The organism is Bradyrhizobium manausense, assembly GCF_018131105.1.
In the GTDB taxonomy this organism is placed as follows: Bacteria; Pseudomonadota; Alphaproteobacteria; order Rhizobiales; family Xanthobacteraceae; genus Bradyrhizobium; species Bradyrhizobium manausense_B.
Genome location: NZ_JAFCJI010000001.1, coordinates 3,429,843 through 3,485,796 on the forward strand (window position 1 = coordinate 3,429,843; position 55,954 = coordinate 3,485,796).

The 55,954-nt window shown below is 64.2% G+C and carries 56 protein-coding genes (2 of these 56 only partly in view); 30 read left to right on the forward strand and 26 right to left on the reverse strand.

The genetic code is table 11. From position 1 onward, the window contains the following. Both JQ631_RS16400 and JQ631_RS16405 read left to right on the forward strand, forming a co-directional pair. Positions 1–559, forward strand: the 3' portion of a protein-coding gene (locus JQ631_RS16400; protein ID WP_212327637.1) for a transglutaminase-like cysteine peptidase. It extends 173 nt beyond the left edge of the window; only the last 559 of its 732 coding nucleotides appear in the window; the start codon falls outside the window, past its left edge; it ends in the stop codon at positions 557–559. Between the two features lie 81 nt (positions 560–640). Continuing rightward, on the forward strand, positions 641–1,756 hold the full coding sequence (locus JQ631_RS16405) for a lysozyme inhibitor LprI family protein (RefSeq protein WP_212327639.1): 1,116 nt from the start codon (positions 641–643) through the stop codon (positions 1,754–1,756). A 52-nt stretch (positions 1,757–1,808) separates the two neighbouring features. Here the strand turns inward: JQ631_RS16405 and JQ631_RS16410 are convergent, their stop codons facing one another. The 6 genes from JQ631_RS16410 to JQ631_RS16435 form a co-directional block, all read right to left on the reverse strand. Beyond that, positions 1,809–3,008 carry an ABC transporter substrate-binding protein gene (locus JQ631_RS16410; RefSeq protein ID WP_212327640.1) on the reverse strand — a complete coding sequence of 400 codons (1,200 nt, stop codon included), beginning with the start codon at positions 3,006–3,008 and terminating at the stop codon, positions 1,809–1,811. A 128-nt stretch (positions 3,009–3,136) separates the two neighbouring features. Beyond that, positions 3,137–4,975, reverse strand: a complete 1,839-nt coding sequence (locus JQ631_RS16415) for an AMP-dependent synthetase/ligase (RefSeq protein ID WP_212327641.1) — start codon at positions 4,973–4,975, stop codon at positions 3,137–3,139. A 56-nt stretch (positions 4,976–5,031) separates the two neighbouring features. Beyond that, positions 5,032–5,820 carry an ABC transporter ATP-binding protein gene (locus tag JQ631_RS16420; protein WP_212327642.1) on the reverse strand — a complete coding sequence of 263 codons (789 nt, stop codon included), beginning with the start codon at positions 5,818–5,820 and terminating at the stop codon, positions 5,032–5,034. A gap of 3 nt (positions 5,821–5,823) precedes the next feature. After that, positions 5,824–6,582 carry an ABC transporter ATP-binding protein gene (locus JQ631_RS16425; protein WP_212327643.1) on the reverse strand — a complete coding sequence of 253 codons (759 nt, stop codon included), beginning with the start codon at positions 6,580–6,582 and terminating at the stop codon, positions 5,824–5,826. Further along, positions 6,579–7,730, reverse strand: coding sequence for a branched-chain amino acid ABC transporter permease (locus JQ631_RS16430; protein ID WP_212327644.1), 1,152 nt, complete (start codon positions 7,728–7,730; stop codon positions 6,579–6,581). The genes JQ631_RS16425 and JQ631_RS16430 overlap by 4 nt, the downstream gene beginning before the upstream one ends. Positions 7,731–7,734: 4 nt before the next feature. Next, positions 7,735–8,610 (reverse strand): branched-chain amino acid ABC transporter permease, encoded by an 876-nt coding sequence (locus tag JQ631_RS16435; RefSeq protein ID WP_212327645.1) that lies wholly within the window; start codon positions 8,608–8,610, stop codon positions 7,735–7,737. Between the two features lie 274 nt (positions 8,611–8,884). Here JQ631_RS16435 and JQ631_RS16440 point away from each other — a divergent pair, with 274 nt between their 5' ends. The 5 genes from JQ631_RS16440 to JQ631_RS16460 all read left to right on the forward strand — a co-directional run bounded on the left by JQ631_RS16440 (position 8,885) and on the right by JQ631_RS16460 (position 13,812). Further along, positions 8,885–9,634: an ABC transporter ATP-binding protein gene (locus tag JQ631_RS16440; RefSeq protein ID WP_212328623.1), complete on the forward strand. Its 750-nt coding sequence runs from the start codon at positions 8,885–8,887 to the stop codon at positions 9,632–9,634. Continuing rightward, positions 9,631–11,157, forward strand: a complete 1,527-nt coding sequence (locus tag JQ631_RS16445) for a permease (protein WP_212327646.1) — start codon at positions 9,631–9,633, stop codon at positions 11,155–11,157. Before JQ631_RS16440 ends, JQ631_RS16445 begins: the two co-directional genes overlap by 4 nt. Before the next feature lie 91 nt (positions 11,158–11,248). Then, positions 11,249–12,064 carry an MBL fold metallo-hydrolase gene (locus tag JQ631_RS16450; protein ID WP_212327648.1) on the forward strand — a complete coding sequence of 272 codons (816 nt, stop codon included), beginning with the start codon at positions 11,249–11,251 and terminating at the stop codon, positions 12,062–12,064. Positions 12,065–12,127: 63 nt separating this feature from the next. Next, positions 12,128–12,649 (forward strand): hypothetical protein, encoded by a 522-nt coding sequence (locus JQ631_RS16455; protein WP_212327650.1) that lies wholly within the window; start codon positions 12,128–12,130, stop codon positions 12,647–12,649. A 110-nt stretch (positions 12,650–12,759) separates the two neighbouring features. Next, positions 12,760–13,812: an amidohydrolase family protein gene (locus JQ631_RS16460; RefSeq protein WP_212327652.1), complete on the forward strand. Its 1,053-nt coding sequence runs from the start codon at positions 12,760–12,762 to the stop codon at positions 13,810–13,812. A 129-nt stretch (positions 13,813–13,941) separates the two neighbouring features. Here JQ631_RS16460 and JQ631_RS16465 read toward each other — a convergent pair whose 3' ends face one another. Continuing rightward, positions 13,942–14,397, reverse strand: a complete 456-nt coding sequence (locus JQ631_RS16465) for a cupin domain-containing protein (protein WP_212327654.1) — start codon at positions 14,395–14,397, stop codon at positions 13,942–13,944. A gap of 236 nt (positions 14,398–14,633) precedes the next feature. On the opposite strand from JQ631_RS16465, the gene JQ631_RS16470 reads away from it, so the two are divergent. Further along, positions 14,634–15,188, forward strand: coding sequence for a hypothetical protein (locus JQ631_RS16470; RefSeq protein WP_212327656.1), 555 nt, complete (start codon positions 14,634–14,636; stop codon positions 15,186–15,188). Between the two features lie 10 nt (positions 15,189–15,198). Here JQ631_RS16470 and JQ631_RS16475 read toward each other — a convergent pair whose 3' ends face one another. Together JQ631_RS16475 and pcaB are read right to left on the reverse strand one after the other, a co-directional pair. Further along, a complete protein-coding gene (locus JQ631_RS16475) occupies positions 15,199–16,455 on the reverse strand; it encodes an aminopeptidase (protein ID WP_212327657.1) in 1,257 nt (418 codons plus the stop codon). A gap of 113 nt (positions 16,456–16,568) precedes the next feature. Beyond that, positions 16,569–17,930, reverse strand: coding sequence for a 3-carboxy-cis,cis-muconate cycloisomerase (gene pcaB / locus JQ631_RS16480; RefSeq protein ID WP_212327659.1), 1,362 nt, complete (start codon positions 17,928–17,930; stop codon positions 16,569–16,571). Positions 17,931–18,250: 320 nt separating this feature from the next. Between pcaB and JQ631_RS16485 the strand changes: the two genes are divergently transcribed. Both JQ631_RS16485 and JQ631_RS16490 read left to right on the forward strand, forming a co-directional pair. Continuing rightward, entirely contained in the window at positions 18,251–18,658 is a 408-nt protein-coding gene (locus JQ631_RS16485) for a BA14K family protein (protein WP_212327661.1), read from the forward strand. Positions 18,659–18,878: 220 nt separating this feature from the next. Next, a complete protein-coding gene (locus JQ631_RS16490; protein ID WP_212327663.1) occupies positions 18,879–20,438 on the forward strand; it encodes a winged helix-turn-helix domain-containing protein in 1,560 nt (519 codons plus the stop codon). A gap of 56 nt (positions 20,439–20,494) precedes the next feature. Here JQ631_RS16490 and JQ631_RS16495 read toward each other — a convergent pair whose 3' ends face one another. Together JQ631_RS16495 and mddA are read right to left on the reverse strand one after the other, a co-directional pair. Further along, positions 20,495–20,917 carry a GFA family protein gene (locus JQ631_RS16495; protein ID WP_212327665.1) on the reverse strand — a complete coding sequence of 141 codons (423 nt, stop codon included), beginning with the start codon at positions 20,915–20,917 and terminating at the stop codon, positions 20,495–20,497. A gap of 114 nt (positions 20,918–21,031) precedes the next feature. Further along, positions 21,032–21,820, reverse strand: a complete 789-nt coding sequence (gene mddA, locus JQ631_RS16500; protein WP_212327666.1) for a methanethiol S-methyltransferase — start codon at positions 21,818–21,820, stop codon at positions 21,032–21,034. Between the two features lie 133 nt (positions 21,821–21,953). Here mddA and JQ631_RS16505 point away from each other — a divergent pair, with 133 nt between their 5' ends. After that, entirely contained in the window at positions 21,954–23,504 is a 1,551-nt protein-coding gene (locus tag JQ631_RS16505) for a winged helix-turn-helix domain-containing tetratricopeptide repeat protein (RefSeq protein WP_212327667.1), read from the forward strand. 6 nt (positions 23,505–23,510) lie between these two features. Here the strand turns inward: JQ631_RS16505 and JQ631_RS16510 are convergent, their stop codons facing one another. Both JQ631_RS16510 and JQ631_RS16515 read right to left on the reverse strand, forming a co-directional pair. Then, the gene (locus JQ631_RS16510) at positions 23,511–24,350 is read right to left on the reverse strand and encodes an alpha/beta fold hydrolase (RefSeq protein ID WP_212327668.1); all 840 of its coding nucleotides are present in this window, start codon (positions 24,348–24,350) and stop codon (positions 23,511–23,513) included. A 279-nt stretch (positions 24,351–24,629) separates the two neighbouring features. After that, the gene (locus tag JQ631_RS16515; protein ID WP_212327669.1) at positions 24,630–24,791 is read right to left on the reverse strand and encodes a hypothetical protein; all 162 of its coding nucleotides are present in this window, start codon (positions 24,789–24,791) and stop codon (positions 24,630–24,632) included. Between JQ631_RS16515 and JQ631_RS16520 the strand changes: the two genes are divergently transcribed. The 4 genes from JQ631_RS16520 (at position 24,790) to JQ631_RS16535 (ending at position 26,787) form a co-directional block, all read left to right on the forward strand. Continuing rightward, the gene (locus JQ631_RS16520) at positions 24,790–24,954 is read left to right on the forward strand and encodes a hypothetical protein (protein WP_212327670.1); all 165 of its coding nucleotides are present in this window, start codon (positions 24,790–24,792) and stop codon (positions 24,952–24,954) included. The genes JQ631_RS16515 and JQ631_RS16520 overlap by 2 nt on opposite strands. Beyond that, positions 24,951–25,160, forward strand: coding sequence for a hypothetical protein (locus tag JQ631_RS16525; protein ID WP_212327671.1), 210 nt, complete (start codon positions 24,951–24,953; stop codon positions 25,158–25,160). Before JQ631_RS16520 ends, JQ631_RS16525 begins: the two co-directional genes overlap by 4 nt. A gap of 104 nt (positions 25,161–25,264) precedes the next feature. Beyond that, entirely contained in the window at positions 25,265–26,200 is a 936-nt protein-coding gene (locus tag JQ631_RS16530; protein ID WP_212327673.1) for an AEC family transporter, read from the forward strand. A gap of 80 nt (positions 26,201–26,280) precedes the next feature. Continuing rightward, entirely contained in the window at positions 26,281–26,787 is a 507-nt protein-coding gene (locus JQ631_RS16535; RefSeq protein WP_212327675.1) for a PaaI family thioesterase, read from the forward strand. A 24-nt stretch (positions 26,788–26,811) separates the two neighbouring features. Here the strand turns inward: JQ631_RS16535 and JQ631_RS16540 are convergent, their stop codons facing one another. Next, entirely contained in the window at positions 26,812–27,099 is a 288-nt protein-coding gene (locus JQ631_RS16540; RefSeq protein WP_212327677.1) for a hypothetical protein, read from the reverse strand. A gap of 201 nt (positions 27,100–27,300) precedes the next feature. Here JQ631_RS16540 and JQ631_RS16545 point away from each other — a divergent pair, with 201 nt between their 5' ends. The 6 genes from JQ631_RS16545 (at position 27,301) to JQ631_RS16570 (ending at position 37,172) form a co-directional block, all read left to right on the forward strand. Beyond that, the gene (locus JQ631_RS16545) at positions 27,301–27,621 is read left to right on the forward strand and encodes a hypothetical protein (RefSeq protein ID WP_212327679.1); all 321 of its coding nucleotides are present in this window, start codon (positions 27,301–27,303) and stop codon (positions 27,619–27,621) included. Between the two features lie 223 nt (positions 27,622–27,844). Then, entirely contained in the window at positions 27,845–28,564 is a 720-nt protein-coding gene (locus JQ631_RS16550) for an outer membrane protein (RefSeq protein ID WP_212327681.1), read from the forward strand. Between the two features lie 158 nt (positions 28,565–28,722). Then, positions 28,723–30,864 (forward strand): methyl-accepting chemotaxis protein, encoded by a 2,142-nt coding sequence (locus tag JQ631_RS16555; protein ID WP_212327683.1) that lies wholly within the window; start codon positions 28,723–28,725, stop codon positions 30,862–30,864. A 121-nt stretch (positions 30,865–30,985) separates the two neighbouring features. After that, entirely contained in the window at positions 30,986–32,047 is a 1,062-nt protein-coding gene (locus JQ631_RS16560; protein WP_212327685.1) for an MBL fold metallo-hydrolase, read from the forward strand. Positions 32,048–32,261: 214 nt separating this feature from the next. Further along, positions 32,262–33,491: a 5-aminolevulinate synthase gene (gene hemA, locus JQ631_RS16565; protein WP_212327687.1), complete on the forward strand. Its 1,230-nt coding sequence runs from the start codon at positions 32,262–32,264 to the stop codon at positions 33,489–33,491. A gap of 171 nt (positions 33,492–33,662) precedes the next feature. Next, on the forward strand, positions 33,663–37,172 hold the full coding sequence (locus tag JQ631_RS16570) for a PAS domain-containing hybrid sensor histidine kinase/response regulator (RefSeq protein ID WP_212327689.1): 3,510 nt from the start codon (positions 33,663–33,665) through the stop codon (positions 37,170–37,172). A gap of 11 nt (positions 37,173–37,183) precedes the next feature. Here the strand turns inward: JQ631_RS16570 and JQ631_RS16575 are convergent, their stop codons facing one another. The 4 genes from JQ631_RS16575 to JQ631_RS16590 form a co-directional block, all read right to left on the reverse strand. Then, positions 37,184–38,008, reverse strand: coding sequence for an SDR family NAD(P)-dependent oxidoreductase (locus JQ631_RS16575; RefSeq protein WP_212328624.1), 825 nt, complete (start codon positions 38,006–38,008; stop codon positions 37,184–37,186). 17 nt (positions 38,009–38,025) lie between these two features. Continuing rightward, a complete protein-coding gene (locus tag JQ631_RS16580; RefSeq protein WP_212327691.1) occupies positions 38,026–38,580 on the reverse strand; it encodes a cytochrome P460 family protein in 555 nt (184 codons plus the stop codon). 74 nt (positions 38,581–38,654) lie between these two features. Beyond that, on the reverse strand, positions 38,655–39,686 hold the full coding sequence (locus JQ631_RS16585) for an alpha/beta fold hydrolase (RefSeq protein ID WP_212327693.1): 1,032 nt from the start codon (positions 39,684–39,686) through the stop codon (positions 38,655–38,657). A gap of 34 nt (positions 39,687–39,720) precedes the next feature. Further along, positions 39,721–40,140 (reverse strand): organic hydroperoxide resistance protein, encoded by a 420-nt coding sequence (locus JQ631_RS16590; protein WP_212327694.1) that lies wholly within the window; start codon positions 40,138–40,140, stop codon positions 39,721–39,723. Positions 40,141–40,336: 196 nt separating this feature from the next. On the opposite strand from JQ631_RS16590, the gene JQ631_RS16595 reads away from it, so the two are divergent. Continuing rightward, positions 40,337–43,177, forward strand: coding sequence for an ATP-binding protein (locus tag JQ631_RS16595; protein ID WP_212327695.1), 2,841 nt, complete (start codon positions 40,337–40,339; stop codon positions 43,175–43,177). A gap of 5 nt (positions 43,178–43,182) precedes the next feature. On the opposite strand, the gene JQ631_RS16600 is transcribed toward JQ631_RS16595, so the two are convergent. Continuing rightward, complete coding sequence (locus JQ631_RS16600) at positions 43,183–43,854, reverse strand: response regulator (protein ID WP_212327696.1); 672 nt, start codon at positions 43,852–43,854, stop codon at positions 43,183–43,185. Between the two features lie 289 nt (positions 43,855–44,143). On the opposite strand from JQ631_RS16600, the gene JQ631_RS16605 reads away from it, so the two are divergent. Then, on the forward strand, positions 44,144–45,829 hold the full coding sequence (locus JQ631_RS16605; RefSeq protein ID WP_212327697.1) for an MFS transporter: 1,686 nt from the start codon (positions 44,144–44,146) through the stop codon (positions 45,827–45,829). A 72-nt stretch (positions 45,830–45,901) separates the two neighbouring features. Here the strand turns inward: JQ631_RS16605 and JQ631_RS16610 are convergent, their stop codons facing one another. Next, positions 45,902–46,375 carry a secondary thiamine-phosphate synthase enzyme YjbQ gene (locus JQ631_RS16610; RefSeq protein ID WP_212327698.1) on the reverse strand — a complete coding sequence of 158 codons (474 nt, stop codon included), beginning with the start codon at positions 46,373–46,375 and terminating at the stop codon, positions 45,902–45,904. 44 nt (positions 46,376–46,419) lie between these two features. Then, positions 46,420–46,950, reverse strand: coding sequence for a hypothetical protein (locus JQ631_RS16615; RefSeq protein WP_212327699.1), 531 nt, complete (start codon positions 46,948–46,950; stop codon positions 46,420–46,422). Between the two features lie 40 nt (positions 46,951–46,990). On the opposite strand from JQ631_RS16615, the gene JQ631_RS16620 reads away from it, so the two are divergent. The 6 genes from JQ631_RS16620 (at position 46,991) to JQ631_RS16645 (ending at position 49,971) form a co-directional block, all read left to right on the forward strand. Next, on the forward strand, positions 46,991–47,179 hold the full coding sequence (locus tag JQ631_RS16620; RefSeq protein ID WP_212327700.1) for a hypothetical protein: 189 nt from the start codon (positions 46,991–46,993) through the stop codon (positions 47,177–47,179). Positions 47,180–47,334: 155 nt separating this feature from the next. Continuing rightward, the gene (locus tag JQ631_RS16625; protein WP_212327701.1) at positions 47,335–47,709 is read left to right on the forward strand and encodes an AtpZ/AtpI family protein; all 375 of its coding nucleotides are present in this window, start codon (positions 47,335–47,337) and stop codon (positions 47,707–47,709) included. Positions 47,710–47,821: 112 nt separating this feature from the next. Next, positions 47,822–48,571 carry a F0F1 ATP synthase subunit A gene (locus tag JQ631_RS16630; RefSeq protein ID WP_212327702.1) on the forward strand — a complete coding sequence of 250 codons (750 nt, stop codon included), beginning with the start codon at positions 47,822–47,824 and terminating at the stop codon, positions 48,569–48,571. Between the two features lie 53 nt (positions 48,572–48,624). Continuing rightward, positions 48,625–48,852 (forward strand): F0F1 ATP synthase subunit C, encoded by a 228-nt coding sequence (locus JQ631_RS16635; protein ID WP_212327703.1) that lies wholly within the window; start codon positions 48,625–48,627, stop codon positions 48,850–48,852. Between the two features lie 61 nt (positions 48,853–48,913). Further along, a complete protein-coding gene (locus JQ631_RS16640) occupies positions 48,914–49,480 on the forward strand; it encodes a F0F1 ATP synthase subunit B (protein WP_212327704.1) in 567 nt (188 codons plus the stop codon). Between the two features lie 5 nt (positions 49,481–49,485). Then, positions 49,486–49,971 (forward strand): F0F1 ATP synthase subunit B family protein, encoded by a 486-nt coding sequence (locus JQ631_RS16645; RefSeq protein ID WP_212327705.1) that lies wholly within the window; start codon positions 49,486–49,488, stop codon positions 49,969–49,971. Positions 49,972–50,151: 180 nt separating this feature from the next. On the opposite strand, the gene JQ631_RS16650 is transcribed toward JQ631_RS16645, so the two are convergent. The 5 genes from JQ631_RS16650 to JQ631_RS16670 all read right to left on the reverse strand — a co-directional run bounded on the left by JQ631_RS16650 (position 50,152) and on the right by JQ631_RS16670 (position 55,432). Continuing rightward, positions 50,152–50,799 (reverse strand): hypothetical protein, encoded by a 648-nt coding sequence (locus JQ631_RS16650; RefSeq protein WP_212327706.1) that lies wholly within the window; start codon positions 50,797–50,799, stop codon positions 50,152–50,154. A 130-nt stretch (positions 50,800–50,929) separates the two neighbouring features. Beyond that, complete coding sequence (locus JQ631_RS16655; protein ID WP_018316343.1) at positions 50,930–51,517, reverse strand: GNAT family N-acetyltransferase; 588 nt, start codon at positions 51,515–51,517, stop codon at positions 50,930–50,932. Between the two features lie 36 nt (positions 51,518–51,553). Next, on the reverse strand, positions 51,554–52,843 hold the full coding sequence (locus JQ631_RS16660; protein ID WP_212327707.1) for a M16 family metallopeptidase: 1,290 nt from the start codon (positions 52,841–52,843) through the stop codon (positions 51,554–51,556). After that, a complete protein-coding gene (gene thrC / locus JQ631_RS16665) occupies positions 52,840–54,258 on the reverse strand; it encodes a threonine synthase (protein WP_212327709.1) in 1,419 nt (472 codons plus the stop codon). The genes JQ631_RS16660 and thrC overlap by 4 nt, the downstream gene beginning before the upstream one ends. Before the next feature lie 529 nt (positions 54,259–54,787). Then, entirely contained in the window at positions 54,788–55,432 is a 645-nt protein-coding gene (locus JQ631_RS16670) for a response regulator transcription factor (protein ID WP_212327712.1), read from the reverse strand. A gap of 87 nt (positions 55,433–55,519) precedes the next feature. On the opposite strand from JQ631_RS16670, the gene JQ631_RS16675 reads away from it, so the two are divergent. Then, on the forward strand, positions 55,520–55,954 hold the 5' end (the start) of the coding sequence (locus JQ631_RS16675) for a histidine kinase (protein WP_212327714.1). 906 nt of this gene lie beyond the right edge of the window; only the first 435 of its 1,341 coding nucleotides appear in the window; it begins with the start codon at positions 55,520–55,522; the stop codon falls past the right edge of the window.

Sequence of the window (55,954 nt, forward strand, 5' to 3'; positions counted from 1 at the left end):
CGGTGGCCTGCGACAGAAATGGTTCGCGCTGAAGGATCAGCTCGACGACGACATGGTGCAGCTCGCGCTGTGCGACGGCGATCGCGACCATTGCGCCTCGCCCGCGGCACTGAAGCTGCTCGCCATCGTCGACCAGGCCCGCACCCGAGACGGTCGCGCGCGGCTCGGCGAGACCAACCGTGCCGTCAACCTCGCCATCCGAGCCGCCGATGACGGCGCCGACGACGTCTGGAGCTCGCCGCTCGCGACTTTCGCGCGCGGCGCCGGCGACTGTGAAGACTATGCCATCGCCAAGCTCGCCGCGCTGCGGCTTGCCGGTGTCCCCGCGGAAGACCTCCGCATCGTCGTGGTGCGCGATGTCAGGGTCGGCGAAGATCATGCGGTCGTCGCGGCCAGGCTCGACGGCCACTGGCTGATGCTGGACAACCGCCGCATGGCGATGGTCGAGGACGACAACGCCCGCACCTACCAGCCGCTGTTCGTGCTCTACCAGGCGGCCGTGCTGAAATATGTCGCCGAGCCCGTGCAATTCTCGATGGCCATCCCCGAGGCGCATTGATCCCGGCGCAACTCCACAAACCCGTTTCGCCGCGCGATCCGGGACGCTAGCATGGCCACGGCAATGCTGGGGACATCTGGAATGCGGTCGATCGTGGTGACTGTGCTTGCGCTGCTGGCATTACCGGCGGCCCCAGGCTTCGCGCAATCCGCTCCCTCCATCGCCGACAGGCTGCCGCTGTTCGCCAGAAACAACTGCCAGCTGATCCGCGATCCCGGCAATCAATTGTTCTGCGGCGATGCCGAGCTTGCCGCCGCCGCCGAGAAGCTCTCCACGGCCATCGAGGCGCGGCTCGCCCGCCTGCCCGATCGCCTGCCCGCGATCGAGGAGAACGCGATCTGGAATCGCCAGCGCAATCTCGGCTGCGGCATCGTCGGCCAGACCGCGATCCGGGCTGAGGATTTCGATCGGGTGAAAGCCTGCCTGCTCAAGGTGACCGAGGATCGCGCCACGATCGTGCGCGACCCCGATTTCGACTGTCTCGCGGCGAATACGGCGGCCGGCGCGCTGATCTGCGCGGACCCGTCGCTGGCGCTGACCGAGACCGAGCTGAACAGCCAGGTGCTTGGCCTGATCGGCAAGCTGGACCCGACCGCGGCGCGCTTTGCTTTCGCCGAATACGGCCGCTGGACGCGCGAGCGCGATCGCAAGTGCAATCTGGTCGGCAAGGAGAACGTGCCGCCCAGCGAGCTCGGCTCGGCGGAAGATTGTCTCGCCGATTACCTGACGCGCGAGGCCGGCGAGATCGCGGCCGCCAAAGGCGATCCCAAGAAGGTGTTCGGCCGGCAGGTCGCAGCCAGGGAGCCCGACACCGACGCGGTCGATTTCTGCGCCGCGCGAATTCACGCCGCCAATTCGTGCGGCAATTTCCTCCGCATCAATCGCGTCTACGCACTCGACAGCCAGGTGACGGACCAGCAGGCGCAAGTCACCGGCGAGATCGAGATGGTGGTGCTGGCACCGTTCACCTCCTGCAGCAAGGTCGCCTCGACCTGCACCGGCACCTGCTGGGACGCCGGCACCGGCCGCCCGCAGCCAGCCGCTTCCAACAAGGAGCGCTCCGGCGCAGCCTTCAACGTCACGCGCCGGCTCAGGATCCAGCGCACGTTCGCGTTCGTCAAAGGCGCCGACGGCTGGCGCTGCCGCGAGGACGAGCTGGCCCCGGTGATTTCGGGGACGGCGAGCGGCGGATCGTAGACTGCCTCCTCCTCTGCCTCTCCCCGCTCTTCGCGGGGAGAGGCAGGAAGCATCAGAACATCAGATTGTCCTTCACCAGGACCCAGCGGCCGCCTTTCACCTGCTGCACCTGGGTGATGGTGTTGGCGAGGTGGTCGGTCTTGGAGAATTTGGTCGGCGGCGAGTTGAAGATGTCGAGGAACTTGTCACCCGATTCGAGGGAATCCATCATCTTCTGCCCGGTCAGATCCTTGCCGGCCTTGTTGGCGTAGAACGCAAACGTCATCACCGCGTTGTAGCCGATGATGGCCTGCGTGTTGGCGTCGGTGTTGAACATCTTCTTGTAGTTGATCAGCCAGTCGTGGACCTTGCCCTTGGCGGTGTCCTCATAGGGAATCTCGAAGCCCGACGCCGCGTACAGGCCCTCGACCGCGTCCTTGCCGAGCGTCGGCACCTCCAGCACGTTGGTGGGCGTCGCGCCGAGGAAGGTGACGTCCCAGCCGAGCTTCTTCGCCTCGCTCATCGCGCCGATGGTCTCGCGGATCACGGTGCCGAGCACGACGAGGTCGCAGCCATCGGACTTCATCTTGGCGACCTGCGCGCTGAAATCGGAAGCGCCGCGCTTGTAGCTGGTGATCGAGGCCGGCTGCAGCTTCATCGCCGTCAATTGCTGATTGAAGCCGTCGAGCACGTTCTTTCCGTACTCGTCATCCTGATGCATGATGCAGGGCTTCTTGAAATTCTTCCACTCCATCATGTATTTCAGCGCGGCCCGCGTGCTCTCGACGTAGGGCAGCAGATTGTTGAACTTCAGCCGCTCCTGCGGCTTGGCCGGATCGAACTTGAAGGTGAACTCCGCTGCCGTCAGCGGAAACAGCTGGAGCACGCCGGCATCGAACAGGATATCCTGTGCGGCCAGCACGGTCGGCGAGCCCATCGGGCCGATCATCGCGAAAATCTTGTCGCGCTCGACCATTTTCTGCGAGGCCAGCACGGCCTTCTTCGGATCGTAGCCGTTGTCCTCAAGGACCATCTTGATCTTGCGGCCCTGGATGCCACCCGCCGCGTTGATCTCCTCGACCGCCATCTTCATGCCGTTGGAGACCGGCACGCCCCAGACCTTGATCGGGCCGGACAGATCCTGATGGGTGCCGATGACGATCTCGTTGGCCGAGATGCCTTCATTGGTGACCTTGGTTTGCGCTAGGGACGGCTGACAGGTGAGCGCCATCGCACCCACAGCAAGGCCGAACGCTTTCAACGATCTCGACATTGACGTCTCCTCTCCTTGGGGCCCGTATGGACGCGAAGGGCGGGGCCATCACTCCTTCGCTGATTCTCTCTTGCGCATGCCCCTCGTCGGAAAACCGGTTCCCACTTTCCCGGGGGCATGCGCGCGCGCTACGCCACCGCGCGCTCGCGATACATCGCGTCGATCTCGGCGGCATAGCGCTTGTTCACGAAATTGCGCTTCAGCTTCATCGTCGGCGTCAGTTCCTCGTCCTCCGGGGTGAGCTGACGTTCGATCAGGTAGAATTTCTTGATGGTCTCGACGCGGGCGAAGTTGGCGTTGACGCCTTCGATCTCGCGCCAGATCAGTTGCTGGATTTCGCCGGCCCGGCACAGGCTGGCGTAGTTGGTGAAGGGGATATCGTTGTCCTGGGCGAATTTCTCGACGTTCTCCTGGTCGATCATCACGAGGCAGGTCAGGTACGGCCGCTTGTCGCCGATCACGACGGCGTCCGAGATATAGGGCGAGAATTTGAGCTGGTTCTCGATCTCCGACGGCGTGATGTTCTTGCCGCCTGATGTGATGATGATGTCCTTCATCCGGTCGGTGATACGGACGAACCCCTCGTTGTCGATGGTGCCGACGTCGCCCGTGCGCAACCAGCCGCGATGGTCGATGGTCTCCGCCGTCTTCTCCGGCTGGTTCAGATAGCCCATGAACAGGAAGTCGCCCTTGATCAGGATCTCGCCGTCGGGCGACAGCGCGACCTCGCCCCACGGCACGGCCGTGCCGACCGAACCGAGCTTGATGCGCGCGCCCGGCATCATGGTCGCAACGCCGCAATTCTCGGTCTGGCCGTAGACCTCGTGGATGTCGATGCCGAGCGCGAGATACCACCGGATCAGATCAGGGGCGATCGGTGCCGCGCCGGTGAAGGCGATGCGGCAACGGTCGAGCCCGATCATGCGGCGGATATTGCGGAAGGCGAATTGATGAGCGACGCGATTGGCAATGCGCAAACCGAGCGGCGGCACGTTGCCTTCGATCCGGCAATCGACCATCCGATAGCCGATCGCGATGGCGCGGCGATAGACCCATTGCTGGAGCGGCGTCGCGTCCTTCAGCGCGATGGTAATGGCGGAATAGAACTTTTCCCAGATCCGCGGCACCGCGAGGAAAACGGTCGGCTGCACCTCGCGCAGATTGTCCGGCACGGTCTCCGGGCTTTCGGCAAAGTTCATCACCGAGCCGAGCGCGACCGAGATGTAATAGCCGCCGACGCGCTCGGCGACGTGGCAAAGCGGCAGGAAGATCAGCCGGTCCTCATCCTCGCGCGCCGGGATGAAGTCGTTGGCGTGTCGCATTTGATGCGTGACGCTGCGGTTGGCGTGCATTGCGCCCTTCGGCGGGCCCGTCGTGCCTGACGTGTAGACCAGCACAGCGAGATCGTCGGCATTGCGGCTGTCGATCATCTCTTGCCAAAGCGCCTCACGGCCGACCATGTGATTGCGGCCGAGCGCGCGAAACTCGTCAAGCGACATCACCATGTCGTCGGAGAAGCCGCTGAGCCCTTCCATGTCGAACACGACGATCCGTTGCAGGCTGGGGCAGCGGGCGCGGCAGGCCAGGATCTTGTCGAGTTGCTCCTCGTCCTCCGCGAAGATCACCCGCGTCGTGGAATCGTTGATGAGATATTCGACCTGGGTCGATGCGTCGGTCGGATAGATGCCCGAAGAGACGCCTCCGGCGCACAGGATACCCATGTCGGCATAGATCCACTCGGGCACGGCGTTGGCGATGATGGAGGCGACGTCACCGGGCCTGAAGCCAACGGCGCGAAGGCCGTAGGCGATTTCCCTGGAGGTCTGCAGCCATTCCCGCCAACTCGTCGGCTGCCAGATGCCGAACTTCTTCTCGCGGATTGCAGGCCTTTCGCCGCGCACCTCTGCCGCGCGCAAAAAGCTCTTTGCGATCGTATCAGCGACCGTCAGCACCGCCGGTCGGGCCATGCGCGTCTCCTCCTTGTCGCTCAGTTCGTCATCGCCAGCTCATCATCGCCAAGTCTTCACCGCCACGTCTTCTTCTTTTTCCAACGCCGCTCGCCTCGCGCGCCGGCTTCCTTGGCGCCAAGGTAGAATTCCTGGATATCCTGGGAATGCATCAAGCGGTCGCAGCTGTCGTTCATCACGACGCGGCCGATCTCCAGCACATACCCATAATGCGCGGTCTCCAGCGCCACCCGCGCATTCTGCTCGACCAGCAGGATCGACATCCCCTGCTCCTCGTTGACGCGGCGGATGATCGTAAAAATCTCCTTCACCAGGATCGGCGACAGGCCGAGCGACGGCTCGTCGAGCAGCAACAGCGTCGGCCTGTTCATCAGCGCGCGCCCGATCGCGAGCATCTGCTGCTCGCCGCCGGAGAGCTGGCCGGCCGGCTGGTTGATGCGCTCCTTCAGTCGCGGGAAGTAGCCATAGACCCGCTCCATATCTTCCGCCACGCCATCACGATCGCTGCGCGGAAAGGCCCCCATCATCAGGTTCTCGCGCACCGAGAGGAACGGGAACACCTCGCGCCCCTCGGGCACATGGCTGAGGCCAAGGCGCACGATGCGATCGGCCTCCATGCGCTGGATCGGCTTGCCCATGAACTCGATCGAGCCTTTTTGCGGATCGAGAATGCCCGAGATGGTCTTGAGCACTGTGGTCTTGCCGGCGCCATTGGCCCCCAGCAGCGTGACGATGCGGCCGCGGGGCACCTCCAGCGAAATGCCGCGGATCGCCATGATCGGCCCGTAATAGCTCTCGATGTTGGAGAGTTTCAGGATGATATCGGGCGCCACGGTCGCATCCATGCGTCAGGCTCCCAGATACGCGGCGACGACGTCGGGGTGCTGCTGGACTTCAGCAGGCGATCCCGTCGCCAGCACCCGGCCGTAGTTCAGCGCGATGACGCGATCGGAAACGCGGTTGACCAGCGACATGTCGTGCTCGACCATCAGCACGGTGACGCCGAGCTCGCTCTTCATGTCGCGGATCCAGAACGACATGTCGTCGGTCTCCTCGACGTTCAGCCCCGAGGACGGCTCGTCGAGCAGGATCAGCTTCGGCTCCGAGCACAGCGCACGCGCGAGCTCGATCACCTTGCGCACGCCGTAAGGCAGGCCCGAGATCAGCTTGTCGCGGTAAGCCTCGAGATCGAGGAACTCGATCACCTGCTCGACCCTTCGGCGGTGCACCTTCTCATTGGCACGCACGCTCGGCAGGAACAGCAATTCCTGCCAGAGCTGCGTGGTGGAATGCCGGTGGCGGCCGACCAGGAGGTTTGACAGCACGGTCGCATTCTCGAACAGCTCGATGTTCTGGAAGGTGCGGGCGATGCCGAGCTTTGCGATATCGTAAGGCGGCTCTTCCGTGATGTCCTGGTCCTCGAAGAAGATGCGCCCCGAGGTCGGCCGGTAGATCCGCGAGATCAGATTGAAGATCGAGCTCTTGCCGGCGCCGTTCGGACCGATGATCGAGAGGATCTCGCCCTTCTCGACCGCGAACGACACCGCATCGACGGCCTTCAGGCCCCCGAAATGCAGCGAAAGGTTCTCGGCGCGAAAATAGCTCATCGGTTCCGCTCCGACTTCACGTAGATCTTCTGTCGCTTGAAGGTCGAGCGTTTGTAGAGCGGGAACAGCTGGAAGAAGAGCTTTATTTTCAGCCAGCGGCCGTAGATGCCGAGCGGCTCGAACAGCACGAACAGCATGATGATGATGCCGTAGATCGCGCCCTTGAGCCCGTTCAGCGAGGCAAAGGCCGCGACCTTGGACTGGATGTTGCCCGCAGTCGCCGAGCCCGCCCCGAACGTCGCGGCGATGCCGGCGATGATTCCGGGCATGTCGTCCTTGAGGTAGGTCAGGAACGGATCGATCATCACGATGAAGATCGCGCCCAGCACCGCCCCATGCAGGCTGAAGGTGCCGCCGATCAGGATCACGATGATGAACTCGATCGAGAGCTGGAGCGTGAACATCTCCGGCGAGATGAAGGAGAGCTTGTGCGCGAACAGGACGCCGGCAAAGCCTGTTATCGCTGCCGAGATCGCAAACGACTTCACCTTGTAGAGCGCGACATTGACGCCCATGCTGCGCGCCGCCGTCTCGCTGTCCCGGATCGCGACGAAGGCGCGGCCCGTCGGCGAACGCAGCAGGTTGAGCGTGCCGACGATGGTCAGCACCAGCACCGCAAGGCAGAGGAAATAGAAGGTCGGACTGTCGCGCGAGACCGTCACGCCGAGCAGCGACAGCGCCTTGACCCGCATGCCTTCATTGCCGTTGGTGACGCTTTCCCAGCGCGCCAGAATTTCCTCGACGATGAAGGCGAAGGAGATCGTGGCGATGACGAGATAGATGCCCTGGAGGCGCAGCGCGGGAAAGCCGACCAGCGCCCCGACGCAGCCGGTCAGGATGCCGGCGGTGAGGAAATAGACGGGAAAGGGTACGTTGTATTTCTGCAAGTACGCCGCCGTATAGGCGCCGATCGCGAGGAACGCGGCGTGTCCCAGCGAGGCCTGCCCGGTAAAACCCGTCAAGATCAGCAGCGCCACGCCGACGGTGGCATAGATGCAGACGAAGACCAGCTGGCTCATCAGATAGCTGGAGAGCACGTAAGGCGCGATCAGCAGCACCGCGAGCAGAAGACCGTAGGAGACGACGTAGCCCGAATGCGGGAACAGCCTGATGTCGTCCTCATAGTCGGTCTTGAACAGGAAGCGCATGCGTTCAGACCTTCTTGCGGGCGTGAAGGCCGAACAGGCCTTCGGGCTTCAGCAACAGCACGGCGAGCAGCACGATGTAGGGCGCGACGTCCTTCCAGCCTTCGGGCAGATAGAACCCCGCCATGCTCTCGATCACGCCGATCAGGACGCCGCCAACGACCGCGCCCGGGATCGAGCCGAAGCCGCCGAGCACGGCGGCCGGAAACGCCTTGAGACCGAGCACGAGGCCGACATTGGAATGAATGAAGGTGATCGGCGCCAGCAGCACGCCGGCGCAGGTCGCGACCGCCGCGCTGATCGCCCAGACGATCGACACCACGCGCTTGACCGGGATGCCCATGTAGTAGGCCGCCAGCATGTTCTCGGAGCTGGCGCGCATCGCGGTTCCGAGCGTGGTCTTGTTGAAGAACAGCCAGAGCAATGTGCAGAGGATGACGGTTGCCGCGATCACCGACAACTTGTCGTGGGCGAGGACCAGCGAGCCGATGCGCAGCACGCCCTGGCTGAACGGCGTCTCGATCTTGAAATCGTCGGTGCCCCAGATCATGCCGGCGACCGAGCGCAGGAAATAGCCGAGCCCGATGGTGGCCATGATGATGGAGAATTGCGGATAGCCGAGGATCGGCCGAACCACGATCCGCTCCGCCAGCATGCCGAACAGCGCCATCGCAGCCACCGCACCGGCAAAGCCGACCCAGTAGTTCAGGCCCATCATGCCGATGAAGGTGAAGGCGAAAAAGCCGCCCAGCATCATCAGATCGCCCTGGGCGAAGTTGACGACCTCGGTGGCCTTGTAGACGAGCACGAAGCCGAGCGCGATCAGGCCGTAGACACAGCCGAGCGCAACACCGCTGACCAGCTGCTGAACGAAATCCAGCATCGCCGCGTCCTCCCGATGCAACCAGCGGTTCTTGACGACCGCATTGCCGCATCCTTGTGTCCAGCCGCTACGCAGTCGTTTCGCCGCGTGAGCGCCATTTGTCCCGGCGCCAATTCAGCCTGAACCGCCCAGTACTGTCAACAAACGGTGACTTGCCTTTAGTCCAAGCCCCGGTCGAAGTCGGTTGCCGGAATTTGCGGCGGCGCGATTCACTGTGCCGAAACATCTTCGGGTCATGGTCGCGACCGATGCAAAACCGTATGGTGTGGCCGTCATGAAGCCGGACAGCTCGGCGCTCGAAGTCCGAGGGTTAACGAAGCGTTTTGACCGTTTGGCGGTCGATAGCCTCGATCTCACCATTCATGCCGGCGAATTCTATGCGCTGGTCGGCCCCAATGGCGCCGGCAAGACCACCACTTTGCGCATGGTTGCCGGCCTGCTCAGACCCGATGACGGCGGCGTCTCGATCTTCGGCATCGATGCGCTCCGAAATCCTGTCGCGGCCAAGCAGGTGATGGCGTGGGTTTCCGACGAGCCCATGATCTATGACAAGCTCACGCCGCTCGAATATCTCGAATTCGTCGCCGGCCTCTGGGGCATCGCGCCCTCCCTCTCGAAACCAGTCGCCGAGGAACTGCTGGACTCGCTCGGCCTCGAGCCACACCGGCACGAACGCTGCGAAGGTTTCTCCAAAGGCATGCGCCAGAAAGTGGCGCTTGCCGGCGCGCTGGTGCACGATCCACGGCTCATCATCCTCGACGAACCGCTGACGGGCCTCGACGCCGTCTCGGCGCGCCATGTGAAGGGATTGCTCGGCGATCGCGTCCGCGCCGGCTGCACCGTCATCATGACGACGCATATTCTCGAGGTCGCGGAGCGCATGGCCGACCGCATCGGCGTGATCGCCGCGGGGCGCCTCGTTGCCGAAGGCACCCTGACTGAGCTGCGCCAGCAGAACGGCCATGCCGACACCAGCCTCGAAGATCTCTTCATCGCATTGGTGACGCTTCAGGAAGCCGCATGAGCTCGGCGACCGCGCTTTCGTGGTTCGCCCGTCACGAGCTTCGGCTCGCCTGGCGCGAATGGTTCGCCATGATGACGGGCGGCCGGCGCAAGCGCGCACGCGCCGCTGTGATCGGCCTGCTGTTCTTCGCCGCACTGCTGCACGTGCCGGCCTGGGCGGTGATCGGCCGCTTCGCTAATCTGCAGCTGCCGCTCGACAAGTCTTCGCTGATCGTGATCTCGACGACGATCCTTCTCGCCTGGACCTTGATGCTGTCACAGGCGATCGAATCCGTAACACGAGTGTTTTACGCCCGCGCCGATCTCGATCTCATCATGTCCTCGCCGGCGACCCTGGCCAATCTGTTCTCGGTGCGCATCGCCGCGATCGCGCTTACCGTCACGATGATGGCGCTGTTGTTCTCGACGCCCTTCATCGACGTGCTGGTGATCGGCGGCGGCGCGCGATGGCTCGCCGCATTCGGCGTGGTCGTCGCGATGGGCCTGTCGGCCGCGGCGATCGCGATTGCCGTCACCATTCTCCTGTTTCGCTTGATCGGCCCGTCGCGGACGCGCTTCGTCGCCCAGATTCTTGCCGCGATCATCGGCGCCGGCTTCGTGATCGCGCTCCAGGTCGCGGCGATCATCTCCTATGGCACGCTGTCGCGCTTTACCATCCTGACCTCAGGCACCCTCGCGAACCATGCGCCCGACATCGACAGCATCTGGTGGTGGCCGGCAAGGGCGACCATGGGCGACAGCGAGGCCCTGCTCCTGCTCCTCGCGCTCGGGCTGGTGCTGCTTGGATGCGTCATGGCGATCTTCTCGGGCCGCTTCGCCGACACGGCGATCGAAGCCGCCGCCTACGGCACATCCAGCCGCAAGCGCGCGAAGGAGCGCCCGTTCCGCGGCGGATCGCGCCAGCAGGCGCTGCGGCACAAGGAATTCGTGCTGCTGTGGCGCGATCCCTGGCTGATCTCGCAGACGCTGATGCAGCTGCTTTATCTGGTGCCGCCGGCATTGCTGCTCTGGCGCAGTTTTGGCGACAGTTCCGCGGCGCTGACGCTGATTACGCCCGTGATCGTCATGGCCGCAGGTCAGCTCGCCGGTGGGCTCGCCTGGTTGACGATCTCAGGCGAGGACGCGCCTGACCTGATCGCGACCGCACCGCTGACGTCCGCCAGCGTCATCCGCGCCAAGATCGAGGTGGTGCTGATCGCGATCTCCGTCATCTTCAGCCCGCTGGTGGCAACACTGGTTTTCGCCTCGCCGTTCCAGGCCGCGATCACGGCAGCCACGGTGATCATCAGCGCGGCCTGCGCCACCGCAATCCAGCTCTGGTTCCGGGTCCAGGCCCGGCGCAGCCAATTCCGCCGCCGCCAGACCTCGTCGCGGCTTGCGACCTTTGCCGAAGCCTTCTCCTCGATCGGCTGGGCCGCCACCGCCGCGCTGCTGCTCACGCTGCCGACCGCCGGCATCGTCAGCGGACTGATCACTGCGGGCCTCGTCGCCGGCACCTGGAAATTCAGTCCGCGCAGGGAGTGAGGGTGCGGCATTGACGCGCTGTTGATCTCAGCCCGTTGGCCAGGCGCCGCGTCGCACGCTAGACTTTCCCCGACGTCATCGGGGACTGGCCATGTGGCGAATAGTTTCGGCGGCATTTGTGCTGTTGAGCACATGTCTCTCACCTGCCCTCGCCCAGCAGCCGCCTCAGCGCAGCGAATGCCTGGCGATGGCGAACGCCGCGCCCCGCGCGATGCCGGCTGTCTTCCGCCAGGCGGCCGCCACGGCCGAGGTCGAAATCACCTATGCCGGCCACTCCACCTATTTCATCGACACGCCGGGCGGGGTGCGCATCGCGACCGACTACAGCGGTGCCTATCAGGTCGGGCGATTGCCTGACGTCGTCACCATGAACCGGGCACACAGCACGCACTATTCTCTCAATCCCGACAAGCGCATTCCCCATGTGCTGCATGGCTGGGGCGAGGACGGAAAGCCGGCCATCGTGTCGGAGCGCATCGGCGACACTTTCATCCGCAACGTCACGACCGACATCCGCCGCTACTTCGGCGACGATTCCGGCGCCGACATGATCCGCGACGGCAATTCGATCTTCATCTTCGAGGTCGCGGGCCTCTGCATCGGCCATCTCGGCCATTTGCACCACAAGCTCGACGACAGCCATTTCGCCCAGATCGGGCGACTCGACATCGTGATGGTACCGATCGACGGCACCTACACCATGTCGCTCGACGGCGTCTCCGAGATCACCAGGCGGCTGCGCGCCTCCGTGGTGCTGCCAATGCACCGCTTCGCCACCCCGCTCGACGAGTTCATGCGCCGGATCGGCCAGCAGTTCGAGATCGACCGCCGCACCGAGCGCTCCCTGCGGATATCGCGGGATACGCTGCCGACGACACCGACGGTGATCATCCTCGACGGCGTCTGACGGCAATTTTCTCCAAGTCGGCCGCCGGCGGTTCGTGCTGATCTTCTGCAACAGGAGATCGATATGACCGACTTCAAGAGATTGTTGCACGCGGATGGACCCAACCCCGAGCACGCGGCGGCGCTTCAGCTCTATGGCCGCTTCGTCGGCGATTGGGACGCCGAAATCACCGCCCATGGACCCGACGGAACGAAACACAATGCACCCGGCGAGATCCATTTCGGCTGGGTGCTGGAAGGACGCGCCGTCCAGGATGTCTGGATGATACCCCGCCCCGCGGGCAACCCGGCCTTTCCAATCGCCGGCAATTGGTACGGCACGACACTGCGGGTCTACGATCCCTCCATTTCCGCGTGGCGGATTTCCTGGTTCGATCCCGGACGCAGTGTATTCCGCCAGCAGATTGGCCGCCCGCGCGGCGATGACATCGTGCAGGAAGGCACCACGGAAGCCGGTGACCTCACGCGCTGGAGTTTTGTTGAAATCACGGATGATTCCTTTCACTGGCTCGGCGAGGTCAAGCCCGCCACGGCTGCCGACTGGCGGCTGGCGGTCGACGTGAGGGCGACGCGGCGCAAGGGCTGACGGCAACGCCGCCGTGCTCGCGACGGAGGGCGCCGTTGCGCAAGGCGCGCTGCCGCGTGACGAGACGAGGTGCTACGCTCCCGCCACAAGAACAGAGGGAGCGAAATTCGATGGCTGCAAGCGGTCTGCCCGCCAACACCAGCGGGCTATTCGTCGAACCACGCGAGGACTGGCTCGCGCAATATCAGGAAGAGATCATCGATCCCCTCAGGCCGATCGTCGATCCGCATCATCATCTCTGGAATCGCGGCCAGCGCTACCTGATCGAGGAGATGGCCGCCGACATCGCTTCCGGCCACAACGTCATCGCGACCGTCTATGTCGATTGCCGCTCGATGTACCGCGCCCACGGGCCCGAGGCATTCAAGCCCGTCGGCGAGGTCGAGTTCGCCAACGGCGTCGCTGCGATGAGCGCGAGCGGCGGTTACGGCAAGGCCGCGATCTGCGCCGGCATCGTCAGCCACGCGAACCTGCTGCTCGGCGATGCCGCGAAGCCGGTGCTGGAAGCGGAGATCGCCGCCGGCAACGGCCGCTTCCGCGGCATCCGGCATTCCTCCGCCTGGGACCAGGATCCCGTGGTCGCCGGCATGTACGCCAACCGGCCCAAGGAGTTGTTGCGGGATCCGACCTTCCGCAAGGGCTTCGCCTGCCTCGCGCCACTGGGCCTCAGCTTCGATGCCTGGCTGTTCCATCCGCAGATCGGCGAGCTGACGGAACTCGCGCGCGCCTTCCCCGACACGAAAATCGTGCTCGACCATTGCGGCGGACCGGCCGGTGTCGGCCGCTTTGCCGGACGGCGCGAAGAGGTGTTTCCGCAGTGGCGCGCCTCGATCCGGCAGATCGCCAGTTGCGAGAACGTGGTGGTGAAGCTCGGCGGGCTCGCAATGTGCCTGCTCGGCTACGACTTCCATCTGCGCGAGAGGCCGCCGTCATCCGAAGAACTGGCCGCGGCGTGGAGGCCCTATGTCGAGACCTGCATCGAGGCATTCGGGCCGAAGCGCGCGATGTTCGAAAGCAACTTCCCGCCGGACAAGGGCCAGTGCAGCTACCAGGTGATCTTCAACGCCTTCAAGCGCATCGCAGCTCCTCTGAGCGACGCGGAGAAGACGGCGCTGTTCTCGCAAACGGCAACCGACTTCTACCGGCTCGAACTACCGGCCTGACGCGAAAGAGGGGCCGGGATGTTGGTCCCTGCCCCTCTTCCGTCGTGGCCGCTGGGAAGCGTCCGTAAAAATTATTGTGTGAGCATGACCTGGTCGGAAAACCGCTGCACACTTTTCCGCGTCATGCTGCTAACCGGCCCCCATGAGGGTGGCAGGACGGCGTTCGCCGGCCGAGAGGAACATCCGCTTCAGCTTGTTGACGACGCGGACCATGAAGCCGATCACCGCCGGGTTGGTCTTGCGGCAGAAGGCGATCTTCTTGACGTGACCTTCGACGTGCCATTTGGCATGCGCACCGTCGCGGAAGAAGATGACGTCGCCGACGCCATAGCGCTTCGACGGGAGGCCGTCGCTCTCCAGCACGATCGATCCTTCCAGGATCATGATCGTCTCGTCGAAATCATAGTACCAGTTGAAACGGCCTTCGGTGCAGGACCAGATGATGGTCGAAGAGGTGCCGTCCGAACTGGTCGAGAGGATGTGGGAGCGCGAAACCGGGTTACCCTCGATGATCCAGGCCGGCTCGATCGGCCGCAGCTCCAGATCCACATTGCAACTTGCGATTTCAACCAACGAGCGCGACATCTTCTTCCCCGGGGGATATAATATCAATGGCCGGGTCCAGGCCCGGATTGTTTCGAAAGATGTCGGAACGCTAGTCGCCGGCTTTTAATTCTTTCTTACGCAGGCCCCGACAATCAGCCGGAAGTTGCAGACGCGAAGCTGATAACGTCGCGATTTGCCCGCAAATTCGCGCACATGAACCCATCTTTTCCGGGGTGCGACAAAGTGCGCGAAGCGACCCGGAAGGAGCCCCAGCGATGCCCCTCACCCCAGAGGTTCTGACAGCCCAAGGCGAGGTCGTCGCCTGGCTCGGCAGCCTCGGCGTCTCGTTTGCGCCGGACGAGGAGCGCTGGTTCACCATCGACGGCGTCGAAAGCCCCCGGCAGCTCGGCAGCGACGGTTCCGGCGGCGCCTTCGTGCTGCTGCCCGCGCGGAATGTCCTCTACGTCTCATCGGAAGGTCGCGCCGGGATTATCGCCGAAAGCTTCGAGGCATTCGTCCAGCTGGTCGTTGCCCGCCCCTATTGGCTGGACATCCTCAAATTCTCCGCCGGCGGCGATCTCGAGCAGATGCGGCGCGCGGCAGATGCGCTAGAGGCGACACTCGACGAGGAGGACGAGGTCAACGAGGCGAGAGAGGAAATCCGCATGCGCCTGGACATGCCGGAGCCGCACGATCCGGTCAGCGCGCTCTACGAGGCGGTCGCGGCGTCCGGCGCCATCGTGCGGGCCACCGACGGCAGCCCGTTCACGACACTGTTCAACCGCTTCAGCATCGACAACAACCCGATGCTGCGCAACGCGGCGGCGTAGCGAGAAGGAATTACTTCGCCCACTCGCCCTTGCGGAACACCGGCACCTTGCTGCCGTCGGCCAGAATACCGTCGATGTCGGTCTCGGCCGAGCCGATCATCCAGTCGATATGGATCAGGCTCTGGTTGCCGCCTTGCGCGGCGATCTGCTGCGGCGTGAGCTGGGCACCGTTGACGAAGCACTTCGAATAGCACTGGCCGAGCGCGATGTGGGACGCCGCATTCTCGTCGAACAACGTGTTGTAGAACAACAGCCCGCTCTGCGAGATCGGCGAGGAATGCGGCACCAGCGCCACTTCGCCGAGCCGGCGTGCGCCCTCGTCGGTGTCGAGCACCTTGTTCAGCACTTCCGCGCCGCGCGAGGCCCTGGCATCGACGATACGGCCGTCCTCGAAACGCACCGCGATGTTGTCGATCAGCGTGCCCTGGTAGGACAGTGGCTTCGAGCTCACGACATGACCATAGACCCGCCGGCAATGCGGCGTGGTAAAGACCTCTTCGGTCGGGATGTTGGCGTTGCAGCTGATGCCGTTCTTGGCGGACGAGGCCCCGCCTTCCCATTCATGACCGTCGGCCAGCCCGATGGTGAGATCGACACCCGGCCCGTTGTACTGCAGCGCGCGGAACCGCTGGCCGTTCAGCCAATTGGTGCGCTCGCGCAGCACCGCATTGTGGCTCGCCCAATTGGCCATCGCATCCTCGCGGTCGACGCGGGACGCCGCAAAGATGGCGTCCGCGAGCTTGCCGATCGCAACCTCTTCGGAATCATCCGGGAAGACCTGCTTCGCCCAGGATGGGGTAGGATAGGCGATGATGTTCCAGTTGGTGTCGAAATTGACGATCTTTTCCAGCGCCGGCTGATAGGCCATGGAATTTGCCTTGCTGGCGCGCGCAACCTTGGACGGATCCTCGCCCGACAGCAGCATCGGATTGTCGCCGACGATGGCGAGCCGCGCAGTGTTGTCCGAGAACGCCTTCGCCATGCCTTCGTAGAGCCAGTTGGCGGCGCGATCGAAACTGTTGTCGTGGCCGTAGCGATAGCGCGCCAGCGTCATCTCCTCGTCGGAGAGAACAGGCGTCACGATGCCGGCGCCGGCCTTGTAGGCATGCGCGGCGATCCGGCGCACCAGCGGCAGCGCGATCGCCGGCGCCGTCAACAGAAGGTCCTGTCCCGGTCGCAAGCCCAATCCCACCTTCACCGCCACCTCGGCCAGCCGGTCGAGTTTCACGGGATCGATGGACGTGGAAGTATTGCGGTGATCAGTCATGCCGGGTCCTCTGCCGAAAGTCTGCCATTCAATCTAAGTCTAGCATCGCGCGACACAAGTGTGCGAGCGCCTTGCACTCCCTGAAAGATACGGAGTTTCACGCGGTTTGGTTTTCAACGCGTTGCCGATTTCAGCACCCGGTCGACCATGGCAGGCGCAAGGCCGAGGTAATTTTTCGGTGAAGTGAGGGCCTCGATCGTGGCACGATCGATCCGGCTCGAGACACGGGTGTCGGCTGACAGCGCATCTGCGAGGCTGATGCCCTTCTCGTTGGCGAGCCTGCAGGCGTCATAAACCACGTCATGCGCATCCTGCCGCCCGATCTGCGGCGCCAGCCCCATCATCACCGCTTCGGCCACAATCAGGCCGCGACTAAGGGCAAGATTGTCGTTCATCTTGGTCTCGTCCACGATGAGGCCGCCGAGCGCAAACCTGGCCTGGTGCAGCGCGCCGGCGGTCAGCACGAAGCTTTCGGGAATCGCCATCCATTCGGCGTGCCACGGACCGGTGGCGCGCTCGAAATCCTGCACCATGGCGTCCAGCATCAAGCCCGCCTGCTGGCGCACCGCTTTGCTTGCGGCAAGCATCAGTTCCGAGGAGATCGGGTTGCGCTTCTGCGGCATGGTCGAGGAGGCGCCGCGTCCCTTGACGAAAGGCTCGTAGAGTTCGGCGAACTCGGTTGAGGCCATGATCATGATATCGAGCGCGATCTTGCCGAGCGAGCCGGTAACGAGCGCCAGGAAATTCACCGCTTCCGCGAATCCATCGCGTGCGACGTGCCAGGTCGAGGCGGGAACGCCGAGCTTCAACTCCGCGCAGAGCGCCTCCTGCACCTCAAAACCCTTGTCGCCGAGCGAGGCCAGGGTGCCGGCCGCGCCGGCGAACTGGCCGACCAGCAAGCGCGGCTTCAATTGTGCGAGACGCTCGGCATGGCGGTCGAACATCGCGAGCCAGATCGCCGTCTTGTAGCCGAACGTCACCGGCAGCGCCTGCTGGAGATGGGTGCGGCCCGCCATCGGCGTGTCGCGATGACGCCGCGAGAGATCGGCGAGGATTTTGCGGAGCTCGGCGATATCGCGTTCGATGATCTCGAAGGCAGCGCGCAATTGCAGCACCACGGCGGTGTCCATGATGTCCTGCGTAGTCGCACCCCAATGCACGTAGCGGCCGGCCTCGCCGCACTGCTTCACCATCTGATGCACCAGCGGCAGGATCGGATAGCCAACGATATCGGTCTCCTGCCGCAGCAATTCGAAGTCGAACGCCGTGACATCAGTCCGCACCGCGATCTGCTCAGCGGCGTCCTGCGGAATCACGCCGCACCGCGCCTCCGCCCTTGCCAGCGCCACCTCGACCTCCGCGTAGCGTGCGACCATCGCGACATCGGAAAACACCTCGCGCATCGCAGGCGTGCCGAAGGCATCGCGGAACAGCATGGAGTCGAGCACGGTGGTCGAAGCGGGAAAAGCGGGCATGGGCGTTTCTTTGCGGCTGTTGTGATGTGTGTGGACAGCTTACGCGGGCCGCAAGGTTCGGCAATGGACAATCATGGTTGGACACATGTTCGGCGGCGCGTTCGGCGCCGCCCGACGCGATATCGCAAGCTCCCTCAACCCGTCATTGCGAGCGCAGCGAAGCAATCCAGACTGCCGCTGCGGAAAGACACTGGATTGCTTCGCTGCGTTCGCAATGACGGCGGCTGCGTTCCTGTCCAAACTTTAATTCAGCGCACTTCCGCACTTGCCTTATCACTTGTCACGCGGCGCGAATGCCGCCGCATGACGAGGAGAGCTCAATGTTGAAATCGTTTCGCTTCGTTGCCGGCGCCTGTCTGCTGGCGGGCCTGTCGGCTGCGACATTGACCGCGGCATCGGCGGCGCCGGTCGGCCAGCCACGCGCGATGACGCCATCTGCACCCGGCCAGATCGAGCAGGTGCGCTGGTACGGACATCGCGGCTGGGGCTGGGGCGGCGGCGCGTTCGTCGGCGGACTTGCGGCCGGTGCAATCATCGGGGGCGCCGTCGCCGCGCCCTCTTATTACGGCTCACCTTATTATTATGGGCCCGCCTATCCGCCGCCGCCCGCCGGCTACGCACCGCCGCCGGAAGGCGACATCCAATACTGCATGGAGCGCTACAGATCCTACAATCCGAACACGGGCCTGTACCTCGGGAACGACGGCAGGCGCCATCCCTGCCCCTGATGCTCTGCCGCGGCATCCGGACACTGCTCGGGTGCCGCGACAATCTGACCAGGATCGCCACATTCTAATTCAGGTTGCATTCCTCCGCGGAAATGGCATGGCAGCCATCCGGATGTCGCTGTGAACCGGATCGACCTCCCGATGGACTCACAGACTTCAAGTCGAAATCCATTTTGATTTCATCATTGCCTGAAGTCTTTATGAGGCCTGAGTTTTCGACGTGCAGTTTCTGTTCCGGGACCATCTTCTCGACACCGACTTGCGCGAGCTGAGCCGCGAGCAGGTTCCCGTTTCCGTGGAACCGCAGGTCTTCGACCTCGTCGTCCATCTCATGGAAAACCGCGACCGGGTCGTCAGCAAGGACGAGCTGATCGACAAGATCTGGCACGGCCGCAGCGTCTCGGAATCGACCTTGACCAGCCGGATCAACGCGGCGCGCAAGGCCATCGGCGACAGCGGCGCGAACCAGTTGCTGATCCGTACCATCGCGCGAAAAGGCTTTCGCTTCGTCGGCAATGTCGAGACCAAGTCCGGAAGCGCAGCGGTGGAACCGCGCCACAGCGTCACGGTGTCGCACGCGACGCCTGCGCTGCCCGACCGGCCTGCGATCGCCGTGCTGCCGTTCACCAATATGAGCGGCGACCGCGAGCAGGACTATTTCTCCGACGGCATCAGCGAAGACATCATCACCGCGTTGTCGAAGCTGCGCTGGTTCTTCGTCGTCGCCCGCAACTCCTCCTTCGTCTACAAGGGCCGCGCCGTGCATCTCAACGAGATCGCGCGCGAGCTCGGAGTCCGCTACGTGCTCGAGGGCAGCGTGCGACGCAGCGGTGATCGCGTGCGCATCTCGGCTCAGCTCAACGACGTCTCGACCGGCGGCCATCTCTGGGCCGAGCGCTACGACCGCGAGCTTGCCGACATCTTTGCCGTGCAGGACGAGATCACCGAAGCCATTGTCGCCGCGATCGAGCCGCAGCTCTACGCGGCCGAGAGCTTTCGCGCCCAGCAGAAGCCGCCGGGCAGCCTCGACGCCTGGGATTTCGTGATGCGCGCGCTGTCGCATTACTGGCGCATCACGCACGAGGACAATGCATCGGCGCAGGCGCTGCTCGAGCAGGCCATTGCGATCGATCCCGCCTATGGCAAGGCGCTGGGCCTGCTCGCAACAAGCCATATATTCGGCGCGCATATGGGCTGGGCCGACATGAGCGCGACCGTCCCCATCGCAGAAGCCGCGGCACTTGCCGCGGTGGAGGCTGATCGCGACGATGCCTGGGCTCATCACGGCCTCGCCTATACCTATCTATTCCGCCGCCGTTTCGTCGACGCGCTGGCCGAATTCGAGCTGGCGCTGACGCTCAACCCGAATTTCGCGATGGCGCACGCCTTCTACGGCGTCACGCTGTGCTACGCCGGACGATGGCAGGACGGTGATGCCGCGGCGCGCCGCGCGCTCCGGCTCAGCCCACGCGATCCGCTCGCGGGGATCTATTGCGGTGTTGCGGCCTATGCGCAGTTCATCGGCCGCAATTACGAAGAGTCCATACAGATGGCACGGGAATCAATGCGACAGCGGGGCGATTTCGTCGGCGCGCATCGCGTGCTGACGGCCGCCGCCGGCATGTCCGGCGACTCCGTGCTCTCGGCTTCCGCGCTCGAAGGCTTGCGCCGTACCCAGCCCGGCATCTCGCTCGCCTGGCTCAACCGCGAGCTGCCGATGCTGCGCGAAGAGGACCGCGCGCATTATCTCGAAGGATTTCGGCGCGCGGGCATGAGTTAGGCTCGCCACATTGTCGGTGCACCCTATCCCCTTGTGGGAGAAGGAAGTGCAGAGCCTCACTCCTGTATCATCTCGCCGCTGCCCCCGAACTCGGCGGGAAAATCCTTCAGCTTGGGCAAGCCGTCGCGCATCGGCAGCACGGTCTCGGAATAGTTGACGTGGACGCCGGGCGTGAAGGCAAGCGTCGGAATCGTCGCCGTGAACACGTCGATCAGATCGAGCGGTGGATGGTTGGTCATGAGATGACCGCCGCACTTCTTGCAATATTTGCGTTGGCTCATCGGCGTCTTGGCAAAGGTCTCCACATTCTGGGCGCCTTCGGTGATGCGCACGGCCTCCGGCTTCCACAGGCTGAACGCGTTCACCGGACCGCCCGACCACGAACGGCAGGAACGGCAATGGCAGTAGCCCATCGCCGCCGGCTCGCCTGTGACCTCGATCGTGACCGCGCCGCAGAAGCAGTGTCCGACATGTTTCATCTTGGTTCTCCTGAGATGGACTGGGATCAAGATACTGGATTAGAATTCCTGGATTGCAAATGAGGCCAGTCGCGCATCCTCCGTTCGGCGGATGCGCGACAGAGAATGCGGCGGCTAGACTGACCGGCGCCAGGGAATGAGCATCGACACCCGTTGTTTGTACTGCCGATATTCGTCGCCGAAAAGATCGACGAGATCGTGCTCCTCCAGGGCGATGCCGATGAAGATGTAGGCCGTTGTCACGGCCGCAAACAGCAGATGGCCTGCGGTCATGATCGGTGCCGCCCAGAAGGCGATGATGAAGCCGAGATAGATCGGGTGGCGGACGAATTTGTAGAGCAGCGGCGTCTTGAACCGCGGCGGCTCGGCCTCCTTGCCGACGAGATGGTTGGTCACCTGATGCAGTCCGAACAATTCGAAATGATTGATGATGAAGGTCGAGGTGAACACCAGCACCCAGCCCGCGAAGGAGAGCGTGACCAGCGTCACGGCAAGATCGGGGCTATCGACGTCCCATACGACCGACGGCAACGGACGCCACTGCCAGAACAGGAGGAGCAATGACAGGCTCGCGAACAGCACATAGGTCGAGCGCTCGACCGGCTTGGGGACGAACTGCGTCCACCACGCCTTGAAGCGCTGGCGCGCCATCACGCTGTGTTGAACGGCGAACAGCGTCATCAGCAGCAGATTGATGATCACTGCTTCGGCGGTCGGCGTGTCGGCTCCGGTATCGATGGTCTTCGGCACCACCAGCCCCATCACGAATCCGATGGCGTAGAGAATGGTGACGAAAAACACGAGATACGCCGCAATTCCGTACAGAAAGGCGATGAACTTGAAAATACGCGAGCCCGTAACCTCCGGGCCAATGGAATGAATTTGATGATCGAGTTGGGTCATAGAAAGCTCCGTTGTGCCGAGGCATCGGCACTGTTTGGTCTGTGCACCATGCCGGACCGGACGGGCGAAGACTTTCGCGGACGGTTGATTTTCGCCTGAGACGACTTTGATTTTTGCTTGAGACGACAAAAACGTGCGATTTCTCTTTGAAAACAACGTGCTCGACGGCGACCTGCGCGAACTGACCTGCGCCGGGACGACCGTGCCGCTGCAGCCGCAGGTGTTCGATCTGCTGCTTTACCTCGTCGCGGAACGCACCCGCGTCGTTACCAAGGACGATCTGATCAGCCAGATCTGGAGCGACCGCATCGTCTCGGATTCGGCGCTGAACAGCCGGATCAATGCCGCGCGCAAGGCGCTCGGCGACGACGGCGCGACGCAGCGGCTGATCAAGACGATCCCGCGCAAGGGCTTTCGTTTCGTCGGCGACGTCAGGGAAGAGGCGGCCGCAAAGCCAGCGCCGGCAGAAGCTGCGCCCAACTCCCCACGAATCGTGTCGGACCGCCCCGGCATCGCCGTGCTCGCCTTCGAGAACATGAGCGGCGACCCCGCCCAGGACTATTTCGGTGACGGCATCAGCGAGGACATCCTCACCGCGCTGTCGAAGCAGCGCTGGTTCATCGTGATCGCCCGCAACTCTTCGTTCACCTACAAGGGCCGAGCGGTTCACATCAAGCAGATCGCCGACGAGCTCGGCGTGCGCTACATCGTCGAGGGCAGCGTCCGCAAGGTGGACAACCGCGTGCGCATCACCGCCCAGCTCAACGACGCCACCACCGGCGGCCATCTCTGGGCCGAGCGATACGACCGCGAGCTGGTCGACGTGTTCGCGGTGCAGGACGAGATCACCGAGCGGATCGTCGCGGCGATCGAGCCGCAGATCCACGCCGCGGAAAATTTTCGCACGCATCGCAAGCCGCCAGCGAGCCTGGATGCCTGGGACCTCTTGATGCAGGCGCTGTCGCACTACTGGCGGATCACGCCGCAGGACCACGCAGCGGCGCAGAAGCTGCTCGAGCGCGCGATCGCGATCGATCCTGAGTACGGCCAGGCGCTGGCGGTGTTGGCGGCAAGCCACATGTTCGGCGTGCATCTGGGCTGGGCTGAGCTCGCCACGACAGCGCCGATCGCCGAGAATGCCGCGCTCGCCGCGATGCGCTGCGACCATGAGAATGCCTGGGCTCATGCCGCACTCGGCAGCGTCTGCTTCTCGACGAGCCGGCTTACGGATGCGCTGTCCGAGTTCGAGCAGGCGCTCGCGCTCAATCCCAACTTTTCGCTGGCGCAGGGCTATTACGCGCTGGCGCTGTCTTATGCCGGGCGATCCTCCGATTCGTTCGAGGCCGCGCAAAAGGCGATCAGACTTTCGCCGCGCGATCCGTCACTGGCGATCTATTACGGCATCGCCGGCTATGCGCGCTTTACCGAGCGGCACTATGACGAGGCCATCGCGCTCGCGCGGGAGGCGATCCGCCATCGCGGCGAGCTCACCGGCGCCTATCGCGTGCTCGCCGTCTCCGCCGGAATGATCGGCGACGTCGCGCTTGCGGACATGGCGCTGGGCGAGCTCCGCCGCACCCAGCCCAACATCTCGCTCGACTGGATCGCGACGCAGCTGCCATGGGCGAACGATGCGGATCGCGAACACTATCTGGAAGGATTTCGGCGAGCGGGGCTGAACTGAGGAAAGTCACTCACCCGACGCGAACGCGTCGAGCAGGGCGTTGAAGGCCTCCGGCTTCTCCCATTGCGTGGAGTGGCCGGCGCCTGCGACGACCTGAACCGCACTGCGCCACAAGGTCGGGGCGGCCAGGCGCTGGAGATAGCCGAGATCGACGATTTGCTCCTCCGCGCCTTGCACGATCGCGATCGGAATCTTCAGATTGCGCACGATTTCGGTTTCGTCGGCGAGACCGCCGCTTTGCGCGGCGGCACCGAGGCAGGCGCGCGCGTTGCCGTCGGTCCCGCGGAAATCGTCCCCCACGAAGCCGGGAATCGGCGCATAGCCCGGCGCGAAAGCCGTGTGCATCCATTCCTCGATCTGCGCCTCGGTCGGCGCGGCCGTGAAGGCGGTGGGCGACAGGTTCTTGAAGCCGGCAAAGCCCGCAGGCCCGCTGCCGATCGGCGGCGTCCCGAAGATCATCAGCCGTGCCGCCATCGGCAGCGATGCGGCCGCGTTGAGCACCGCATGCCCGCCCAGACTCCAGCCGACGACGGTGGCGCTCGTGAGATCGAGCGCGCGGGCGGCAGCGGCAATCGCCGCTGCATAACCATGGCCGGAATAATCCTTCTCCGGATTGGGCGGCGGCGAAGAGGCGCCATGGCCAGGGAGATCAATCGCGATCACGCGGAACTTGGCACCGAGCGGCCCCTGCAACTGCTTCTGCCAGATTCGCGACGAGGAGGAATTGCCGTGGACCAGCAGGATCGGGCGTCCCGTACCGGCGCTTTCAAATCCCGCGATGGTCTGCGCGCCCAATTGCAAATTCAAAGGGCGGAGATTCGGACCCGGAAATGGTTGATCGCTCATGCCGGCCTGCTCTGGTTCTCAATTACAATCGAGAGCCAATCTGGCACGCCACGCCAGATGGCGCCACCTTCGTTCGGCGCCCGTCATTGCGAGCGCAGCGAAGCAATCGAGATCCCGCCGCGGAGAGACTCTGGATTGTTTTGCTGCGCTCGCAATGACGGAGTTCTTGGCAATGCCGTGATACGGCGGACAATCGTGTGCTTTTCATCCCAGGCAATCCTGCACGCGCCAGTTGCTGGCGAGGTTCCGGGACCGGAAAGAGCTGCTGCGTGAGACGCGTCACGCTTCGGTATCCCGGTCCGCTAGGAACGGATCGCTCACAGGCTTTTTATCTCCTGTGACCGCCTGCACGGCTGCAAAGCCGAAGCCGGCACCCCACATGTTGATGGAATGATTTCCATCATCTGATGATGGATCGCCATCTATTTTGGAGGCCGACATGGGCCAGGTTATTCAGTTTATCTCGAAGTCCGAGCGCGAGCGCATTCGCCTCATCCAGGAAGCGCGCGCGATCTATGACAGCATTTTTCCGTCGGCTGATCCGGCGGGCGAGCAGACAAGCGGAGCCAACGCGCGCCAGGGCGACAGGGGCAACCTCGCATGATCAAGATCATCGCCGTCCTCTGCAGCCTCGCCTCTCCGTCCAATTGTCACGAGCAACTCGTCACCAGCTCCGACTTTGCGCAGGTCTCGGTACAGTCCTGCCTGATGGGCGCGCCGCAGCTCGCTGAATGGATGAACCAGCATCCGGCCGAGCGCCTGGCAGCCTGGCGCTGCGTGATCGGTCAGCAGAACGGCCGGGGAATTTAACGCGCGAGGCCGGCCTTTCGAGGGCGGCGCGATCCGGTTGAACCGTGACGAGCAGGCATCGCCAAGCTAGAATGGCGATATTGCCTGGCGCAGGGGGACACCGGATGGAGGTTGCCAGCCTCGTACTTCCCGTATTCGCGATCATCGTCACCGGGTGGCTCGCCGGGGCATCAGGCTATCTCTCCCGCTCGCTCGCCGACGCGCTGGTGCATTTCGCCTACAACGTCGCGATGCCGGCGCTGCTGATCGTCACGATCGCGCAGGAGCCTGCCCGCAATCTCCTGGAATGGCGCTTCCTGCTCGCCTTCGGCGGCGGCTCACTCATCTGCTTCGCGCTGGTCTTCCTGACCGTCCGCGCAGGCGGGAAGCGCGATCTCGCCAGCAGCACGATCCAGGGCATGGCGGCGGCGATGACCAATACCGGCTTCGTGGCGCTGCCGATCCTGCACGCCATCTACGGGCAGCCCGCCGTCCTGCCGGCCGCGGTGGCAACGGTGTTCGTCGCGGCCGTGATGTTTCCGATCACGGTCATTCTGCTCGAACGCGACGCGCGCGGGCCCGCGCATTCCGCCGGCCTCGCAAAGCAGATCCTGCTCAATCCGATGGTGCTGTCCACGCTCATCGGCCTCGTCTGGGCGATCACGGGCCTGCCAATTCCGGCAGCCGTTGCTGCCTACCTGAACATGATCGCCGCGGCGCTCACGCCCTGCGCGCTGTTTGCCATCGGGCTCGGTCTGTCTGTCCAGGGCTTGCGATCCAGTCTCGGGACATCGTTCGCACTCGCTGCCGTGAAGCTGGTGGTGATGCCGCTGATCGTCTACGGCCTCTGCCTCGTCACCGGCCTCAATCCGCTCTACACCGTCGCCGCCGTTATCTGCGCCGCCGTGCCGACCGCAAAAACCGTTTACGTGCTGGCCCACGAGCACAAGGTCGAGGAGAAGCTGGTCGCGGCCACGGTCTCGGTCACGACGATGCTGTCGGTCGCGACCCTGCTGGTCGCACTCTACCTGCTCTCCGGCCTCGCGACCGCAACGCACTGAACGCGACCAAAACCCGCCTTTTGACTCCGACACGCTTCACATCATATGATTCTCATCATCTTATAGGACAAGGACGAGCGATGGTGGATGACAATTCCAGCCCGCGGACGGTCGAATACGGCGTCGTATCCGTTGAGAAAATGGCATCGATGACGGGGCTCGATTTCGTCCGCGCGATCTTCTCGCGACGATTGCCGGAGCCGCCGATCATGCAGACGGTCGAGCCGTTCGACTGCTCGGCCGACCCGGGTACCGTCGTGATCCACAGCGTGCCGGGCCTGCGTCACTACAACCCGATCGGCTCTGTTCATGGAGGCTACGCCGCGATCCTGCTGGATTCCGCGATGGGGCTTGCCGTGCAGACCACCCTGCCCGCGGGCACCGGCTACACCACGCTGGAATTCAAGATCTCCTTCGTTCGCGGCATGAGCGAAGCCAGCGGCACGATTCGCACCGAAGGCCGCGTGCTCAACGCCGGCCGCCGCGTCGCCACCGCCGAAGCGCGCATCACCGATGCAAAAGGCCGGCTGATCGCGCATGCGACGACCACCTGCCTGGTGTTCCCGATCGGCGGCGCGGAAGGCTAAGGCGCGGCACAGTCAGGCCTGATCTCACCGCGGATTTGTATTGCTCCAGGTCGGCGCCGAATTGGTGACACCGACCGACGGCCAATTATATGTGCCGACCGACGGCGCCGTGACGGTGCCGACCGTCTGTCCCGACGACCCGTAAGCCGGCCTCGGCTGCACCGCGGTCACCCCGGGGCTTCCATAGGACGGAGCCGGCAGGCCCGTGCTGTGGGATCTATGCGACCGATACTTCTTCGCTTCAGCCGCGAGGGGCGCCAACGCCAATCCGGTCGTGACGAGCGCGGCAATGATGAGTCTGGTCGTTGTCATCGCTGATCCCTTTGTTTGCGGCGGGCCCGGTGAGCCATGTGGTCATTCGTCGGAGAATTCCCATAGGCTCTCGTTCATAACTCCGTGTGCGCTGAAATGTGCCGGAGCGCGCTGTGGCGCCGCTGCGCGCGATCCCGCCTTCGGATGGACCCGAATCAGCGCTAGTGGATTGCTTTCAGCGACCCCCTGGACGCGAGCAGCATGACCGGCCCCGAACTGAAGCAACTCCGCGACGACCTCTCCGACGCCATCGAGCGCAAGCTCACCGCGGCCGACATGGCGAAGCTGTGTGCATTGCCGGAGCAAGGCGGCGCCGACACGATCCGGCGCTGGGAAGTGCGCGGCCCGACCATCGCTGCGACCAAGGTGCTGCGCGTGCTGGCCATGGCAAGCGAGCGCTATCCGATCCTGGAGAAGTTCGACGTCTTCGATCGCCATGATGTGCGCGAGGAAGATCGGCCCGCAAAGCGCGCAGCCTTCCGCGCCCAGATGCGCGACGAGGTGCGGCGCCGCCTTGGTTAACGGAACGCGCGCGCAAGTTACCGCGACGCTCTCGAATTAAGCCTTCCTTCACCACTTCTTAAGCCACCATTAAGCACGAAAATCATTTACGGCCCAATAAGTTAGGTTGGGCGCTGTTGTGCCATGCATGTGACAGCATTTTCGTCAAAAGCGAGCTATCTGCAAAACCAACGCGGCGCCGACTGCGCGCCCGCCGGGGACCTTAGTGTTGGAGTTCAAGACGATGAAGAAGATTCTGTTTGCGACCGTTGCGCTGTTCGTGGTGGGCGCAGCAGCGCCGGCGATCGGTGCCGATCTCGGCGCCCGCCCCTATTACAACAAGGCGCCGGCCTATGCCGCGCCGATCTACAACTGGACCGGCTTCTACATCGGTGCGCATCTCGGCGGCGCGTTCTCCAGCGACAACAATTTCAGCGGCCTCTCCACCGGCAACAACGGCAACGGCCGTTTCCTCGGCGGCTTGCAGGCCGGTGCGGACTGGCAGTTCCACCCGAACTTCCTGGTCGGCGCCGAAGCCCAGTATTCCTGGCTCTCCGGCAGTGTCGGCGCGGTTTTCCCGGGCGGCACCTACACCAACGATCAGCGCGGCCTCGGTTCGATCACCGGCCGCGTCGGCTACACCTGGGGCCCGGGCCTGCTCTACGTGAAGGGCGGCTACGCCTATTCGGACAACAACGAGAAGGTCACCGTCGGTGGCGTTCCGAATGCCTTCATCATCGATGGCGACCATCGCAACGGCTACACCGTCGGCGCCGGCCTCGAATACATGTTCGCGCCGAACTGGTCGGCCAAGGCCGAGTACCAGTACTACAATTTCGGCGACGCGCACTTCACTGCGGGTCCGCTGGTCGGCACCGGCAATTTCACCACCGACGACCATACCTTCAAGGCCGGCGTCAACTACCGCTTCAACTGGGCTACCCCGGTCGCCGCGCGGTACTGATTTCGTCTGGAAACTCTCGTCGCCATCAAGGGCCGGCAGCAATGCCGGCCCTTTCTTTTTTCGCCCTGCGGAACTGCCAAGCATTTGTGCAACTTGCGATTTTTTAACCCGCGCCAAGGATACTCCGCCGCGAGGATTACGGGTGTGGGGGAATTTCGATGGCAATCCGTCTGAGCGTCGGCCGTTTCAAACCTCGTTTCAAGATGCCGAAATGGGGTCTGCGCGGCAGCCTGTTCGCGGCGTTCGCCGTGATCGCGGGCATGGGCCTCGTGATCGCAGGCGGTGCCGGCTTCGTGTTCAAGCATCTCGGCTCGACCATGATGGATCTGAGCGGCCGCGACATCCCGCGCCTCTCCGCCAGCCTTCAGCTCGCCTCGCAGAGCGCGACGCTCGCGGCGCAGGGTCCGGGCCTGCTCGCCTCGCCCAGTGACGATGCGCTGAACGAGCGCACCAAGAACGTGAAGAACATCCAGCAGCTCGCGATGGCCAAGCTCGGCGAAATCATCGAGCTCGGCGCCGACCAGCAGACCGCGAACGCGCTCCGCGACACCGCCAAGAGCATCGACGACGCCACGCAGAGCCTGGTTTCGGCGGCACGCGAACGTCTCGACACCGGCGCGCTCCACGAAAAGCAGTATGAAGCGCTGCGCAAGGCCCAGCTCTCCTTCGTCGGTGCCGCCGGCCCGGCCATGCTGGACGCGCAGACGCGCCTCAACGCGATCCTTGGTGCTGCGGAAGTGTCGGCCGATGACGCCACCGAAGCTGCCCGCACCGTCTCCCAGGTCTCGACCGTCTCCGCCAACGGCAATCTGATGGCCGCCGACATGATGGCGGCGCTCTCCGCCAACAGCAGCGACACGCTCGAGGCGATCGAGAAGGAATTCAAGACGACCCGCGACCGCGTCAAGTCCAACCTCGAGGACCTCCCGAACATTTCCTCGATGCAGGCCGTGCGCGACGCCGTGCAGAAGCTGTTCGCCTTTGGCGAGGGCAAGAACGGCGTGTTCAAGATCCGCCAGAAGGAGCTCGACTCCATCGACTACGGTCAGACCATTCTGGATGAGACCCGCAAGCTCAATGTCGGCCTCGGCATCAGCGTTCAGGCGCTCGTCGACGGTGTGCAGAAGGAGACCAACACGTCGACCTTCCAGGCCCGTCAGGAGATCTCGCTCGCCACGATGGCCATGCTTGCGCTAGGCGGCCTCACCTTGATCGGGTCGGCGCTGTTCGTTTGGCTCTATGTCGGCCGCAACATCCTGCGCCGTATCCGCGAGCTTCAGCGCGCCATGCAGCTGCTCTCTGCCGGCGACCTCGACACCGAGATCGTCCGCTCCCGTCAGAACGACGAGATCGGCGCGATGAAGGAGACGCTGACGGTGTTCCGCGACAGCATGGTCGAAGCCCGCGCGCTCGCGGGCGAGCAGGACAAGGATCGTGTCGCCAAGGCGGAACGTGCCGCTCACATGGAAGCGAAGATCGCGGAGTTCGAAGGCACCGTACGGACCGCACTCGACAATCTCGCGCAATCGGCCAATTCGATGCAGTCGACCGCGCAAAGCATGTCGACCACCGCAGACCAGTCCAACGCGCTGGTGAACGCGGTTGCTTCTGCCGCCGAGGAAACCTCGGTCAACGTGCAGACCGTGTCGTCGGGCACCGAGCAGCTGTCGTCCTCGATCGAGGAGATCAGCAAGCAGGTCGTCACCTCCGCGGCGATCGCCAAAAAGGCGGTCGACGAGGCCGGCGCCACCGACACCACGGTGCAGAGCCTTGCCGACAGCGCGAGCCGCATCAGCGTCGTCGTCGACCTGATCCAGACCATCGCCTCCCAGACCAATCTGCTTGCGCTCAACGCCACCATCGAGGCGGCCCGTGCGGGCGAAGCCGGCCGCGGCTTTGCAGTGGTCGCGTCCGAAGTGAAGAGCCTCGCCAGCCAGACCGCGAAGGCGACGGAAGAGATCCGCACCCAGATCGCCAGCATGCAGCAGGTCACGACCTCGGCCGTCGGCGCCATCCAGGGCATCGGCCGCATCATCGGCGAGATCAACGACGTCACCACCACGATCGCGGCTGCCGTCGAGGAACAGGGTGCAGCGACGCGTGAGATCGCCCGCAACATCCAGCATGCGGCCGGCGGCACCAGCGAGGTCTCGAGCAACATCGTCGGCGTCTCCACCGCTTCGGCCGAGGCGGGTGCCGCGGCGAGCGAAGTGCTCGGTGCCTCCGATGCGCTCCGCCGCGAGGCCGACATGCTGCGCGGGGAAATCGACGCATTCCTCAACAACATGCGGGCGGCGTAAGTCGTCGCCCCGTAGCCCGGATGGCGCTCCATCCGGGCTACGGAAAATACGCCCGGTATGACGGCCATGCCGCGTTCTTTTTCGGCTGGCGCCCCGCCCGCGCTGGGTTTAAGCCGGTAGCATGAACGCAAAAACCGACACCGTGCAGTCCTCGGCCGAGGCTCTGCGCTATCCCTGGGAGCAGCATCCCGGCCCCGAAGAGGTCGTTGAGGTGCGCCCCGGCGTGCTGTGGGCGCGGCTGAAGCTGCCGTTCCGCCTCAACCATGTGAACATCTATTTGCTCGCCGATGGCGACGGCTATGCGATGGTCGATGCCGGCTTCGGCAACGAGGAGACGATCGAGGCCTGGACCAAGCTGTTCGAAGGCCCGCTGAAGGGCGTCAACATCACCCGCCTGATCGTCACGCATTCGCACCCCGACCATGTCGGTCTCGCGGGCTGGATCGTCGAGCGGTTCAACTGCCCGCTGGTGATGTCGCAGGTCGAATATCTGCAATCGGTCTATCACCAGAACCGCGGCACGGAGGAGCGGCGCGAGGCGCAACGGCAATTCTTCCGTCGTCATGGCATGGACGAGTCGCTCACCGAAAAGCTGCTCGGTCGCGGCCAGGATTATCTCAAGCGTGTCTCGGTGCTGCCGCCGTCCTATCGCCGCATCTCGCACGGCGACGACGTCGTGATCGGCACGCGCCGCTTCAAGGTGATCACCGGCGGCGGCCACGCGCTCGACCAGGTGATGCTGTATTGCGCCGACGACAAGCTGTTCCTCTCCGCCGACCAGGTGCTGAGCAGGATCTCGCCGAACGTCAGCGTATGGGCGGTCGAGCCCGACCAGAATTCGCTCGGCGAATATCTCGCCTCGCTCGCGAGCCTCACGACTACGCTGCCCTATGATCTCCTGGTGCTGCCCGGTCATGGTGTGCCGTTCTACGGATTGAAGACCCGCATCAAGCAGCTCGCCGATCACCATGAGGAGCGCTGCCGCCTGATCGCGGAAGCCTGCCGCGAGGTGCCGCAAACGTCGCGCGCGTTGGTGCCTGTCGTGTTCAACAAGCATGTGCTGGACGAGCACCAGATGGGTTTTGCCGCCGGCGAGCTCGTTGCTCACGTCAACTACATGATCGTCGAGGGCCGGCTGACGGCGGAGACCAAGGACGGCGTGTTGCAGTTCAGGACGACGTGAACGCAAGCGCCGGTTGAGCCGGCGCTTCGGAACACGGTGCAGAGCAGCATTTCAGGTCGCGCGAACTTGATCGGGATCAAGTTTCAATTCGCACGATAGGGCATTTTGCCCAAATGCCCTGCGCCGCCAAATGTGGGATAGCGCATAGACATTGGAGCTGGAATAGCTCTAAGGATATGCGCCCTTTTGGTCCGTTCCGTCCCAGGTTGCACCGATGGATTACGCCGAGTTCTTCAATTCCGCCCTCGATCGCCTCCATACCGAGCGCCGCTACCGCGTGTTCGCCGATCTGGAGCGCACGGCCGGCCGGTTCCCGCATGCGGTCTGGCATTCGCCCAAGGGCAAGCGCGACGTCGTGATCTGGTGTTCCAACGATTATCTCGGCATGGGCCAGCACCCGAAAGTGGTCGGCGCCATGGTCGAGACCGCGACCCGCGTCGGCACCGGCGCAGGCGGCACCCGCAACATCGCCGGCACGCATCATCCGCTGGTGCAACTCGAGACCGAGCTCGCTGATCTCCACGGCAAGGAAGCCGCACTGCTGTTCACCTCGGGCTACGTCTCGAACCAGACCGGCATCGCGACCATCGCGAAGCTGATCCCGAACTGCCTGATCCTGTCGGACGAGCTCAACCACAATTCGATGATCGAAGGCATCCGCCAGTCCGGCTGCGAGCGTCAGGTGTTCCGCCACAACGATCTCGCCGATCTCGAAGCACTGCTGAAGGCAGCGGGCCCGAACCGGCCGAAGCTGATCGCCTGCGAGAGCCTCTATTCCATGGATGGCGACGTCGCCCCGCTCGCCAGGATCTGCGATCTCGCCGAGAAGTATGGCGCGATGACCTATGTCGACGAGGTTCATGCCGTCGGCATGTACGGCCCGCGCGGCGGCGGCATTGCCGAGCGTGATGGCGTCATGCATCGCATCGACATTCTCGAAGGCACGCTCGCGAAGGCGTTCGGCTGCCTCGGCGGCTACATCGCCGGCAACGGCCACATCATCGACGCCGTGCGCTCCTATGCCCCGGGCTTCATCTTCACCACCGCGCTGCCGCCGGCGATCTGCTCGGCCGCGACCGCCGCAATCAAGCATCTGAAGACCTCGAGCTGGGAGCGTGAGCGCCACCAGGACCGCGCCGCCCGCACCAAGGCGATCCTCAACGCCGCAGGCCTGCCCGTGATGTCGAACGATACCCACATCGTGCCGCTGTTCGTCGGCGATCCCGAGAAGTGCAAGCAGGCCTCGGACCTTCTGCTCGAAGAGCACGGCATCTACATCCAGCCGATCAACTATCCCACGGTCGCCAAGGGCACCGAGCGCCTGCGCATCACGCCCTCGCCGTATCATGACGACGGCCTGATCGATCAGCTCGCCGAAGCCCTGCTGCAGGTCTGGGATCGCCTCGGCCTGCCGCTGAGCGAGAAGTCGCTGGCGGCGGAGTGATCCCGTCGTCCGGGCTTTCGCCGGGACCACGTTCAGGCGAGCAGCTTAACGACGACCCCAGTTCCCGCCCCCTTCCCGACATTTCGCTGTCGCTTGCGCCCCGTTAACGCGCTAGAATTGCAGAGAAAATGAGATCGGGCGCCGGTGCGCCCAGGGAGAAGCACGCTCGCCATGCTGCACGACTGGGGCGTGATCGCTGCCGCTTTCGGCTATATCGGCTTCCTGTTCCTGGTGGCGAGCCACGGCGACCGCCGCTCGCCGGCCGGACGCGGCCGTGCGTCCGGGCTGATCTATCCGCTGTCGCTGGCGATCTACTGCACCTCCTGGACCTTCTTCGGCTCTGTCGGCTTCGCCACCCGCACCTCGACCGACTTCCTCGCGATCTATGTCGGCCCGATCCTGATGATCGGGCTTGGCGCCGGCGTACTCCGTCGCGTGATCCAGCTCGCGAAAGCTCACAACATCACCTCGATCGCCGACTTTATCGGCGCCCGCTACGGCAAGAGCCAGGCGGTCGCGGCAACAGTGGCGCTGATCGCGATCATCGGCTCGGTGCCTTACATCGCGCTCCAGCTCAAGGCCGTCGCATCCTCGCTCGAGGTCATCCTGAGCGAGGATCAGGCATTCTCCCACATTCCGATCCTCGGCGACATTGCACTGATGGTGACGCTGGCGATGGCGGCCTTCGCGGTGCTGTTCGGCACGCGGCAGACCGACGCCACCGAGCATCAGCACGGATTGATGCTCGCGGTTGCGACCGAGTCCACCATCAAGCTGACCGCCTTCCTCGCTGTCGGCATCTTCGTCACCTTCTGGATGTTCTCGCCGCACGAACTGATCGAGCGCGCGATGAAGACGCCCGAGGCGGTGCGTGCCATCGAGTATTCGCCGTCGATCGGCAACTTCCTGACCATGACGCTGCTGTCGCTGTGCGCGGTCATGCTGCTGCCGCGGCAGTTTCACGTCAGCGTCGTCGAGAATTCCTCGGATGCCGAGGTCAGCCGCGCGCGCTGGCTGTTTCCGCTCTATCTGGTCGCCATCAACGTGTTCGTGATCCCGATCGCGCTCGCCGGCCTTATCACGTTCCCCTTCGGCGCGGTCGACCCCGACATGTACGTGCTGGCCCTGCCGATGGAGGGCGGCGCAGGCCTTCTCAGCGTCGCCGTCTTCGTCGGCGGCCTGTCGGCGGCGACCGCGATGGTGATCGTCGAATGCGTCGCGCTCTCCATCATGGTCTCGAACGATCTCGTGGTGCCGCTGGTGCTGCAACGACGGCCCGAGGGGCGCGCCGGGACCACCGATTTCGGCGACTTCCTGCTGCGCTCGCGGCGGCTCGCGATCTTCGCCATCATGGTGATGGCTTATTTCTACTATCGCGCGCTCGGCAACACCCAGCTCGCGGCGATCGGCCTGTTGTCCTTTGCCGCGATCGCCCAGCTCGCGCCAAGCTTCTTCGGCGGACTGTTGTGGCGGCGGGCCACCGCGCGCGGCGCCATCGGCGGCATGCTGATTGGCTTTGCGGTGTGGCTCTACACGCTGTTCATCCCGAGTTTCATGGACACCTCGACAGCGGGCATCCTGCTGCTCCAGCACGGCCCGTTCGGCATCGAGGCGCTGCGGCCGCAGGCGCTGTTCGGCGCCGACCTGCCGCCGCTGATGCATGGGGTGGTCTGGTCGCTCTCGCTCAACATTCTCACCTATGTGCTGCTGTCGCTGGCGCGGCGGCCTTCCTCGATCGAGCTGGTGCAGGCCGATCTGTTCGTTCCCAACACGCTCGCGCCGATCGCCCCGAATTTCCGCCGCTGGCGCACCACCGTCACAGTGCAGGACATCCAGACCACGGTCGCGCAATATCTCGGTCCCGATCGCGCTCGGCATTCGTTCGAGGCGTTCTCGGCACGGCGCAACATGCGGCTGGAATCGGGAGCGCCCGCCGATTTCGAGTTGCTGCAGCACGCCGAGCACCTGATCGCGTCCTCGATCGGGGCTGCGTCCTCGCGGCTCGTGATGTCGCTGCTGCTGCGCAAGCGCACGGTCTCCGCGAGAGCCGCACTGAAGCTGCTCGACGATTCCCATGCGGCGCTGCATTTCAACCGCGAGATCCTTCAGACCGCGCTCAACCATGTGCGCCAGGGCATCGCGGTGTTCGACGCCGATCTGCAGCTGATCTGCTCCAACCGGCAGTTCGGCGATCTCCTCAACGTGCCTCCGCATTTCATCCAGTTCGGTACGCCGCTGCGCGAGATTCTCGAATTCATGGGCGTAAGCGATCCCGCCGGTGAGGCGAACCGCGAAGCGATGATCGAGCAACGGCTTGTGGCCTACACGACCGACAGCGAGCCCTATCTCGAACGCCTGCCGGAACGCCACATGGTGATCGAGGTGCTCACCAACCGCATGCCCGGCGGCGGCTTCGTCATCACCTTCACCGACGTCACACCGAGCTTCGAGGCGGCCGAAGCGCTGGAGCGCGCCAATGCGACGCTGGAAAAGCGCGTGCGCGACCGCACCGAAGAACTGACCCGGCTGAACTCGGAGCTGGCGCTGGCCAAGAGCAGCGCGGAGGACGCCAGCATCTCCAAGACGCGCTTCCTCGCGGCGGCCAGCCACGATATTCTCCAGCCGCTCAACGCGGCACGGCTCTATGTCACGAGCCTGGTCGAGCGCCAGCATAGCGGCGAGGAAACGCGGCTGGTCGAGAATATCGACGAGTCGTTGCAGGCGATCGAGGAGATCCTCGGCGCGCTGCTGGACATTTCCAGGCTCGATGCCGGCGCGATGACGACCTCGATCTCGAGCTTCAAGATGGCCGATCTGATGCGTTCGCTGGAGATCGAGTTCGCGCCGATCGCGCGCGCCAAGGGCCTCGATCTCACTTTCGTGCCCTGCTCGCTGCCGGTCGAGTCGGACCGCTTGCTGCTGCGGCGGCTGTTGCAGAACCTGATCTCGAACGCGATCAAATACACCCCGCGCGGACGCGTGCTGGTCGGCTGCCGGCGCCATGGCGCCTCGCTCAAGATCGGCGTGTACGACACCGGCGTCGGCATTCCTGCGGTCAAGCGCGGCGAGATCTTCAAGGAGTTCCATCGCCTCGAGCAGGGCGCGCGGATCGCACGCGGTCTGGGCCTGGGACTCTCGATCGTCGAGCGGCTGGCGCGCGTGCTCGGCCACGGCATTGCCATCGACGCCAATGCCGGCGGCGGCTCGCTGTTCGCCGTGACCGTGCCGACGGCGAAGGCGGTGACGCTGACCGCGGCGGTGACCAGCGCAACGCCGCTGGCGCGCGCGCCGATCTCGGGTGCGCTGATCGTCTGCATCGAGAACGATGCTGCGATCCTCGACGGCATGCGGACGCTGTTGAAAGCCTGGCACGCCGAGGTGATCGCGGTCGCCGATCCCGAAGCGGCGATCACCGCCATCGAGGCCGCCGGCCGGAGCGTCACCGGGCTGCTCGTCGACTATCACCTCGACCGTGGCAACGGCATTGCCGCCATCCGCGACATTCGCCGCCGATTCGGCGACACCATCCCCGCGATCCTGATTACCGCCGACCGCAGTCCCGCCGTGCAGATGGCCGCGCGCGACGAGAAGATCGCGGTGCTGAACAAGCCGGTGAAGCCGGCTTCGCTACGCGCCTTGCTCGGGCAATGGCGGACGCAACAGATGGTGGCGGCGGAATAGCGCGCCGCCGGTCAGTAATCCGTCGAGACGCTGAGCGTACGCCACTGATCCAGTTCAACGAGGCGCTGCCGATCCGTCGCCGCAATGGCGTTCACGGCGTCGCTGCCGAGCGCGATGCGCAGAGGCGGACGATCCATCTCGGCGAGCTTCAGCACGACCGCCGCGGCCTTGGCGGGATCGCCGGGCTGACGGCCGTCGTAATCGCGTTGCATCCTGATGGCGGCACCGACAATGGCGTCGTATTCGGCGCGGCCCTCATCCGTGCCATGTGCGGCCTCGGCGAAGCCGGTGCGGAAGCCGCCTGGCTCGACGATTGTCACGTGCACGCCGATCAGCGCCATCTCGCGCGCCAGCGATTCCGAGAAGCCCTCGACGCCCCATTTCGCAGCCGAATAGGCCGCGCGGGCTGGCGCACCGATCCGGCCACCAACCGAGGAGAATTGCACGATGTGCCCGCGGCGCTGCTGGCGCAGCACGGGGATCGCGGCTTTCGTGACGATAATAGTGCCGATCAAATTGGCGTCGATCTGCTGCCGGAACGATTCCAGGCTCGTGTCCTCGACTGATCCGAGTTCACCATAGCCGGCATTGTTCACGACCACGTCGATGCCGCCGAACGCCTCGACAGCCAGACCGACGGCGGCTTGTGCGGCTACTTCGTCGGTTACATCAAGCGTTGCGAATCGCAGCCTTTCGGCAAAGCGTCCAAGTAACGGTTCAAGCCGACCTGCATCGCGGGCCGTCGCAACCACTTGGTCGCCCGTCGCGAGCGCGGCTTCCGCGATGGCCCGCCCGATCCCGCGTGAGCTGCCACTGATGAACCAGGTCTTCACGATGAGGCCTCCAGATCGTCTCAGGGCGCGAGTCGTGTGAAGACGTAGTCGTGCCCCTTGGCGCGGGCTTCGTGGCAGGCGAAGCAGGTTCGGTGTTGCGCCTCGTCGACCGACTTGCCGTTGACGAAGCGGCCAAAGCCCCAGCCGCCGGTCGCGGCATATCTCCTGGAATCCTTCACCATCACCTGAACGGTGGTGGCGGCGCCGGGAATGGTCGCGGATGCGAAGTCGGGCGACTGCGTGCGCTTCCAGGCGCGCTTCACCAGAATGGTGCCGTCGGGAAACGGCAGCTTGCCGTCCTGATAGGCGTCGATGGCGGTCTGGTTGCCGAAGACGGCCCGCAGTTCATTCAGCGGCGCCGCCTCTTCGGCCGGCGCAATCAGCTCCCACTGCTTGTAGCCACCGGGAATCGTGACGCCGAAAATCGGTGAAGCAGCGGCTGTCGCAGGACCCTCCGCGAACGCGATCGAGACCAGATACGGCACGCACGTCAGAAGGACGACGAGCAGGAGCGCGGCCAGCACTATGACCGCGACATAGGAGGACTTTTTCTTGTCGGATTCGGGGAACGTCATGACATCTTCTTCAGGCTGGGATCGCAGCGCAGCCTCGGTCCGGCCCGCGCCGGACCGAGGTCCTGGGCGGGGGCTCAGGCGCTACCATCGGCGTCAATGACGGCCTTGGCGAAGGCCTGCGGTGCTTCCTGCGGAAGATTGTGACCGATGCCGCCGGTGATCAGGCGATAATCGTAGCGGCCGGAGAACTTCTTGGCGTAGGCGCTGGGATCGGGGTGCGGCGCACCGTTGGCGTCGCCTTCCATCGTGATAGCAGGCACCTCGATGACAGGCGTTGCCGCGAGCTTCTTTTCGATCTCCTCGTACTTCGCCTCGCCCTTGGCGAGCCCGAGCCGCCAGCGGTAATTGTGGATCGTGATCGCGACGTGATCCTTGTTCTCGAAGGCCTTCGCGCTGCGATCGAAGGTGGCGTCGTCGAACTTCCACTGCGGCGAGGCCAGCTTCCAGATCAGCTTTGCGAAATCATGCGTGTACTTCTCGTAGCCGGCGCGGCCGCGCTCGGTCGCAAAATAAAACTGATACCACCATTGCAATTCCGCCGCCGGAGGCAGCGGCACGTTGCCCGCCGCCTGGCTGGAGATCAGATAGCCGCTCACCGACACCAGCGAGCGGCAGCGCTCCGGCCACAGCGCCGCGATGATATCGGCGGTGCGCGCACCCCAGTCGAAACCGGCGATAGCAGCCTTCTTGATGTTAAGCGCATCCATCAGCGCGATGATGTCGGCGGCCAGCGCGCCCGGCTCGCCGTTGCGCAGCGTCTCGCTGGAGAGGAACTGCGTCGAGCCGTAGCCGCGCAGATATGGAATGATGACGCGATAGCCGGCCTGCGCCAAAATCGGTGCGACATCGACGAAGCTGTGAATGTCGTAGGGCCAGCCGTGGAGCAGGATCGCGACCGGGCCGGTCGCGGGGCCGGCTTCGGCATAGCCCACGTTCAGCACGCCCGCGTTGATCTGCTTGATCGTGCCGAACGAGGCGTTCGATGTGGAGGATCGCGGCGCTTCCGTTTCGGCACGCGCGAGGTCGATCACGCCGAGACCGGCGGCAACGGTGCCGGCGGCGACGCCGAGGAACTGGCGGCGATGCTGGTCGATAATCTGTGTCATGGTCGTGGTGTCCTGTTGGTCGTTGTCGAAGTCGTCAGATCAGATCGACCGTCACGTCGATGTTGCCGCGAACGGCCTTGGAATACGGACAGGTCTGGTGCGCCTCATCGATGAGATCGCGCGCGACGTCGCGGTCGAGACCGGGCAGGCTGACACCAAGACGCGCTCTGAGCGCATAGGCGCCCTCGTCAAGCACGAGATCGATTTCGGCATCGATCGCACTTTTGCTCGGAAGCACGATTTTCCGCTTGCGGGCCGCGATCTCCATGGCGCCCTCGAAGCAGGCGGACCAGCCGGCGGCGAACAACTGTTCGGGATTGGTGCCGATGCCGGCCCCGCCCGGCGGCGACAGCCGCACATCGAGGCGACCATCGGAGCTGCGGGACATCCCGTCCTGACGCCCTCCAATGGTGTGGGTTCGCGCCGTGTAGAGCAGTTTTTCCGTTTGGCTCATGAAAGTCTCCTTGCCGGTACGCGATTGACTAACAGCGCCTGTCGCAAGACTCCCGTTTGGAGTTGTGAGATGTTGTGAGGCTGGTTGGGAACCCAGCTATGACATTTGCAAACGCGGCCTGATGCCGCTGGAGGGCCGGGCTTGCGGGATCGCTGCGTGCTGGCTATCCGGTTCTGCAAATGAGCAAGATTTCGCGATGACCGAGCTGGCCGGGCCCGCCGCAACAACACTCTCGTTCGGACCATTCACCGTGACGCCGCATGAGCGGCTGGTGACGCGCGACGGCATTGTGCTGCCGATGGGCGCCAAGAGCTTCGATACGCTGATCGCACTGATGTCGCGGCCGAACGAGGTCGTCAGCAAATGGGACCTGATGGGCCTGGTCTGGCCCGGCATGAGTGTCGAGGAAGCCAATCTGCGCTTCCACATCGCAGCGCTGCGGAAAGCACTCGGCGACGGCAAGGACGGCGCCCGCTACATCACGACGCTGTCAGGCCGCGGCTATTGTTTCGTGGCGTCGATCTCGCAAGCCGGCGCTCAGACCGAGCCACCGCGGGCAGCTCAGACGGAATTGCCACCCGTAAAACTACCCAACCGATTGCAACGAATGGTCGGACGCACCGACGCGGTCGCCGCCGTGTCGGACAAGCTCATCACATCCCGGTTCGTCACGATCGTGGGCCCGGGCGGCGTCGGCAAGACGGCCGTCGCGGTGGCAATCGCGCATGATCTGCTCGCGACGTTTGCAGGGGTCGCACACTTCGTTGATCTTGCCGCACTGAGCGATCCCGACCTCGTGATCACGTCGCTGCTGCTAATGCTCGGACTGCCCGACCAGACCGACGATCCGATGCCTGCTCTGCTGGCGCACCTGCACGACAAGCGCATGTTGCTGATCCTGGACAATTGCGAGCATGTGATCGCGGCCGCTGCCCCGCTCGCCGCGGACATCTTTCAGGCCGCGCCACAGGTCCACATCCTGGCAACCAGCCGCGAGGCGCTTCGCGTCGAAGGCGAGCAGGTCTACCGGCTGGCCTCGCTTGGCGTACCGCCCGAAGATTCCGGACTGACGGCCGCGGTGGCCCGGACCTATCCCGCACTCGAGCTCTTCCTTGAACGCGCAAAAGCTGGGGGTGCCCGGATCGCGCTCGACGATTCCAATGCGGCGATTGCCGCGAGAATCTGCCGCAAGCTCGACGGCATGGCGCTCGCGATCGAGCTCGCCGCCGGCCGCGTCGAAGCCTATGGCCTGGAACAGACCGCGACGCTGCTCGACGAGCGCCTCAATCTTTTGTGGCAGGGTCAGCGGACGGCGCCGCCGCGGCAGAAGACGTTGCAGGCCACGCTGGACTGGAGCTACGGATTGCTGTCCGAGATCGAACGCCTGGTGCTGCGCAGGCTTGCGGTTTTCGCCGGCCATTTCACCATTGACGCCGCGCTCGAGGTCGTGCCCGACGAACAGGTCGATCGCTCGCGTCTGTTCGAAGCCATCGACAGCCTCGTCGCCAAGTCGATGGTCGCGCCGCGGCCGATCGGCGCGATGATGCGCTATCGTCTGCTCGACACCACGCGCGCCTATCTGCTTGGGATCGCGGACGACGGATCGGCCCTCGCCGCCCGTCACGCCACCTATTACCGGCGATGGCTACAACAGGCCGGCACCAAATGGGCGACGGTGCCGAGCGCCGATGAACGTGCCATCCATTTCTCGGCGCTCCACAATGTGCGCGCCGCGCTCGACTGGTGTTTTGGCCCGGGCGGCGACGTCGGCATCGGCATCGCGCTTGCCGCTGCGGCGGCACCGATTTTCCTGGCGATGTCCCTGCTGACCGAATGCCGACGCTGGTCCGAACGGGCGCTGCTCGCAATCGATCACGCCTCGCGCGGCAGCATTGAAGAGATGCATCTGCAGGCCGCGCTTGGACTGACCCTGATGTTCACGCGCGGCGGCAGCGAGGCCGCGCGCGGCGCGCTGAGCCGGGCCCTCGCCATTGCAGACACGCTTGGCGATGCGCCGAACCAGCTCCAGTTGCTCGGCCGGATGCACATTTTCCACGAGCGGATCGGCCAGTTCGAGCCTGCGCTCGCCTACGCACGACGAAGCCTCGTCGTCGCCGAGGCGCTGAGCGACGCCGCCTCGCTCGCTCTCGCGCAGTCGCTGCTCGGCGTCTCCTTGCATCTGGGCGGCGAACATCGCGATGCCCTGAAGATGCTGGAAGCCGCCTGGCACGGCCCTGGCACAGAGCGGATCAGCACGGTCTATGGCTTCGACCACCGCAATCGCGCCGGCATCTCGCTGGCGCGCGAATTGTGGTTGCAGGGCCGACCCGAAGAGGCGCGACAACTGGCCCGGCAGACGGTGGCTGAAGCCGCGCAGATGGATCATCCGATCACGCTCTGCATCGCGCTGATCTGGGCGGTCTCGATCGATCTCTGGAGCGGCGACCTCGACGCCGCGGACGCGAATATCGACCGCTTCATCGCGCATGCCCAATCGCGCTCGATGGGGCCCTATCTTGCGGTCGGCCGGGGCGTCAAGGGCGAGCTCGCGATCCGGCGCGGCGATGCGGAGAGCGGCATCGCGACGATCAGGCGCTCGCTGCAAGAACTCCACGAGTCCGGCTACGAGCTGCTCACCACGACGTTCAACATCGCACTGGTTCAGGGGCTTCTGGCGCTCGGACAGGTCGAGCAGAGTGCGCAACTGATCGACGAGGCGATCGATCTCGTCGATCAGGGCGGCGACCGTGTGTATGTGCCCGAGTTGCTGCGGATGAAGAGCAAGGTCCTGCTCTCGCAGCCGCAGCCGGACATCGCGCAAGCAGAGACGTTCCTCCTGCAATCGCTGGAGCTGAGCCGCCGCACCGGCGCGAAGGCCTGGGAGCTGCGTGCAGCGATCGATCTGGCAACGCTTCTTGTTGACCGGCAGCGCGGCAAGGAAGCAATGCCATTGCTCCAATCAGCGCTCCAAAGCTTCGTCGAGGATTCCGACACGGCGGATATCCGCGCCGCCAACGCACTCATGAAGAAGCTGTAACGCGACTATCCCGTAGGCGTGCCCTGCCTCCACTGGCCACCGGCAATCTTGGCGGCGGCGATCACGGCCTGCGTCCGGCTCTCGACGCCGAGCTTTTGGAGGATGGCCGAAACATGCGCCTTGATGGTCGCCTCGGAAACACCGAGCTCGTAAGCGATCTGCTTGTTCAGCAGTCCTTCCGACAGCATCATCAGCACCCGCACCTGCTGCGGCGTCAGCGTTACCAGGCGGTCGCGCAGGCGTGTCATGTCGGGATCGGCGGCGGCCGACAGGTCGGTGTCGGCGGGAACCCAGACGTCACCCTCCATGACCTTGAGGATGGCGTCGCGCAGCGTCTCGACGCCGAATCGCTTCGGGATGAAGCCTGAGGCGCCGAAATCGAGCGAACGGCGGATCGTGGCGCTGTCGTCGGAGGCCGACACGATCACGACCGGGATCGCCGGGTATTGCGCGCGCAGATAGATCAGGCCGGAAAAGCCGGAGATACCGGGCATCGAAAGGTCGAGCAGGACCAGATCGACGTCGGAGGTCTGCTCCAGCAATTTCGTTAGATCCTCGAAGGATCCGGCCTCGCCGATCTTCGCTGAAGGCAGGACGCCGGCCACAGCCTGCCGCAACGCATCGCGGAACAGCGGGTGATCATCGGCAATGACAAGATGGGTGGAGGGAGCGTTCATCGATCTCTTGCTGTCGTTTCCCGGGCCAGTAAGCCGGAAGGGGTGCTCCGGTCAATTCTTCCTCGGCCGGCCGTGGCATGCAAGCACACATTATCCCTTTGCGGGGATGGAGTTAATCCCAAGGTTTGGTCGCAGGCTTCAGCGGCGTCAGTTGCGCGTCAGCGCACAAGGCCAAAAGTCGTATTGGGGCCAGTTTCACGCGGATGTTACCTTGACGACAAGACCCTAGGCTGATCCGGCATGCCCGTTCAGCCGGGACGCGGGGAAACGAGATTCGGGGAGTCCAACTATGACAATGGCAGCGGCTGCCGGCGGCGTCGGGGCGCGGGCAATGACGGGTGAAGAGAAGAAGGTCATCTTCGCTTCTTCACTCGGTACCGTGTTCGAATGGTACGATTTCTATCTCTACGGATGGACCGCAGCCCAGATCGGCAAGGCGTTCTATTCGGCGTTCGACGCCAACACGCAGTTCATCTTCGCGCTGCTGACCTTTTCGGCGGGCTTCCTGGTTCGCCCCCTCGGCGCGCTGGTGTTCGGCCGGGTCGGCGATCTCGTCGGCCGCAAATACACCTTCCTCGTCACCATCTCGATCATGGGCCTGTCGACCTTCCTGGTCGGCTTGACGCCGGGCTACCAGACGATCGGCTGGCTGGCTCCGACCATCCTGATCGGCCTGCGCCTTCTGCAAGGCCTCGCTCTGGGCGGCGAGTATGGCGGCGCGGCCACTTATGTCGCCGAGCATGCGCCGCAGGGTCGCCGCGGCTTCTACACCTCCTGGATTCAGACCACCGCGACCATCGGCCTGTTCCTGTCGCTGCTCGTTGTCTACATCGTCCGCAACAGCATGAGCGCCGATGCATTCGGCGATTCGAGCCTCTCGGGCGGCTGGCGTATCCCCTATCTGCTCTCGATCCTGTTGCTCGGCATCTCGATCTGGATCCGCATGCAACTCTCGGAGTCGCCGCTGTTCCAGAAAATGAAGGAGGAAGGCAAGGCCTCCAAGGCGCCGCTGTCGGAAGCCTTCGGCAATTGGCAGAACGGAAAGATCGCGCTGATCGCCCTGCTCGGCCTCACTGCCGGCCAGGCCGTCATCTGGTACGGCGGGCAGTTCTACGCCCGCGTGTTTCTCGTCAACACGCTCAAGGTCCCGGCGAACTCGGCTGACATCGCGCTCATCATCGCACTCGCGATCGCGACCGTCGGCTTCCTGTTCTTCGGCTGGCTCTCGGACAAGATCGGTCGCAAGCCGATCATCCTGGCCGGCTGCTTGCTCGGCGCGCTGACCTATCATTTCGCCTTCAGCCTGCTGACATCAGCCGCGAACCCCGCGCTCGAGAAAGCGCTGGCAAGCGCGCCCGTCTCGGTGGTCGCCGATCCGAAGGACTGTAACGTGCTGTTCGACCCGGTCGGCGGCAGGGTGTTCACCAGTTCCTGCGACGTCGCCCGCAACGCGCTGATCGCCTCGTCGGTGAACTTCAAGCTTGAGCCCGGCGCGCCGGGCAGCCTCGCCAAGGTCGTCGTCGGCACCAAGTCGTTCGACTCCGTGAACGGCACGGGCGCCGATCCGAAGGCCTTCGCAACGGCTCGCGCCGCGTTCACGACCGCGGTGACCGCTGCAGTCGGCGAAGCCGGCTATCCGGTCAAGGGCGCAGATCCGGCCGCGATCAACATGCCGCTGCTGATCGTCGTCCTGACCTACCTCGCGATCCTCGTGACCATGGTCTACGGCCCGATCGCGGCCGCCCTCGTCGAGCTGTTCCCGACGCGGATCCGCTACACCTCCATGTCGCTGCCCTATCATATCGGCAACGGCTGGTTCGGCGGCCTGCTGCCGCCGATCGCGGTCGCGCTGGTCGCCGCCACGGGCAATATCTACGCAGGTCTCTGGTATCCGATTGCGATCGCGTCGATGACCTTCGTCATCGGCCTGATCTTCGTCCCCGAGACAAAGGACGTCGACATCACCAAGATGTAAGTCGCATCGCAGAACGCTGAAAAAAAGCCGGCCGCGGAGCGATCCGTGGCCGGCTTGTTTTTTCCGGCGGCGCTATCTGGTGCTGCCGATGAATTGCAGCACGACTTCGCGCCGGTGCGGACGGCTGCGGTGCTCGATCAGATAGATCCCCTGCCATGTGCCGAGCGCGAGCTTGCCATTCAGCACCGGCACGTGCAGCGACGTCTGCGTCAGCATCGTCTTGACGTGCGCGGGCATGTCGTCGGGCCCTTCGGTATCGTGCGTCCACGGCACAGTTTCCGGTGCGAGCCGTGACAGCGCGGTGGTGAGATCGACAAGCACGGAAGGGTCGGCGTTTTCCTGGATCGTCAGTGACGCCGACGTGTGACGAATGAAGAGGGTCAACGCACCCTCGCTTGCGCGGGCCTCGCTGATGAATTTGGCGATCTCGCCGGTGAGATCGGTGAAGCCGCGTCCGGGAGTCTGCACGGTGAGCTGCGACGATACGATCGTGGTGGCCTGCACCGACGATGGCGCCGAGCGTGCGATGGATCTGGCTGACGTCATGAAAGGTCTCTCGTAGAGTCGTCCTGCTTTCGCCAGACGACAATTCAAATCTTCCCCGACACGTCCTTCTGCACGCGATTGGCCATGTCGATCAGCCGGCGCCAGGCCTTTTCCAGGAACGACATCATACGGTCCATGTCCTGGTCGCTCGGCAACGGAATCTCGAGCTTGCGATCGCCCTCCGCGACCTTTGGTTCTCGTGCTTGCGGCTCGACCTTCTTCAGCGGGTCGGATTTCGGCAGCGCCTCGTCGATCTTGCCCGATACGGTCGGACCGGCGGCGAGCTGTCCCTTGAGCTTCTCGACCTCGGCCTGGAGGCGGCCGATCTCGGCATCGAGCGCCGCGCGCTCGTCGGGCACGGTGTAGCAGGCCCAACCGGCGTCGTTCTTGGTGCAGGTCGAGACCGTGCCGGTGCGGGTGTCGAGCCGCAGCACGCCCTCGGGGATCGGCGTCATGCTGTAGCGGCCGTTTCCGTCGGGCGCCGATTGCGCCGCAACCAGGCTGCCGCTGACAGCCGTCACAACGACGATCCCTGCCGCAAGCCATGATGTTGTGGATGATTTCGCAGGTCTCATCGCGCTCTCCGCCACGCCGCGCAGGTGGCACGTCCCCGGATTGTACACCCCGACGGGCGACGGCGCATCGCCGGGTGCGCGCGAATCCGCCATCAAAAACCGCATCGGTGAAATCAACATTGGCCGCCACCCTTTGATCCGGCAGGCGCTGCGAAATGTCGGCCATACCGGCGGATCGCACGGAGACCTGCTGCGGTGCGGCGTCACGCTGTGTGCAGCGCTGACGTGAAAGGTAATATCATCAACAAAATCAAATATATAACTGATCACGACGTGATCGTGACTTGGCTTGACTTGATTATGTGCGGTCAGTATGGTCCGCGCGGCTTTTGAGGGTGGCGGGCGTAGTTTCCATTCAACCGCAGCGTTTCGGGTCTTCGTGGCATGGCTCAGGACACGGGACACGGCGGGAATGGAGATCGCGATAGATCGCCCGAGGAAGCTGCGCTTTCCGAACGGCTCGGAAGTCTTGATCAGCGGTTGTCCGAATTTCGCGGCCGCCACGTCAAGACCGAGCAACCCGCAGGTGACGGTGGAGACGGAGCGGCCAGAGCCTCGGCGATGGCGCTTGGTTTCCGGTTATCCTCCGAGTTGATCGCCGGGGTCGTCGTCGGAGCGGGGATTGGTTGGGGTTTCGACCGCTTGCTGTCGACGTCGCCTTTCGGATTTATCGTGTTTACGCTGCTGGGCTTCGTGGCCGGCGTGGTGAATGTGGTGAGGACGGCAGGCGCAGGTCAGAACAGCCGTGGTGGTTCTTAAGCCGATCCGAAAAGAGAGGAATTGATCGCGCCGGCTTCGTCGGTGCGGGCCGGCCTGGCCGGCAGACCGAGACCAGCCGGCATTGTCCGGCAGACCAAGAGATGCCGCGCCGATGAAAATCGATCCGATCCACCAGTTCAACATCGAGCCTCTCTTCACGATCGGCCATATCGGCAATCACACGATCGCCTTCACCAATTCGTCGCTCTACATGCTGGTGGCTGTGGCGCTCATCTCGATCCTGATGCTGGCGAGCGGCACGCAGCTCGTTCCGGGCCGCCTGCAGTCGGTCGCCGAGATCTCCTACGAATTCGTCGCCTCGACCATCCGTTCGACGGCCGGCGCGGAAGGCATGAAGTTCTTCCCGCTGGTCTTCTCGATCTTCATGTTCCTCTGCGTATCGAACCTCGTCGGCGTCATCCCCTATACGTTCACGATCTCGAGCCATCTGATCGTCACGGTCGCGCTGGCGCTGCTGGTCTTCTTCACGGTGTTGATCTACGGCGTCGCCAAGAACGGCCTGAAGTTCTTCAAGATTTTCGTTCCTCACGGCGTCCCCGGCTACATCCTGCCGCTGGTCATGTTCATCGAGGTCCTGTCGTTCTTCCTGCGGCCGGTCTCCCACAGCGTCCGTCTGTTCGCCAACATGCTGGCCGGCCACATCGCGCTGAAGGTGTTCGCGGGCTTCGTCGCCATGCTGGGCTTCTCGCTCGGCGCCATCGGCTGGGTCGGCGGCGTGCTGCCGCTGGCACTCACGATCTCGCTGTACGCTCTCGAGATCCTGGTCGCGTTCCTGCAAGCCTATGTGTTTGCGATCCTGACCTGCATCTACCTCAACGACGCCATTCATCCGGGACACTGAGCGGTCCGGGGAATTTCCACCCACAACCCTATCTTTCTTCCAAGGAGTCTAAAATGGATCCGGCATCAGCAAAACTTATCGGCGCGGGCATCGCGTGCATCGGCATGGGCGGTGCGGGCGTCGGCGTGGGCGTGATCTTCGGCAACTACCTCGCCGCAGCCGTCCGCAACCCGTCGGCCGCGCAGGGCCAGTTCGGCAACCTGATCTTCGGCTTCGCCGTGACCGAAGCGCTCGGCATCTTCTCGCTGCTGATCGCGCTGCTTCTGCTGTTCGTTTTCTAAAGAACGACTTCTTTCGCGCCGCTTCATCCGAAGCGGCGCGTGACAGCAACAGGAGTACTCCATGGCCGAGAGTCATGGCGAGGCGAAAGGTCCGGCGACCGGCGCCCACAGCGAAGCCGACGGCGGTCATCACGCCGGCGCGTTTCCGCCGTTCGACAGCAGCACCTTCGCTTCGCAGCTGGTGTCGCTCGCGATCTTTTTCGTCCTGCTTTACGTGATCGTGTCCAAGCTCGCCCTGCCGCGCGTCGGCGGTGCGATCGAGGCGCGTCAGAACAAGCTCGAGGGTGACCTTGCCGAGGCGCAGAGGCTGAAGGATCAGTCCGAAGCGGCGCTGAAGGCCTATGAAGGCGAACTCGCTTCGGCGCGCTCGCGAGCGCAGGCGATCGGCAACGAATCTCGCGACAAGGCCAATGCGCAGGCGGACGCCGAGCGCAAGGCTCTGGAAGAGCAGCTGGCAACCAGGCTCGCCGAGGCGGAGAAGACCATCGCCTCGACCCGCACGGCCGCCATGAGCAATGTCCGCGGCATCGCGGCCGATGCGGCAGGCACCATCGTGCAGCAGCTCACCGGCGTCGTTCCGGATGCGGCGTCGGTCAACGCCGCCGTTGATGCGTCCTTGAAGGGTTAGTCGATATGTTCTTCGAACCTGAAACCTGGGTCGCCGTCGCCTTCGTGATCCTGATGGTCGTGTTCGGCTATGTCGGGGTCTTCAAGAAGGCGATGGCTGCGCTCGACCATCGCGCCGACCGCATCAAGGCCGAACTCGACGACGCGACCCGTCTGAAGCAGGAAGCCGCCAAGGTGCTCGCCGACTACAAGGCACGCAGTGCCTCGGCTGAACGCGAGGCCGCCGATATCGTCGCCAACGCCAAGTCCGAAGCCGAGCGCATCGCGACCGAAGCCAAGGCGAAGATGGAAGACTTCGTCGCCCGCCGTACCAAGACCGCGGAGAGCAAGATCGCGCTCGCCGAGGCCCAGGCGCTGGCCGATGTCCGCGCCGCAGCCGCGGAAGCCGCAGTGCAGGCCGCCTCCACGATCCTGTCGCACTCGGTCAAGGGCCAGGTCGCCGACGATCTGCTCGCCAAGGGCATCACCGAAGTTCGGCAGAAGCTGAACTGAGGGATTGCCTCCTCATCAATCAAAAAGCCGGCGCAATGAGCGCCGGCTTTTTTGTTGGCTGGATGTTTCCTCATCATCATGGCCGGGCTCGTCCCGGCCATCCACATTCCTTCAGGTCAAGGCAAAGACGTGGATGCCCGGGACGAGCCCGGGCATGACGACTCCTCGCAAATTCTCGCCCTACTTCTTCTTCCGCGTCCTCGGCTCGGGCGACAGCGCCTGCGGGTCGAAGCCGACATAGAAGATGTAATTGTCGGCCACCGCCGCCGACGGCACCGGATAGGACAGGTCCTCGGCGACGAAGGTGAAGGGCACGCTGCCGCTCTCCATCGCGACCGTGGTCCGGTAGGCCTTCGAGGCGATCACCTTCTCGCCGACGCCGCCCTGCACCACGGCAATGCGCAGCGGAACCTCAACCGAGGGAGGCGCACCGGCGGGGCCTGCGATGACGCGGCCCTGGATGCCGATGCGCGCGGTGATCTCGCCGCCGTTGCGGATGCATTCACGCGCCATCTTGGTGATCGAGGCCTGGAAGCGCACGTCGTTGCCGACGGCCGGCTTGCCCGTCGCGCCGACCCCGTAGGTCGACGCACCGGCACGCACCGTGACCTGCGGGCAATCGAGATCATCATCGGCCGCGGGCTGGCCCGGCGCAGGTGCCGGCTTGGGCGGCGCGGGCTCGTCGGATTTACCGCCGAACAGGCTCTTGAAGCGGTCAGTCAGCGATTGCGCCGCGACAGGCGAAACGACCGCGAATGAGACCGACAGCGCCAGCGCAATCAACGGACCCCGCCGCAGCGCATTCCGCAATGATCGAAGCTCATTCATGAACGCCAGTACTCCATGACAACATCCGGCCAATCGCCGGCTTGTGCGGGTTATATCGCCAAAATCGGCGATCCCAAGGCGATAAGACAAGACAGGAAAAAGGCTTATCCCGGCGCGCGAGGCAGCCGGCTCAGCCGCGAAAATCCTCGTGCAGCAGGCCGAACAGGAGATGGTCCTGCCAGACCCCGTTGATGCAGAGATAGCGGCGCGCCAGCCCCTCGCGGGAGAAGCCGCACTTCTCCAGCACGCGTATCGACGGCGCATTGGTGGGGATGCAGGCGGCCTCGACGCGGTGCAGATTGAGCTCGCCGAAAAGCGTCGGCAGCAGCACCCGCAGCGCCGCCGTCATGTAGCCGCGATGGGCATGGGGTTGGCCGACCCAATAGCCGATGGTGCCGGCCTGGACGATGCCGCGGCGGACATTGGCGAGCGTGATGCCGCCGACCATGGCACCGTCGAGTTCGCGGAAGATCAGAAAGGGATAGGAGCGGTCCGCCGCGATATCCTCGGAATAACGACGCAGGCGGCGGCGGAAGCCGGACCGGGTCAGGTCGTCCGACGGCCAGATCGGCTCCCACGGGGTCAGGTAATCGCGGCTGGTCTCGCGCAGATGCGCCCACTGCAGGAAGTCCGACATCTGCGGCGCGCGCAGCAACAGGCCGTTGCCGCGAGGGGCGAGCGCAGCAGGTCCACTGGAAGGCAGGCGAAAGAGGGCCATGGTGATGCTTCCCGAGGGCGGGTCGTGCGCGGCTCCCTAGTGCAGCCGCGCCTTGGCACGCGCCTTGGTCAATCCTTCCGCAAAAGACACCGCCGTGTCCAGACCCCTGCCACTGCCCAATGCAACCACCGCAGGGCGGCTACGCGAAAGCAGTGCACGCGCCGCATCGCGGGTCGATTCGACACTGACGGCATCGATCCGGGCCACCAGTTCCTGCACCGTCTGCGGCCGGCCATAGGCCAGCACGTGCCGGGCGAGCTGTTCGGCACGCGACGAGCAACTCTCCAGCGCCATCAACAGACCCGCCTTCATCTGCGCCTTGGCGCGGGCGATCTCGGCCTCGGTCAGGGTCTCGACCGAATCGTTCATGATGTCGACCACGACCTCCATCATTTCCGGCGCATCGGCGGGATCGGTGCCGGTGTAGAGGCCGAAGAAGCCGGTGTCGGTATAGGGCGCGTGGAAGGAATAGATGGAGTAGCAGAGGCCGCGCTTCTCGCGGACCTCCTGGAACAGCCGCGACGACATTCCGCCGCCGAGGATGTTGGTAAAGACCTGGAGCGAGAACAGCGACGGATCGGTCTGCGGTACGCCTTCCAGCGCCAGCGTCAGATGCGCCTGCTCGAGCTCGCGATGCACCACCTTGGTGCCACCCTGGCCGAATTTGGCAGCCAGCGGCTTCGGCCCCGGCGTCGCCTCGAAGCTCGCAAAGCGCTTCTCGACCTCGGCGACCACCTGCTTGTGATCGACGGCGCCAGCCGCCGCAACCACCATGTCGGGGCCGCGATAATGTGTCGAGAGGTAGTTGCGCAGCGAGTCGCGATTGAAGCTTTTCAGCGTCTTGGCGGTGCCGAGCAGCGAGCGGCCCATCGGCTGGTCGGGATAACAGAGCTCGTTGAGATGCTCGAACACGACGTCGTCAGGCGTGTCCTGCGCCGCGCCGATCTCCTGCACGATGACGTTCTTCTCGCGTTCGAGCTCTTCAGGCTCGAAGGCGGGATTGGCCAGGATGTCGGCGAGCACGTCGAGCGCCAGCGGCACGTCGGCCTTCATCACCCGGGCATAATAGGACGTCGTCTCGGTCGAGGTGCCGGCATTGAGATCACCGCCGACCGCCTCGATCTCCTCCACGATCTCGCGCGAGGAGCGCCCGGTCGTGCCCTTGAACGCCATGTGCTCGAGCAGATGCGAGATGCCGTGCTCGTTCGGCTTCTCGTCGCGGCCGCCGACGCCGGCCCAGACGCCGAGCGCGGCGGTCTCGAGGTGGGGCATGTTGTCGGTGACGACGGTCAGGCCGGAGGCAAGCTTGGAGATCTCGACGCTCATCCGGCAACTCCCTGTTTTGCAGCGCGGCTGACCGACAGCACGAACCGCTCCACCTCGCTCTGATCGTTCTTCATCACCTTCATATGTTCAGATTTGGTCATGAGACCGTCGAGCCAGGCCGGCAGTTGCGGCCGCTGGCCGCAGGCTGCATCCACGGCATCAGGGAATTTGGCGGGATGCGCGGTCGAGAGCACGATGTTGGGCACGGTGGTGTCGGTGGTGTCGCGGTCGGCGACCGCGAGCGCCACGGCGGTGTGCGGATCGACGAGTTCGCCGGCCTCGCGCCAGGCGGCTCGGATCGCAGCCGCGGTCTCGGTCTCGTCGGCGCGGCCAGCGTCGAATTCTTCGCGGATCGTGGCGAGCGTCGCGTCCGGCAGCACGAAACGCCCCGACTGCTTCAGCGAGTCCATCAGCCGGCGCACGCCGGCCGCATCGCGCTTGCCTGCCTCGAACAGCAGCCGCTCGAAATTCGAGGAGATCTGGATGTCCATCGAGGGCGATGCAGTCGCGTGCACCTCGCGCACCTCGTAGATGCCGGTCTTGAGCGTGCGGGCGAGGATGTCGTTGACGTTGGCGGCAATGCGCAGGGTGCGGACCGGCAGACCCATGCGCTTGGCGACGTAGCCTGCGAAAATATCGCCGAAATTGCCGGTCGGCACGATGAAGTCCACCGCACGCGCGGGCGCGCCGGCGGCGACCGCAGCGGTGAAATAATAGACCACCTGGGCAACGATGCGCGCCCAGTTGATGGAATTGACGCCGGACAGCGAGGTCGCATCGCGGAAGCGATGGTTGTTGAACATCCCCTTCACGAGCGCCTGGCAGTCGTCGAAATTGCCCTCGATGGCGAGCGCATGGACATTGGCCGCGCCCGTCGTCGTCATCATCCGCTGTTGCACCTCGGAGATGCGCTTGTGCGGGAACAGCACGATGAGGTCGACATTCTCCAGACCCGCAAAGGCTTCGACCGCTGCGCCGCCGGTGTCGCCCGAGGTCGCGACCACGATGGTGGTGCGCTGGCCACGCTTGGCCAGCACATGGTCCATCAGCCGTGAGATCAGCTGCATCGCCACGTCCTTGAACGCGAGCGTCGGTCCGTGAAACAGCTCCAGTACGAATTGATGCGGCGACATCTGGCGCAGCGGCACCACCGCCGGATGTCGGAAAGTGGCGTAAGCCTCATTCGCCATGCGGCCGAGCTCGGCGTCGGAAATCTCGCCGCCGACGAACGGACGGATGACGTCGACCGCGACTTCCCAATAGGGGCGACCGAAGAAGCCGGCAATCGCTTCGGTCGAAAGCTGCGGCCAGGTCACCGGCACATAGAGGCCGCCGTCGCGGGCAAGCCCGGTCAGCATCACGTCGCAGAAGCCAAGCTCAGGGGCTTCGCCCCGGGTCGAGATATAACGAGTCAAACTGCCCTCCAAAGGCTCGCCCGATCTGAATTCAGGGCCTTAAGCCTTTGATTTCACGATGTTCCTAGTTCTTGAGCCAGAGGCTTTGGGCACCATAGAGTGTTTTGCGGAGCCGCACCATGCCCAACGAAAAAGGGCTGCGGCGATGCCGCAGCCCCTCTCTTGGAAGGTCTGTCGTTGATGGTGCAGACCCGGTTTTCCGTGGTGGGGCGCCTGCCCCCGAAATCGTTGGTTCGAGCTATCGACGTCCGTCATGAGATCGTCAAGGAGAAAAACGGCGCGTAGCGCCGAAGGTTCCTGTTTTTCCCGATATGCCCCGGCGACGCTGGCGCACCGGAGCACATCCGCACCGTCTCTTTGCTTCCTTTTCCCGAGTCGTTGCTGTGGGGAAGGAACGAACGGCACCGCGGCCCATTGTGTCGGCGGATGGTATCAGCCGTCGTCCACGCATTGCCCGGACGCGCGGCGGCGCCGATCCGTCGGCCGAACCGGCTGCATCCTGGAGCAGCCGGTTCGGTCCCTGGCGGTGTCAGCCAATCCCGATTTCCACGGCGATCCGGATCAGGTCGGAGTGGTTCTTGGCCCCTAACTTCTGCTTGAGCAGGGACGTGGTGTTGGCCACGGTCTTGTAGGAGATGCCGAGTGCCTCGGCGACCTCGACGATCTTGTCGCCGCGCCCCAGCAGGCGGAGAATCTCGAGCTCCCGTGGCGTCATCTGCGAGGCCGGATTGGCCTTGATCGCAGCGCCGGAGAACGTCACGGCCTCCGCGAGCTGCGGCGAGATGAAATTATCGCCTGCGGCCACCTTGCGCACGGCCTTGAGCAGGATCCGGGGGTCGTCGCCCTTGGAGACATAGCCCTGCGCCCCCAGCTCCACCGCGCGCACCACGAACGCCGGATCGTCGTTCATGCTGAACATGATGATCTTGGCCTCCGGGTCGTCCTTGCGGATCCGGCGCATCAGCTCGAAACCGGAGACATCGGGCAGGCTGATGTCGATCACCGTGACGTCGGGGCGCTTGCTGACATAGGCTCGATGGCCTGATTTGGCGTCGGTCGCCTCGTCGATCCGGATCGACTGGTCCGATGCGAACAGGGTGCGGCAGCCGGACAGCACCACCGGATGGTCGTCGACAATCAGGACTCGGGTCGCCGGCTTGGCGGTATCTTGCATCGGGCGCTCGCTTGTTTTCTGGACTCATAGACTGGCGGGAACAAATGGAAAGAGAAAATCCCGCCAAAGCGCGTTAGAATCGACCTAATGTGGCAACGACTTTCGTTTAAGGCCCAGCTGTTTCTCCCGCTCGGGGTGAGCTTTCTCACAATCCTGGCGTTGGGCGGCGTGCTGCTCCAGATGTTTGCGGCCGGCCAGCTGGCCGACGAGAATGAGCCCGGTCGACACTCGGCCCGGGCCGTCGCTGTCGCGCTCAACAGTAGCCTCGCCGCGTCAGACAATCCCCGGAAGATGCTCGACGCCTTTGTCGGTTCCTTGGGCACCTCCTCCGATATCCAATTCCGACCCGTGGAAGCGGGTCCCCCACCGTCCGCGAGGGACGGCCTGCGGGATGTGCATGGCGTGCCGCAATGGTTCGTGGACCTGATTGCCGTCCCTGACATGGACGCCGCCACGCCTGTCATGATCGACGGCAAGCATATCGGCGATGTCGTGTTCGTGCCCGACCTGTCGGCCGACCTG

Coding starts and splice junctions, on each gene's coding strand:
- JQ631_RS16590 (WP_212327694.1), bottom strand. CDS start 40,140: ATGAGCCAAACGGAAAAACTGCTCTACACGGCGCGAACCCACACCATT.
- JQ631_RS16550 (WP_212327681.1), top strand. CDS start 27,845: ATGAAGAAGATTCTGTTTGCGACCGTTGCGCTGTTCGTGGTGGGCGCA.
- JQ631_RS16460 (WP_212327652.1), top strand. CDS start 12,760: ATGGCTGCAAGCGGTCTGCCCGCCAACACCAGCGGGCTATTCGTCGAA.
- JQ631_RS16610 (WP_212327698.1), bottom strand. CDS start 46,375: ATGACGTCAGCCAGATCCATCGCACGCTCGGCGCCATCGTCGGTGCAG.
- JQ631_RS16495 (WP_212327665.1), bottom strand. CDS start 20,917: ATGAAACATGTCGGACACTGCTTCTGCGGCGCGGTCACGATCGAGGTC.
- JQ631_RS16630 (WP_212327702.1), top strand. CDS start 47,822: ATGAAAATCGATCCGATCCACCAGTTCAACATCGAGCCTCTCTTCACG.
- JQ631_RS16510 (WP_212327668.1), bottom strand. CDS start 24,350: ATGAGCGATCAACCATTTCCGGGTCCGAATCTCCGCCCTTTGAATTTG.
- JQ631_RS16615 (WP_212327699.1), bottom strand. CDS start 46,950: ATGAGACCTGCGAAATCATCCACAACATCATGGCTTGCGGCAGGGATC.
- JQ631_RS16660 (WP_212327707.1), bottom strand. CDS start 52,843: ATGAGCGTCGAGATCTCCAAGCTTGCCTCCGGCCTGACCGTCGTCACC.
- JQ631_RS16570 (WP_212327689.1), top strand. CDS start 33,663: ATGCTGCACGACTGGGGCGTGATCGCTGCCGCTTTCGGCTATATCGGC.
- JQ631_RS16540 (WP_212327677.1), bottom strand. CDS start 27,099: ATGACAACGACCAGACTCATCATTGCCGCGCTCGTCACGACCGGATTG.
- JQ631_RS16555 (WP_212327683.1), top strand. CDS start 28,723: ATGGCAATCCGTCTGAGCGTCGGCCGTTTCAAACCTCGTTTCAAGATG.
- JQ631_RS16485 (WP_212327661.1), top strand. CDS start 18,251: ATGTTGAAATCGTTTCGCTTCGTTGCCGGCGCCTGTCTGCTGGCGGGC.
- JQ631_RS16475 (WP_212327657.1), bottom strand. CDS start 16,455: ATGACTGATCACCGCAATACTTCCACGTCCATCGATCCCGTGAAACTC.
- JQ631_RS16425 (WP_212327643.1), bottom strand. CDS start 6,582: ATGAGCTATTTTCGCGCCGAGAACCTTTCGCTGCATTTCGGGGGCCTG.
- mddA (WP_212327666.1), bottom strand. CDS start 21,820: ATGACCCAACTCGATCATCAAATTCATTCCATTGGCCCGGAGGTTACG.
- JQ631_RS16415 (WP_212327641.1), bottom strand. CDS start 4,975: ATGGCCCGACCGGCGGTGCTGACGGTCGCTGATACGATCGCAAAGAGC.
- JQ631_RS16605 (WP_212327697.1), top strand. CDS start 44,144: ATGACAATGGCAGCGGCTGCCGGCGGCGTCGGGGCGCGGGCAATGACG.
- JQ631_RS16530 (WP_212327673.1), top strand. CDS start 25,265: ATGGAGGTTGCCAGCCTCGTACTTCCCGTATTCGCGATCATCGTCACC.
- JQ631_RS16440 (WP_212328623.1), top strand. CDS start 8,885: ATGAAGCCGGACAGCTCGGCGCTCGAAGTCCGAGGGTTAACGAAGCGT.
- JQ631_RS16405 (WP_212327639.1), top strand. CDS start 641: ATGCGGTCGATCGTGGTGACTGTGCTTGCGCTGCTGGCATTACCGGCG.
- JQ631_RS16595 (WP_212327695.1), top strand. CDS start 40,337: ATGACCGAGCTGGCCGGGCCCGCCGCAACAACACTCTCGTTCGGACCA.
- JQ631_RS16430 (WP_212327644.1), bottom strand. CDS start 7,730: ATGCGCTTCCTGTTCAAGACCGACTATGAGGACGACATCAGGCTGTTC.
- JQ631_RS16525 (WP_212327671.1), top strand. CDS start 24,951: ATGATCAAGATCATCGCCGTCCTCTGCAGCCTCGCCTCTCCGTCCAAT.
- JQ631_RS16635 (WP_212327703.1), top strand. CDS start 48,625: ATGGATCCGGCATCAGCAAAACTTATCGGCGCGGGCATCGCGTGCATC.
- JQ631_RS16580 (WP_212327691.1), bottom strand. CDS start 38,580: ATGACGTTCCCCGAATCCGACAAGAAAAAGTCCTCCTATGTCGCGGTC.
- JQ631_RS16470 (WP_212327656.1), top strand. CDS start 14,634: ATGCCCCTCACCCCAGAGGTTCTGACAGCCCAAGGCGAGGTCGTCGCC.
- JQ631_RS16640 (WP_212327704.1), top strand. CDS start 48,914: ATGGCCGAGAGTCATGGCGAGGCGAAAGGTCCGGCGACCGGCGCCCAC.
- JQ631_RS16450 (WP_212327648.1), top strand. CDS start 11,249: ATGTGGCGAATAGTTTCGGCGGCATTTGTGCTGTTGAGCACATGTCTC.
- JQ631_RS16585 (WP_212327693.1), bottom strand. CDS start 39,686: ATGACACAGATTATCGACCAGCATCGCCGCCAGTTCCTCGGCGTCGCC.
- JQ631_RS16600 (WP_212327696.1), bottom strand. CDS start 43,854: ATGAACGCTCCCTCCACCCATCTTGTCATTGCCGATGATCACCCGCTG.
- JQ631_RS16420 (WP_212327642.1), bottom strand. CDS start 5,820: ATGGATGCGACCGTGGCGCCCGATATCATCCTGAAACTCTCCAACATC.
- JQ631_RS16670 (WP_212327712.1), bottom strand. CDS start 55,432: ATGCAAGATACCGCCAAGCCGGCGACCCGAGTCCTGATTGTCGACGAC.
- JQ631_RS16515 (WP_212327669.1), bottom strand. CDS start 24,791: ATGTCGGCCTCCAAAATAGATGGCGATCCATCATCAGATGATGGAAAT.
- pcaB (WP_212327659.1), bottom strand. CDS start 17,930: ATGCCCGCTTTTCCCGCTTCGACCACCGTGCTCGACTCCATGCTGTTC.
- JQ631_RS16625 (WP_212327701.1), top strand. CDS start 47,335: ATGGCTCAGGACACGGGACACGGCGGGAATGGAGATCGCGATAGATCG.
- hemA (WP_212327687.1), top strand. CDS start 32,262: ATGGATTACGCCGAGTTCTTCAATTCCGCCCTCGATCGCCTCCATACC.
- JQ631_RS16445 (WP_212327646.1), top strand. CDS start 9,631: ATGAGCTCGGCGACCGCGCTTTCGTGGTTCGCCCGTCACGAGCTTCGG.
- JQ631_RS16520 (WP_212327670.1), top strand. CDS start 24,790: ATGGGCCAGGTTATTCAGTTTATCTCGAAGTCCGAGCGCGAGCGCATT.
- JQ631_RS16455 (WP_212327650.1), top strand. CDS start 12,128: ATGACCGACTTCAAGAGATTGTTGCACGCGGATGGACCCAACCCCGAG.
- JQ631_RS16545 (WP_212327679.1), top strand. CDS start 27,301: ATGACCGGCCCCGAACTGAAGCAACTCCGCGACGACCTCTCCGACGCC.
- JQ631_RS16650 (WP_212327706.1), bottom strand. CDS start 50,799: ATGAATGAGCTTCGATCATTGCGGAATGCGCTGCGGCGGGGTCCGTTG.
- JQ631_RS16535 (WP_212327675.1), top strand. CDS start 26,281: ATGGTGGATGACAATTCCAGCCCGCGGACGGTCGAATACGGCGTCGTA.
- JQ631_RS16435 (WP_212327645.1), bottom strand. CDS start 8,610: ATGCTGGATTTCGTTCAGCAGCTGGTCAGCGGTGTTGCGCTCGGCTGT.
- JQ631_RS16410 (WP_212327640.1), bottom strand. CDS start 3,008: ATGTCGAGATCGTTGAAAGCGTTCGGCCTTGCTGTGGGTGCGATGGCG.
- JQ631_RS16465 (WP_212327654.1), bottom strand. CDS start 14,397: ATGTCGCGCTCGTTGGTTGAAATCGCAAGTTGCAATGTGGATCTGGAG.
- JQ631_RS16645 (WP_212327705.1), top strand. CDS start 49,486: ATGTTCTTCGAACCTGAAACCTGGGTCGCCGTCGCCTTCGTGATCCTG.
- JQ631_RS16655 (WP_018316343.1), bottom strand. CDS start 51,517: ATGGCCCTCTTTCGCCTGCCTTCCAGTGGACCTGCTGCGCTCGCCCCT.
- JQ631_RS16560 (WP_212327685.1), top strand. CDS start 30,986: ATGAACGCAAAAACCGACACCGTGCAGTCCTCGGCCGAGGCTCTGCGC.